The sequence below is a fragment of the Pontibacterium granulatum genome, from assembly GCF_029961155.1.
GTDB classification, from domain to species: domain Bacteria; phylum Pseudomonadota; class Gammaproteobacteria; order Pseudomonadales; family Balneatricaceae; genus Pontibacterium; species Pontibacterium granulatum.
Genome location: NZ_JASBRH010000001.1, coordinates 230,687 through 287,033, shown reverse-complemented (window position 1 = coordinate 287,033; position 56,347 = coordinate 230,687). Strand labels below are relative to the sequence as shown.

57 protein-coding genes (2 of these 57 cut by a window edge) are annotated in these 56,347 nt (G+C 55.0%); 34 read left to right on the top strand and 23 right to left on the bottom strand.

Features of this window, described 5'->3' with window-relative positions; all coding sequences use genetic code 11:
• From rsfS to QKW35_RS01335, 12 genes are all read left to right on the top strand, one after another.
• Nucleotides 1-102 carry the 3' end of a ribosome silencing factor gene (gene rsfS / locus QKW35_RS01390; protein WP_282350294.1) on the top strand. Its footprint begins 243 nt before the window's first position, so only the last 102 of its 345 coding nucleotides appear in the window; its start codon lies beyond the left edge, outside the window; it ends in the stop codon at nt 100-102.
• A 5-nt stretch (nt 103-107) separates the two neighbouring features.
• Nucleotides 108-575 carry a 23S rRNA (pseudouridine(1915)-N(3))-methyltransferase RlmH gene (rlmH, locus tag QKW35_RS01385; RefSeq protein WP_282350293.1) on the top strand — a complete coding sequence of 156 codons (468 nt, stop codon included), beginning with the start codon at nt 108-110 and terminating at the stop codon, nt 573-575.
• A gap of 8 nt (nt 576-583) precedes the next feature.
• Complete coding sequence (gene mrdA, locus QKW35_RS01380; protein WP_282350292.1) at nt 584-2,500, top strand: penicillin-binding protein 2; 1,917 nt, start codon at nt 584-586, stop codon at nt 2,498-2,500.
• Entirely contained in the window at nt 2,487-3,629 is a 1,143-nt protein-coding gene (gene rodA / locus QKW35_RS01375; protein ID WP_282350290.1) for a rod shape-determining protein RodA, read from the top strand. The genes mrdA and rodA overlap by 14 nt, the downstream gene beginning before the upstream one ends.
• A 19-nt stretch (nt 3,630-3,648) precedes the next feature.
• On the top strand, nt 3,649-4,680 hold the full coding sequence (mltB, locus tag QKW35_RS01370) for a lytic murein transglycosylase B (protein WP_282350289.1): 1,032 nt from the start codon (nt 3,649-3,651) through the stop codon (nt 4,678-4,680).
• Nucleotides 4,677-5,543, top strand: a complete 867-nt coding sequence (locus QKW35_RS01365; RefSeq protein WP_282350288.1) for a septal ring lytic transglycosylase RlpA family protein — start codon at nt 4,677-4,679, stop codon at nt 5,541-5,543. The genes mltB and QKW35_RS01365 overlap by 4 nt, the downstream gene beginning before the upstream one ends.
• Before the next feature lie 124 nt (nt 5,544-5,667).
• A complete protein-coding gene (locus tag QKW35_RS01360; RefSeq protein ID WP_282350287.1) occupies nt 5,668-6,768 on the top strand; it encodes a D-alanyl-D-alanine carboxypeptidase family protein in 1,101 nt (366 codons plus the stop codon).
• Nucleotides 6,769-6,832: 64 nt separating this feature from the next.
• On the top strand, nt 6,833-7,690 hold the full coding sequence (locus tag QKW35_RS01355) for an aminotransferase class IV (RefSeq protein ID WP_282350286.1): 858 nt from the start codon (nt 6,833-6,835) through the stop codon (nt 7,688-7,690).
• Between the two features lie 12 nt (nt 7,691-7,702).
• The gene (locus QKW35_RS01350) at nt 7,703-7,975 is read left to right on the top strand and encodes a YbeD family protein (protein ID WP_282350285.1); all 273 of its coding nucleotides are present in this window, start codon (nt 7,703-7,705) and stop codon (nt 7,973-7,975) included.
• On the top strand, nt 7,976-8,626 hold the full coding sequence (lipB, locus tag QKW35_RS01345; RefSeq protein WP_282350284.1) for a lipoyl(octanoyl) transferase LipB: 651 nt from the start codon (nt 7,976-7,978) through the stop codon (nt 8,624-8,626). It abuts the gene before it with no gap.
• A 9-nt stretch (nt 8,627-8,635) separates the two neighbouring features.
• Complete coding sequence (gene lipA / locus QKW35_RS01340) at nt 8,636-9,625, top strand: lipoyl synthase (RefSeq protein ID WP_282350283.1); 990 nt, start codon at nt 8,636-8,638, stop codon at nt 9,623-9,625.
• Between the two features lie 129 nt (nt 9,626-9,754).
• Nucleotides 9,755-10,192 (top strand): OsmC family protein, encoded by a 438-nt coding sequence (locus QKW35_RS01335; RefSeq protein WP_282350282.1) that lies wholly within the window; start codon nt 9,755-9,757, stop codon nt 10,190-10,192.
• A 379-nt stretch (nt 10,193-10,571) separates the two neighbouring features.
• Here QKW35_RS01335 and QKW35_RS01330 read toward each other — a convergent pair whose 3' ends face one another.
• Genes QKW35_RS01330 through leuS form a run of 4 tightly spaced genes read right to left on the bottom strand, consistent with a single transcriptional unit; the run spans nt 10,572 to nt 15,104 of the window.
• The gene (locus QKW35_RS01330) at nt 10,572-10,904 is read right to left on the bottom strand and encodes a c-type cytochrome (RefSeq protein ID WP_282350281.1); all 333 of its coding nucleotides are present in this window, start codon (nt 10,902-10,904) and stop codon (nt 10,572-10,574) included.
• Between the two features lie 60 nt (nt 10,905-10,964).
• Nucleotides 10,965-11,984, bottom strand: a complete 1,020-nt coding sequence (gene holA / locus QKW35_RS01325; protein ID WP_282350280.1) for a DNA polymerase III subunit delta — start codon at nt 11,982-11,984, stop codon at nt 10,965-10,967.
• Nucleotides 11,981-12,487 (bottom strand): LPS-assembly lipoprotein LptE, encoded by a 507-nt coding sequence (locus QKW35_RS01320; RefSeq protein ID WP_282350279.1) that lies wholly within the window; start codon nt 12,485-12,487, stop codon nt 11,981-11,983. The genes holA and QKW35_RS01320 overlap by 4 nt, the downstream gene beginning before the upstream one ends.
• 22 nt (nt 12,488-12,509) lie before the next feature.
• Entirely contained in the window at nt 12,510-15,104 is a 2,595-nt protein-coding gene (gene leuS, locus QKW35_RS01315; protein WP_282350278.1) for a leucine--tRNA ligase, read from the bottom strand.
• A gap of 144 nt (nt 15,105-15,248) precedes the next feature.
• On the opposite strand from leuS, the gene QKW35_RS01310 reads away from it, so the two are divergent.
• Complete coding sequence (locus QKW35_RS01310) at nt 15,249-15,800, top strand: zinc ribbon-containing protein (RefSeq protein WP_282350277.1); 552 nt, start codon at nt 15,249-15,251, stop codon at nt 15,798-15,800.
• 156 nt (nt 15,801-15,956) lie between these two features.
• Here the strand turns inward: QKW35_RS01310 and lnt are convergent, their stop codons facing one another.
• Genes lnt through miaB form a run of 5 tightly spaced genes read right to left on the bottom strand, consistent with a single transcriptional unit; the run spans nt 15,957 to nt 21,175 of the window.
• Nucleotides 15,957-17,480 carry an apolipoprotein N-acyltransferase gene (gene lnt, locus QKW35_RS01305; RefSeq protein ID WP_282350276.1) on the bottom strand — a complete coding sequence of 508 codons (1,524 nt, stop codon included), beginning with the start codon at nt 17,478-17,480 and terminating at the stop codon, nt 15,957-15,959.
• A 3-nt stretch (nt 17,481-17,483) separates the two neighbouring features.
• Nucleotides 17,484-18,326, bottom strand: coding sequence for a CorC family transporter (locus QKW35_RS01300; RefSeq protein WP_282350275.1), 843 nt, complete (start codon nt 18,324-18,326; stop codon nt 17,484-17,486).
• Between the two features lie 12 nt (nt 18,327-18,338).
• Nucleotides 18,339-18,794 carry an rRNA maturation RNase YbeY gene (gene ybeY, locus QKW35_RS01295; RefSeq protein WP_282350274.1) on the bottom strand — a complete coding sequence of 152 codons (456 nt, stop codon included), beginning with the start codon at nt 18,792-18,794 and terminating at the stop codon, nt 18,339-18,341.
• Nucleotides 18,791-19,801: a PhoH family protein gene (locus QKW35_RS01290; RefSeq protein ID WP_282350273.1), complete on the bottom strand. Its 1,011-nt coding sequence runs from the start codon at nt 19,799-19,801 to the stop codon at nt 18,791-18,793. The genes ybeY and QKW35_RS01290 overlap by 4 nt, the downstream gene beginning before the upstream one ends.
• A gap of 24 nt (nt 19,802-19,825) precedes the next feature.
• The gene (gene miaB, locus QKW35_RS01285; protein ID WP_282350272.1) at nt 19,826-21,175 is read right to left on the bottom strand and encodes a tRNA (N6-isopentenyl adenosine(37)-C2)-methylthiotransferase MiaB; all 1,350 of its coding nucleotides are present in this window, start codon (nt 21,173-21,175) and stop codon (nt 19,826-19,828) included.
• A 221-nt stretch (nt 21,176-21,396) separates the two neighbouring features.
• Between miaB and QKW35_RS01280 the strand changes: the two genes are divergently transcribed.
• Nucleotides 21,397-21,717, top strand: coding sequence for a DUF1820 family protein (locus tag QKW35_RS01280; RefSeq protein WP_282350271.1), 321 nt, complete (start codon nt 21,397-21,399; stop codon nt 21,715-21,717).
• A gap of 52 nt (nt 21,718-21,769) precedes the next feature.
• Here QKW35_RS01280 and QKW35_RS01275 read toward each other — a convergent pair whose 3' ends face one another.
• Both QKW35_RS01275 and QKW35_RS01270 read right to left on the bottom strand, forming a co-directional pair.
• The gene (locus QKW35_RS01275) at nt 21,770-22,603 is read right to left on the bottom strand and encodes a glucosaminidase domain-containing protein (protein WP_282350270.1); all 834 of its coding nucleotides are present in this window, start codon (nt 22,601-22,603) and stop codon (nt 21,770-21,772) included.
• Nucleotides 22,604-22,700: 97 nt separating this feature from the next.
• On the bottom strand, nt 22,701-23,342 hold the full coding sequence (locus tag QKW35_RS01270; RefSeq protein ID WP_425607982.1) for an acyl carrier protein phosphodiesterase: 642 nt from the start codon (nt 23,340-23,342) through the stop codon (nt 22,701-22,703).
• Nucleotides 23,343-23,501: 159 nt separating this feature from the next.
• Here QKW35_RS01270 and QKW35_RS01265 point away from each other — a divergent pair, with 159 nt between their 5' ends.
• Together QKW35_RS01265 and QKW35_RS01260 are read left to right on the top strand one after the other, a co-directional pair.
• Complete coding sequence (locus tag QKW35_RS01265) at nt 23,502-24,440, top strand: glycosyltransferase family 2 protein (protein WP_282350268.1); 939 nt, start codon at nt 23,502-23,504, stop codon at nt 24,438-24,440.
• On the top strand, nt 24,440-24,811 hold the full coding sequence (locus QKW35_RS01260; RefSeq protein WP_282350267.1) for a GtrA family protein: 372 nt from the start codon (nt 24,440-24,442) through the stop codon (nt 24,809-24,811). Before QKW35_RS01265 ends, QKW35_RS01260 begins: the two co-directional genes overlap by 1 nt.
• Nucleotides 24,812-24,865: 54 nt before the next feature.
• Here the strand turns inward: QKW35_RS01260 and QKW35_RS01255 are convergent, their stop codons facing one another.
• Both QKW35_RS01255 and epmB read right to left on the bottom strand, forming a co-directional pair.
• Nucleotides 24,866-26,353 (bottom strand): glycosyltransferase family 39 protein, encoded by a 1,488-nt coding sequence (locus QKW35_RS01255; RefSeq protein WP_282350265.1) that lies wholly within the window; start codon nt 26,351-26,353, stop codon nt 24,866-24,868.
• Between the two features lie 146 nt (nt 26,354-26,499).
• Nucleotides 26,500-27,510, bottom strand: coding sequence for an EF-P beta-lysylation protein EpmB (gene epmB, locus QKW35_RS01250; protein ID WP_282350264.1), 1,011 nt, complete (start codon nt 27,508-27,510; stop codon nt 26,500-26,502).
• A 165-nt stretch (nt 27,511-27,675) separates the two neighbouring features.
• Between epmB and efp the strand changes: the two genes are divergently transcribed.
• Complete coding sequence (gene efp / locus QKW35_RS01245) at nt 27,676-28,239, top strand: elongation factor P (RefSeq protein WP_282350263.1); 564 nt, start codon at nt 27,676-27,678, stop codon at nt 28,237-28,239.
• A gap of 88 nt (nt 28,240-28,327) precedes the next feature.
• Nucleotides 28,328-29,311, top strand: coding sequence for an elongation factor P--(R)-beta-lysine ligase (epmA, locus tag QKW35_RS01240; RefSeq protein WP_282350262.1), 984 nt, complete (start codon nt 28,328-28,330; stop codon nt 29,309-29,311).
• Between the two features lie 150 nt (nt 29,312-29,461).
• Here the strand turns inward: epmA and QKW35_RS01235 are convergent, their stop codons facing one another.
• Complete coding sequence (locus QKW35_RS01235) at nt 29,462-30,613, bottom strand: MalY/PatB family protein (protein WP_282350261.1); 1,152 nt, start codon at nt 30,611-30,613, stop codon at nt 29,462-29,464.
• A gap of 372 nt (nt 30,614-30,985) precedes the next feature.
• On the opposite strand from QKW35_RS01235, the gene QKW35_RS01230 reads away from it, so the two are divergent.
• From QKW35_RS01230 to QKW35_RS01215, 4 genes are all read left to right on the top strand, one after another.
• Nucleotides 30,986-32,527: a 2-isopropylmalate synthase gene (locus tag QKW35_RS01230; protein WP_282350259.1), complete on the top strand. Its 1,542-nt coding sequence runs from the start codon at nt 30,986-30,988 to the stop codon at nt 32,525-32,527.
• A 38-nt stretch (nt 32,528-32,565) separates the two neighbouring features.
• A complete protein-coding gene (locus QKW35_RS01225) occupies nt 32,566-33,438 on the top strand; it encodes a uracil-DNA glycosylase family protein (protein WP_282350257.1) in 873 nt (290 codons plus the stop codon).
• Nucleotides 33,431-33,898, top strand: a complete 468-nt coding sequence (rimI, locus tag QKW35_RS01220; protein WP_282350255.1) for a ribosomal protein S18-alanine N-acetyltransferase — start codon at nt 33,431-33,433, stop codon at nt 33,896-33,898. Before QKW35_RS01225 ends, rimI begins: the two co-directional genes overlap by 8 nt.
• 107 nt (nt 33,899-34,005) lie before the next feature.
• Complete coding sequence (locus tag QKW35_RS01215; protein ID WP_282350254.1) at nt 34,006-34,674, top strand: energy-coupling factor ABC transporter permease; 669 nt, start codon at nt 34,006-34,008, stop codon at nt 34,672-34,674.
• 4 nt (nt 34,675-34,678) lie between these two features.
• On the opposite strand, the gene QKW35_RS01210 is transcribed toward QKW35_RS01215, so the two are convergent.
• The 3 genes from QKW35_RS01210 to glpD all read right to left on the bottom strand — a co-directional run bounded on the left by QKW35_RS01210 (nt 34,679) and on the right by glpD (nt 38,045).
• Nucleotides 34,679-35,221, bottom strand: a complete 543-nt coding sequence (locus QKW35_RS01210; protein WP_282350253.1) for a response regulator transcription factor — start codon at nt 35,219-35,221, stop codon at nt 34,679-34,681.
• Nucleotides 35,214-36,467 (bottom strand): ATP-binding protein, encoded by a 1,254-nt coding sequence (locus tag QKW35_RS01205; protein WP_282350252.1) that lies wholly within the window; start codon nt 36,465-36,467, stop codon nt 35,214-35,216. The genes QKW35_RS01210 and QKW35_RS01205 overlap by 8 nt, the downstream gene beginning before the upstream one ends.
• A gap of 66 nt (nt 36,468-36,533) precedes the next feature.
• Nucleotides 36,534-38,045 (bottom strand): glycerol-3-phosphate dehydrogenase, encoded by a 1,512-nt coding sequence (gene glpD / locus QKW35_RS01200; protein WP_282350251.1) that lies wholly within the window; start codon nt 38,043-38,045, stop codon nt 36,534-36,536.
• Between the two features lie 207 nt (nt 38,046-38,252).
• Between glpD and QKW35_RS01195 the strand changes: the two genes are divergently transcribed.
• Together QKW35_RS01195 and QKW35_RS01190 are read left to right on the top strand one after the other, a co-directional pair.
• Entirely contained in the window at nt 38,253-39,836 is a 1,584-nt protein-coding gene (locus tag QKW35_RS01195) for a peptide chain release factor 3 (RefSeq protein WP_282350250.1), read from the top strand.
• A gap of 80 nt (nt 39,837-39,916) precedes the next feature.
• Nucleotides 39,917-40,684: a TatD family hydrolase gene (locus QKW35_RS01190; RefSeq protein ID WP_282350249.1), complete on the top strand. Its 768-nt coding sequence runs from the start codon at nt 39,917-39,919 to the stop codon at nt 40,682-40,684.
• Nucleotides 40,685-40,689: 5 nt separating this feature from the next.
• On the opposite strand, the gene QKW35_RS01185 is transcribed toward QKW35_RS01190, so the two are convergent.
• Together QKW35_RS01185 and QKW35_RS01180 are read right to left on the bottom strand one after the other, a co-directional pair.
• A complete protein-coding gene (locus QKW35_RS01185; RefSeq protein ID WP_282350248.1) occupies nt 40,690-41,088 on the bottom strand; it encodes a hypothetical protein in 399 nt (132 codons plus the stop codon).
• A 113-nt stretch (nt 41,089-41,201) separates the two neighbouring features.
• Nucleotides 41,202-43,112 carry a beta-ketoacyl synthase gene (locus QKW35_RS01180; RefSeq protein ID WP_282350247.1) on the bottom strand — a complete coding sequence of 637 codons (1,911 nt, stop codon included), beginning with the start codon at nt 43,110-43,112 and terminating at the stop codon, nt 41,202-41,204.
• A gap of 324 nt (nt 43,113-43,436) precedes the next feature.
• Between QKW35_RS01180 and QKW35_RS01175 the strand changes: the two genes are divergently transcribed.
• The gene (locus QKW35_RS01175) at nt 43,437-44,093 is read left to right on the top strand and encodes a YiaD family glycine zipper/OmpA-like lipoprotein (protein ID WP_282350246.1); all 657 of its coding nucleotides are present in this window, start codon (nt 43,437-43,439) and stop codon (nt 44,091-44,093) included.
• 16 nt (nt 44,094-44,109) lie between these two features.
• On the opposite strand, the gene QKW35_RS01170 is transcribed toward QKW35_RS01175, so the two are convergent.
• On the bottom strand, nt 44,110-45,324 hold the full coding sequence (locus QKW35_RS01170) for a flagellar assembly protein T N-terminal domain-containing protein (protein ID WP_282350245.1): 1,215 nt from the start codon (nt 45,322-45,324) through the stop codon (nt 44,110-44,112).
• A 151-nt stretch (nt 45,325-45,475) separates the two neighbouring features.
• On the opposite strand from QKW35_RS01170, the gene QKW35_RS01165 reads away from it, so the two are divergent.
• Together QKW35_RS01165 and QKW35_RS01160 are read left to right on the top strand one after the other, a co-directional pair.
• The gene (locus QKW35_RS01165) at nt 45,476-46,135 is read left to right on the top strand and encodes a FlgO family outer membrane protein (RefSeq protein WP_282350244.1); all 660 of its coding nucleotides are present in this window, start codon (nt 45,476-45,478) and stop codon (nt 46,133-46,135) included.
• 11 nt (nt 46,136-46,146) lie between these two features.
• Nucleotides 46,147-46,614, top strand: a complete 468-nt coding sequence (locus tag QKW35_RS01160; RefSeq protein ID WP_282350243.1) for an LPP20 family lipoprotein — start codon at nt 46,147-46,149, stop codon at nt 46,612-46,614.
• Nucleotides 46,615-46,675: 61 nt separating this feature from the next.
• On the opposite strand, the gene QKW35_RS01155 is transcribed toward QKW35_RS01160, so the two are convergent.
• The 3 genes from QKW35_RS01155 to map are packed head-to-tail and all read right to left on the bottom strand — an operon-like array spanning nt 46,676 to nt 50,498.
• Entirely contained in the window at nt 46,676-46,972 is a 297-nt protein-coding gene (locus QKW35_RS01155) for a DUF1244 domain-containing protein (protein WP_282350242.1), read from the bottom strand.
• 34 nt (nt 46,973-47,006) lie between these two features.
• Complete coding sequence (locus tag QKW35_RS01150; RefSeq protein ID WP_282350240.1) at nt 47,007-49,712, bottom strand: [protein-PII] uridylyltransferase; 2,706 nt, start codon at nt 49,710-49,712, stop codon at nt 47,007-47,009.
• Between the two features lie 15 nt (nt 49,713-49,727).
• Entirely contained in the window at nt 49,728-50,498 is a 771-nt protein-coding gene (gene map / locus QKW35_RS01145; RefSeq protein ID WP_282350239.1) for a type I methionyl aminopeptidase, read from the bottom strand.
• A gap of 319 nt (nt 50,499-50,817) precedes the next feature.
• On the opposite strand from map, the gene rpsB reads away from it, so the two are divergent.
• The 7 genes from rpsB to rseP form a co-directional block, all read left to right on the top strand.
• On the top strand, nt 50,818-51,558 hold the full coding sequence (gene rpsB, locus QKW35_RS01140; RefSeq protein ID WP_282350238.1) for a 30S ribosomal protein S2: 741 nt from the start codon (nt 50,818-50,820) through the stop codon (nt 51,556-51,558).
• A gap of 114 nt (nt 51,559-51,672) precedes the next feature.
• Entirely contained in the window at nt 51,673-52,530 is an 858-nt protein-coding gene (tsf, locus tag QKW35_RS01135) for a translation elongation factor Ts (protein WP_282350237.1), read from the top strand.
• A gap of 100 nt (nt 52,531-52,630) precedes the next feature.
• Complete coding sequence (gene pyrH / locus QKW35_RS01130) at nt 52,631-53,389, top strand: UMP kinase (protein ID WP_282350236.1); 759 nt, start codon at nt 52,631-52,633, stop codon at nt 53,387-53,389.
• Entirely contained in the window at nt 53,379-53,936 is a 558-nt protein-coding gene (gene frr, locus QKW35_RS01125; RefSeq protein WP_282350235.1) for a ribosome recycling factor, read from the top strand. Before pyrH ends, frr begins: the two co-directional genes overlap by 11 nt.
• Nucleotides 53,937-54,003: 67 nt before the next feature.
• Complete coding sequence (gene uppS, locus QKW35_RS01120; RefSeq protein WP_282350234.1) at nt 54,004-54,753, top strand: polyprenyl diphosphate synthase; 750 nt, start codon at nt 54,004-54,006, stop codon at nt 54,751-54,753.
• Nucleotides 54,746-55,558, top strand: a complete 813-nt coding sequence (locus QKW35_RS01115) for a phosphatidate cytidylyltransferase (RefSeq protein ID WP_282350233.1) — start codon at nt 54,746-54,748, stop codon at nt 55,556-55,558. Before uppS ends, QKW35_RS01115 begins: the two co-directional genes overlap by 8 nt.
• A 13-nt stretch (nt 55,559-55,571) precedes the next feature.
• Nucleotides 55,572-56,347, top strand: partial view of an RIP metalloprotease RseP gene (gene rseP / locus QKW35_RS01110; protein ID WP_282350232.1) — the 5' portion only. 580 nt of this gene lie beyond the right edge of the window; only the first 776 of its 1,356 coding nucleotides appear in the window; it begins with the start codon at nt 55,572-55,574; the stop codon falls past the right edge of the window.

Below are 56,347 nucleotides of genomic sequence, written 5' to 3'. Positions count from 1 at the left end.
CTGGGTGACCTGATCGTCCATGTGATGATGCCGGATGCACGCAGCTTCTACGACCTTGAACGCCTCTGGAGTATTGACGAGACCGAGAGTGAGGCTCAGTAAACGAGATGAGAGTGCGCCTGATCGCCATCGGCGGCAAGATGCCGCGCTGGGTAACCGACGGCTATAACGAATATGCCAAGCGGTTGCCGCAGGAGATGCAGCTTGAGCTGGTCGAGTTGCCGTTGGGGCATCGCGGCAAGAACAGCGATGTTGCCCGGGCCAAGAAGCTCGAGGGTGATCAGATGCTGGCGGCTATCCCTAAAGGGGATCGGGTCATCGCGCTGGAAGTGGGGGGCAAGAGTTGGTCCACCGAGCAACTGGCTGATCAGCTGGCAGACTGGCGCATGGATGGGCGCAATGTCTCCCTGTTGGTGGGTGGTCCAGACGGCCTCGACGGTCGCTGTGTTGCCCTGGCTGATCAGAAATGGTCTCTCTCGGCTCTGACCTTGCCACACCCGCTGGTGCGGGTGCTGCTGGCTGAACAGCTCTACCGTGCCTGGACTGTGATCCAGGGACATCCGTATCACAAATAGGGGCTGGAATGAGTTCCACGCCACTCAAAGACCACAACAGGGAAACGCGCACCTTCCGGATCCGGGCGGTGATCGCGTTTATTATTGTGTTGATCGCACTGTTTGGCTTGGTCACCCGCTTCTATTTCCTGCAGGTGATGGAGCATGATCGCTACAGTGCCCTGTCGGACAAAAACCGCGTTCAGCTGCAACCGGTGGCACCTACACGTGGTTTGATCTACGACCGTAACGGAGTCCTGCTGGCGGATAACCAGCCCAGCTACAGCGTAACTCTCCTCAAAGAGGAAGTTAAGGATCTGGATGGTACCTTGGCGCGCCTGCAGGAGCTGATTCCGATTACCGATAAGCAGGTAGAACGGTTCCGCAAACGATTGAAACAGCGTCGCCGCCCATTCGAGTCGGTGCCGTTGCGCTTCCGGCTGACCGAAGACGAAATCGCCCGTATCTCTGTTAACTATCACCGTTTGCCGGGGGTGCGTATTGAAGCGGATCTGATTCGCTACTATCCGTACGGCTCTTCGCTGGTACATGCTCTGGGATATGTGGGCCGGATCAATGAGCGTGAGCTGGAGCGGGTGGATGAGACTAACTACTCGGCGACGCATTACATCGGTAAGCTGGGCATTGAGAAATACTACGAATCGACCTTGCACGGGCAAGTGGGATTCCAAAAGGTCGAAACCAACGCCCGTGGCCGTGTGATGCGTGTGCTGGAACGCACCGATCCTGTACCGGGTGAAGATCTGATATTGAGCCTGGACCTCAAGCTGCAGCAAACCACCGAAAAGCTGTTGGAAGGACGGCGTGCCGCTGTGGTAGCGATCGATCCAAAGGACGGTGGCATATTGGCGCTGGTATCGACCCCGGGTTACGATCCGAACATGTTTGTGACCGGGATTTCCAACAAGGATTACGGTGCCCTGCGTGAGTCCGACGATCTGCCGCTGTTTAACCGCGCCCTGCGCGGCCGCTATCCTCCCGGTTCTACCGTTAAGCCAATCACAGCCCTGGCCGCCATTGATTCCGGGTCAGTCTCACCCTCGTTTAAGGTGCGTGACTTTGGTTGGTACACCCTCACCAAAAATGGTCGCCGTTATCGAGACTGGAAGCGAGGTGGGCATGGCGTTGTAGGCCTGAACCTGGCACTGGCGCAGTCCTGTGATGTCTGGTTTTACTCGGCGGGACACAAGATGGGCGTCGATCCGATGTCCGACTACCTGGGCCGTTTTGGCTTTGGTTCCATCGAGAGTCTCGACCTGCCGGAAGCAACCCGAGGCATCCTGCCGTCACGTGAGTGGAAGCGGAATAACCGCCGTGCACCTTGGTATCCGGGGGACTCGCTCAACCTGAGTATCGGTCAGGGCTTCCTGCTGGCAACCCCGATGCAGCTGGCGACCGCTACAGCGGTGATCGCCAATCGGGGGCGTTGGGTCCAGCCGCGCATGTTGAAAGGGGCATACCAGCCGGATGAAGAGAAAGGTTTTGCCGTGGGTGAGATGGAATATGACTACGGCAAAGGTAAACCTGAAGATGTTCAGCTGAACCATCCGGAGTACTGGAATCTGATTATCCAGGGGATGGTCGATGTAGTTCATGGCCCGCGAGGTACTGCCCGTCGCTCAGCTAAGGGGGTTAAGTATCGTTTCGCCGGTAAGACCGGTACGGCACAGGTTGTGGGAATCAAGCAGGATGAAGAGTACGACGCGGAGAAACTCGCTGAGCGATTGCGTGACCACGCCCTGTTTGTGGCGTTTGCGCCGGTTGAGGATCCCAAGATTGCCGTAGCGGTGATTGTGGAAAATGGCGGGGGTGGTTCAAGTACCGCGGCGCCAATTGCACGTAAGGTGATGGATGCCTACCTGGTGGGTGAGAAAGAGGTTGAAAGCACTGAATTTGAGAGCCTGATGGGTTATGACCACGACTGAATTTCGCCGCCATATGCCTGAGGCCAGTGACTCCCTGCGACGACGACGCTCGCTCTGGAGTTACACCAACCTCGATCCGATTATGCTGTTGCTGCTGTTGGCGCTGGGAGCGTTTGGCCTGTTTATCCTCTATAGCGCCTCCGGCCAGGATATGGGCTATGTCGCGCGCCAGGCGATCCGCATGGGGGCGGGCTTTGGCGTGATGATCATCCTGGCACAATTGGAGCCCCGTTTCTTTGGGCGTTGGGCTCCTTGGCTCTATGTGGTGGCCGTTGCGTTGCTGGTGGGGGTCATCCTGTTCGGTGTGGGAGCGAAAGGGGCGCAGCGCTGGATTCAGCTGCCAGGCTTCCGCTTCCAGCCATCAGAGATTATGAAGTTGGTGTTGCCACTTATGGTCGCAACCTACCTGGCTAAGCGGCCGCTGCCGCCGAGTCTGAAGCATACTTTTGTTGCCTTGACTCTGATCGGTATACCTACAGTCCTGATCATGAAACAGCCCGATCTGGGAACCTCGTTGTTGATTGCCGCGTCCGGTATCTTTGTGCTGTTGTTCAGCGGTATCTTGTGGCGCTATATCTTTGCTGCACTCGGCCTTGCGGCTGCGGCCCTGCCGGGGTTGTGGATGGTGATGAAGGACTACCAGAAGCAGCGTGTGTTGACCTTTCTCGATCCGGAGAGTGATCCGCTGGGATCGGGCTGGAACATTATTCAGTCCAAAACTGCGATTGGCTCCGGTGGTGTCACCGGTAAAGGGTGGCTGGACGGTACGCAGTCGCAGCTCGATTTCCTGCCGGAATCGCACACCGATTTCATTATTGCCGTCATCGCAGAAGAGCTCGGTATGATTGGTGTTGTGGGATTGCTGGTGCTCTACGCAGCGATCATCGGCCGTGGCTTGTGGATGGCGGCGACCGTGCAGCATAGCTTTGGACGACTGGTTGCAGGCAGTATTACGCTGACCTTCTTCGTCTACGTTTTTGTGAATATTGGTATGGTAAGTGGTCTGTTACCGGTGGTGGGGGTGCCGCTTCCACTGGTAAGCTACGGTGGAACCTCCATCGTGACATTGATGGCGGGTTTTGGTTTGTTGATGTCGATGCATAGCCACAAGACGATGATGCTGCGTTAGCTAGTTAAGGGGAAGTCGGATGAAACAGGGTAAGAAGCAACAGGTTAAGAAATATCTTTTTTCGGTGCTGCTTGGCAGTGCAACGCTGTTGCAGGCCGGTTGCGCGATCTCCGAGGCCAAAGCGAGCAATTATGCGCAGCACCCGGATGGCCAGGCATTTATCAAAGAGATGGTATCCGAAGGCTTTGCTGAAGCCGATGTGCGCGCTGTGTTGGCAAAAGCCACCCGCCAGGAATCTATTCTGGAAGCGATCTCCCGTCCGGCGGAAAAACGCCTCACTTGGGGTGAATACCGCAATATCTTCATCCAGCCAAAACGCATCGCCCGTGGCGTGACCTTCTGGCAGGAAAATGCCGAAGCCTTGGCGCGTGCAGAACAAGAGTACGGCGTGCCTGCAGAATATATTGTGGCGATTATTGGGGTAGAAACCCATTACGGCCGGATCATGGGTAACTACCGCGTTGTGGATGCGCTCAGTACACTGGGATTTGATTATCCTAAACGTGCCAAATTCTTCCGCGGCCAGCTGAAAGAATACTTCCACATGGTGCAGGAAGAGCAGATCGATCCGCTCAGCCTGAAGGGGTCCTACGCCGGTGCGATGGGATTTGGTCAGTTTATTCCGTCCAGCTTCCGCAATTTTGCCGTGGATTTTGACGGTGATGGCCAGCGGAATATCTGGACCAACAAAACCGACGCGATCGGCAGCGTTGCTAACTACTTTGCGCGCCATGGCTGGCAGCAGGGTGGGACTGTGATCAGTGATGTGCAGGTGACTGAAAAAGCCGAAGACAGCTGGTTTAACGGCGGCTTGAAACCGCAGCTGACTCTGGCCGACTGGTCTGCCCGTGGAGTACAGGCCGGTACTCCGCTGGCCTCCGACCAACTTGCCACGCTGATGCGCCTGGAAAAAGACGGTGAGTTCCAGAATGTGCTCGGATTGCATAATTTCTACGTGATCACCCGCTATAACCACAGTCGGCTTTACGCTATGGCGGTACATGAGTTGAGCCAGGCGGTAAAAGCTGAATACGGTAAGAGCAAGTCATGAGGCTGCTTGCACTGCTGACGACACTGTTCCTGCTGGTGGGGTGTTCCACGGGAGGGGGCGGGCGTTACTCTATGAAACATGACCGCGGGCCAGCCAAGCCTGTTGATGTCTCTCATGTGAAAGACGCAGTGCCCAAGGTGGAGCCGCGCAGTCGTGGCGGGAACAAAAGCCCCTACGTGGTGTTTGGTAAGCGTTACCACGTATTGAACAGTGCCAAGGGCTACCGTGAACGTGGCGGTGCCTCCTGGTACGGCAAGAAGTTCCACGGTCACACCACCTCGAACGGTGAGGTCTATAACATGTACGCGATGACGGCGGCGCACAAATCCCTGCCGATCCCCACTTATGTGCGGGTAACCAACCTGAAGAATGGCCGACAGGTGATTGTACGGGTGAATGACCGCGGCCCGTTTCACACCGGACGTATCATCGATCTCTCCTACGCGGCTGCGTCCAAGCTCGATATGTTGCGCAGTGGAACCGCACAGGTAGAGGTGGAGGCGATTGATCCACATAATTGGCAGAATTCCTCCGCACTGATTGCCTCCGCGAAACCGGTCGCACCAGTAAGGACCGCACCGAATGTGCGGGTGCCGGTGCGGGACAATGTGCAGCGTACCACGCCGGTTGGGCAGTATCTGCAGGTGGGTGCCTACAGCAACCTGATTGCCGCTGAGCGTGTTACTGCAACTGTAAGGGCACTAACCGGACAACCGGTTGTCATACGCAATCTGGATCGCAACGGGCAGGTATTGTACCGGGTGCACGTAGGGCCGGTCAGCTCCGAAACCCAGGTGCGCGATCTGCTGAGTCAGCTGGAACAGTCCGGATATCCGGACACCCATCTGGTGGACTTAGACTAAGGGGTTCAGTACAGTTGTGCATCATCTGTAGTGTTTAAATGCCAGTTCAGCTTTTGATATTTGGATAACAATGTTTAAAGCCAATATTCGTTTCGTTTTTTTGATGATTTTCAGCTTGTGCGCGATGAGCGTCCAGGCTTCCTCCCTGATTCCAGCAGCACCTCAGATCGCTGCCCGCGCCTATGTGGTGATGGATGCGGATACCGGTAAGGTTATTGCGCAAAAGAATGCGGATACCGCATTCCCACCGGCCAGCCTGACTAAACTGATGACCAGCTACGTGCTGGATTACGAGCTGGGCAAGGGTAATATCACCAAGCAGGACCTGGTCTTGATCAGTGAGAAAGCATGGCGTACCGGCGGTTCCCGCATGTTTGTTCGCGAGGGCACCCAGGTGAAACTGGAAGACCTGATGAAGGGGATCATTATCCAGTCAGGTAATGACGCATCCGTTGCCGTTGCCGAGCATATTGCAGGCAGCGAAACCGCCTTTGCCGACCTGATGAACCAACACGCTGACCTGCTGGGCATGAAAAACTCCAACTTCATGAACGCGACCGGTTTGCCAAAAGAGGGGCATGTGTCCTCGGCGATGGATATGGCGTTGCTGGCGCGTGCGATCATCATGGACTACCCGGAGCACTACGGCATCTATTCCGAGAAGTACTTCACCTACAACAAGATTCGCCAGCCAAACCGCAACAAACTGCTGTGGCGCGACAAGACCGTTGATGGTCTGAAGACCGGTCACACCGATGCAGCAGGATTCTGCTTGGTGGCATCCGCCAAGCGCGATGGTATGCGTCTGATCTCCGTGGTGATGGGGACAAACAGCGAGGAGGCTCGTGCTCAGGAGAGTCAGAAGTTGCTTTCCTACGGTTTCCGTTACTACCGCACGCATCAGCTCTATAATGCCAATGAGACACTGAGCAACGCGACCGTATGGTCTGGCGCACGTGACCAGCTGCGCGTAGGTCTGGCTGATCCACTGGCGGTGACCATTCCGCGTGGACAGGTCGATCAGCTGGAGGCGGTGATGGATATCGATCAGGTGATCAAGGCACCGATTACCAAAGGCGATGTGTACGGTAAAGTAAACATCCTGCTGAACGGTGAGCTGGTAGAGGAAGTGCCACTGGTGGCGTTGGAAGATATTCAGCCGGCGGGGCTGCTGAAGCGAATCTGGCACGCGATCATGCTGTTCTTTATTGGCTTGATCGGCTAACCCTGACCCAACCGTGCAGAGATGCCCGCATCTGCAAAGGTGTGGGCATTTGCGTTTTTAGGTTATGAGTATTGTTTATCTGAACGGCGAATACCTGCCAGCGACAGAAGCCCGCGTATCGGTTTTTGACCGTGGTTTTCTGTTCGGAGACAGTGTCTATGAGGTGATCCCGTTTTATCAGGGGGTCGGTTTTCGCCTCCATGAACACCTCACCCGCCTCGAATACAGCCTACGGGCGTTACAGATCAAACCCCATCTGCAATGGGAGCCGATCCTGGATGAGCTGGTTCGTCGTAATGGCGGTGGCAATCTCTCTGTTTACCTGCAGGTGACCCGCGGCGCGGCAGAGAGACGCACCCACAGCTATGACGACTCAATGCAGCCGACAGTGTTTGCCTGCTGTACACCGATCAAGGATATCTACACCGCAGGCGCGGACGGCGTTGAGCCGATGAAGGTGATTGTTACGGCAGACCTGCGCTGGCACCGCTGTGATGTGAAATCCAACTGCCTCCTACCTAATATCATGGTGGTTCACCAGGCAAAAGCCCAGAACGCCGATGAAGCGCTGATGATGCGCGAGGGCAAGCTGACCGAAGGCGCGTCCTGCAATGTCTTTGTGATTCAGAACGGTGTGATCTACACCCCAAAACGCGGATCAGAGATTCTGGGTGGCACCACCCGTGAGCTGATCATGCAGCTGGCCGACGAGCATACGATTCCCTGGCAGGAGGTGGATATCGACTATGAGATGCTCAAGGCCGCAGATGAAGTTTGGATCTCCAGTTCCACCCGCGGTGTGGTGCCGGTGATCGAGATCGATGGTGAGCCGGTGGGTGATGGGGATAAAGGCCCGCTCTGGCGTGTGATGTTTGAACTCTTTATCTGTTATCAGCAGCAGCTGATGACCGGTAAACAATAAAGCGACTGAAAGATGAGTGATACAGAAGCTCCAAAAATTGAATTTCCCTGTGAGGACTACCCGATTAAAGTGATCGGACGTGGTGGCGATGACTTCAAAGGTTTTGTAATCGAAGTGGTGCAACTGCATGCGCCGGACCTGGACCTGGAAAGTGTCACCATTCAGGACAGCAAGAAAGGTACTTTCCAGTCGGTGCGTTTTCGCATTACCGCCACTGGTGAAGACCAGCTGCGTGCGTTGCATCAGGCGCTGATGGCAACCGGTCGTGTCACCATGGTGATCTGAATGAGCGTTAACGATCAGGTACTGATTCGTACCCTGGGCATCGAACCCTACAATCCCACCTGGGAGAAGATGCAGGCATTTACCGACCAGCGTGACGATGAAACCCGCGATGAGATCTGGTTGCTGCAGCATGAGCCGGTCTTTACCCAGGGGCAGGCAGGTAAGGCTGAACATCTGCTGGCTACCGGTGACATTCCGGTGGTACAGGTCGATCGCGGAGGCCAGGTGACCTACCACGGACCAGGCCAGTTGATTGTCTATCTGATGATCAACCTGCGCCGCCGCAAGCTGGGTGTGCGTGAGATGGTGGATATCATGGAGCGCAGTCTGGTGGATCTGCTGGCCGAGTATGGTGTGGACGCTTATGCCAAACCGGATGCACCGGGTGTGTATGTGGGGGATGCCAAAATCGCATCCCTGGGCCTGCGCGTGCGCCGCGGTTGTTCCTTCCACGGCCTGGCGCTGAACCTGGATATGGATCTGGGGCCGTTCCTGCGTATTAACCCTTGTGGCTACGCGGGAATGCCGATGACACAGCTCGCACAACTGACCGACATGCCAAAAATGGATGACCTTATGCAAAAGCTGATCGACCAATTGGTAGGCAAAATCGGGTATACTCAGGTCTCCCATTCTGACGTTCTGGAATAAGCAAGCAACATGTCTACCGACTCTCAAAACCCAGCGAACGAGACCCCGAAACGTGCCGAGCAAGGTGTAAAGCTGCGCGGTGCAGACAAGGTGGCCCGCATCCCGGTGAAGGTCATTCCTACCGCCAAAGATGAGATGCCACGTAAGCCAGATTGGCTGCGCGTGCGCATGGGATCGAATGCTGAGGTCAAGCGAATCAAGGACAAACTGCGCAATCACAAACTGGCATCAGTGTGTGAAGAAGCCAGCTGCCCGAACCTGGGCGAATGTTTCAGCCACGGTACCGCCACCTTCATGATCATGGGCGATATCTGTACCCGCCGCTGTCCGTTCTGTGACGTGGCACACGGTCGCCCAAACCCGCTGGCGGAGAACGAGCCGCGTGAGCTGGCCGAAGCGATTGCCGATATGGGGCTGCGCTACGTGGTGGTGACCTCGGTAGACCGTGATGACCTGCGTGACGGCGGTGCTCAGCACTTTGCCAACTGCATCAGCGAAACACGTGCCCGCGTTGACAACATCCAGATCGAAACTCTGGTACCGGATTTCCGTGGGCGTATGGATATCGCCATCGATATCCTGACCGAGACGCCACCGGACGTGTTTAACCACAACATGGAAACCGTGCCGGAGCTGTACAAGAAGGTACGCCCGGGTTCCGATTACGAATGGTCCCTGCAGCTGCTGAAAAAGTATAAAGCGCGTAATCCGAATGTACGTACCAAGTCCGGTCTGATGGTGGGGATCGGTGAGACCAACGAGCAGATCATCGAAGTCATGCGTGACCTACGTGCTCACGACGTGGATATGCTGACCATCGGACAGTACCTGCAGCCAAGCCGTGATCACCTCAAGGTAGAGCGTTTCGTAACCCCGGAAGAGTTTGATGAGTTCAGCCGCTTGGCGAAAGAGATGGGCTTCAAGCATGCAGCCTGTGGCCCGCTGGTGCGCTCCTCCTACCACGCAGACCTCCAGGCAAAAGGGGAAGAGGTGAAATAAACCTAAACCCAGATGAATAACCATAGGGAGCCTGAGGCTCCCTTTTTTTGGTTCAGATTTAGGTACCTGCAGTTGCAGAGAGCAGGGCTTCTAATTACATTAGCAAAAACTTAATTAGAGGTGTTTAACATGTCCGCACTGAAGACCCTTTCCGTAACTGCAAATATGGCTGGCAGCGCTGCTGTGTATGCTGATATCCGTGATCACAAGGTTGTGATCGATCAGCCGGTTAATGCGGGGGGGAGCAACGAGGGGCCAACCCCGCTGGAATACTTCCTGTTCTCCCTGGCCGGTTGTATTGCCAGCATCGCCCGTATCGCCGCAATGCAACAGAAGATCGAGTTTCGTGGGATGGAACTGAAGGTCGATGCCACATTGAACCCGGCTGGCCTGTTGGGTAAGGATACGGATGACCGTGTAGGCTTTCAGACCATCTCTGTCGGCGCGAGCATCGATGCAGACCTGTCTGAAGAAGAGAAGAAAGCTTTTCTGGATGCAGTGTGTGATCGCTGCCCGCTGCACGACAACATCAAGTTGGAAACGCACGTGGATCACCTGTTGGTATAAGTGGAACTGGCTGTATAAAAAACCGGCATAACGTCGGTTTTTTTATGCCTGTTGTCTTACTTTTGGGTTATTCACAGAATCTGTTGATAACTCTGGGGGTAAACCGGGTATAGGCTTGGTGTATCTGTCTGTAAGCCCCGGTTTATAAGGGGTTGGGCTCGGCGTACTATTTCTGTGCTGTGTGACTAACTTTTTGTGGGATGTGAATTGTCAATAGATTTATAAAAAAATATTGTGAGTATCCGCACGGTTATCAACATTTTCATGACAACGGTTATACAGGAAATCTGGGGGCAAAATTGTGGAAAAGCTTAGGGTAACGTGCCGGGAGCAGCAGAATACGGGGCTGTGGCTGACTGCTCAATAATTGCCCGCGTGCTTATTCTTGGGCATTACGTTGTTCTTGGCGCTTCTGTACCGTGTAAGAAGAGACAGCCTCTGCCTGTTCCGCACTGAGGTTGTCAAAGGTGGGCATCGAGTGCGAGTCGTAGTAGCCATATTTGATCATCAGCATGATCTGGTAATCTTTGAGGCTATTTTCGGTAATGGGTAGGTTTTCCAGATAGGGGCCCAGGCCACGGTTTGTATGACAGCCGATACAATAATACTCGTAGAGTTCATCGCCTTTTTTCAGGCGTGCAGGATCAAATTTCTGTTCACAGCCGGTGATGGCCAGACTCAGGCAGGCCACTAGCAATGCTATTGTGCGCATGGGAAGCCTTTCCTTTGCAATCCGTGTGTCGCGTTAAGACGCATTAGAATTACATGATAGTTAAGAAATGGGCAGAGTGACACCCGCAAGGGTCAAACAGATGCTGGCGAGATTCACCCAGGGGTCACCCGTCTGTGCGCCTTTCACAATCCGGTCAACCGCACCACATTCTTGCAGCAGCTTTTCCAAAACCGAGCGACGCAGGCGCTGGGAAGCGCGGCCAAGCTGGGGTTTGCGTTTACCCCAAATCTTCTCTCGCTGGCATACGGCGTCAAAGCTCATACCGCCAGACTGGCCCAACTGAATGTTATAGAGCGCACGGACTTCGCGTACCAGTGCCCAAAGTACGATGGCTGCTTCCGTACCGTCTTGGTGCAGAACCTGCAGGATCTTGTGACAACGATCGGCCTGGCCCAGCAGGGCGGCTTCCGTCAGTCCGTAGATATCGTAGCGGGAGCTGTCGGTCACGGCTTCGATCACGTCATCGGCGCTGACCGGTTTATCCGGGTAGAGCAGGAGTAGTTTCTGCAGCTCCTGTTTAGCAGCCAGCAGGTTGCCTTCGATACGGTCGACTAGCAGGCTGACGGCATCGTCCTCCAGCTGCAGTTCAATCTGGGCGGCACGTTGGCGGATCCAGGTGGGAAGCTGATTGGGTTCAATCGGCCAGAGTTCAACGATTATGCCGCTTTGGTCAATGGCTTTGAACCAGGCGGACTTCTTGCTTGCGCCGTCCATCTTGTCCGCTATCAAAAGCAGGACGTTGTCCGGGGAGGGGGACGCCAGGTACTGGCGCAGAATCTCACTCGACTGCTTGTTCAGCTTGCTGTTGCCCAGGCGCAGTTCGATGATCTTCTTGTCGGCAAAAAGGGAGAGGGCGTTGGCGCACTCTAGCAGGTATTCCCATTTAAAACCGGTTTCCACATGCAGAACTTCCCGTTCGGTGAAGCCCTGCTGGCGGAAATAGCAGCGGAGCATGTCGCAGCTCTCTTCAGAGAGCAAAGGCTCGTCACCGGTGATCAGGTAGACGGGGGAAACCTCGCCTTTCAATCGGCTGGCGAGCTGCTCCTGTTTTAGCTTCATTTCTTGCTGTCAAATGCCATGTAGCTGCGGATGATACGGGTTGCCATAGCGTCGTACATCTCGTTACGCAGCAGGGTTTCCTGCTCATCCTTAGCGGCAGCATCGTCTGCATCGTAGGTATACACTCGCTCGATGATAGCCGACTCGGTTTTCGTCAGATCTGACTTCAGGGAGTGCAGGGTGTAATTCACGGTCAGGGTCAGGGAGTATTCGTCCACGCGGGCGCTACTGTCCAGAGAGACCGACTCACGCGAGAAGCGGGATTTGTCGATCTTCAGGTTATACGGCGCATCGGCAGTCAGCTGGACACCGTTGTCCTGCAGGCTGCGCTTCAGGGAACGGCTAAGTCGTTCACCCGCGCGCTCATCCTGCAGGCTCAACAGCAGTTTGTCGGCGGATACATCCACGGCACCGCGCAAATGAAACCCGCAGGCAGACAGCAGCGACAGGGTAAATGCCAGCGTAATCGCCAGCAGCGGTTTTACATTCAGTTGCAGGGCCATGGGATGCTCCTTTATCCACTTCTTATCCGACGACGATGTTGACCAGTTTGCCCGGCACCACAATCTGCTTGCGGATACTCTTGTCGGCCATGTGCTTCTGTACGTTCTCTTCCGCCAGGGCGGTGTGCAGGATCACATCTTTGTCAGCGTCTGCGGTCACGTTGATTTTTGCACGAACCTTGCCGTTCACCTGCACCACCATCTCGATGGAGGAACGTACCAGCGCGCTTTCATCAACCTGTGGCCACTGTGCAGTCAGGATGTCGCCATCCTGGCCCAGGGTAGCCCACAGCTCGTGGGTGATGTGAGGCACGATGGGTGCCAGTAACTGAACAGCGGTGCACAGGGCTTCCTGAGTCACAGCCCGGCCCTGCTCACTCACATCAACAAACTTGCCGATCGCGTTGGACAGTTCCATCACCGCGGCGATGGCGGTGTTAAAGGTCTGGCGACGTTCGATATCGTCGGATACCTTCTGGATGGTTTCGTGAACCTTACGACGCAGCGCCTGCTGATCATCGGTCAGTGCCGCTGTATCCAGGGCTACGGAAGAGCCACCATTCTGGTTGTGGTCGAATACCTGCTTCCACAGACGCTTCAGGAAGCGGTGTGCACCTTCCACGCCGGAGTCGGACCATTCCAGAGACTGCTCTGGTGGCGCTGCGAACATCATGAACAGACGCACGGTGTCGGCACCGTACTTGTCGATCATTACCTGTGGGTCGATGCCGTTGTTCTTGGACTTGGACATCTTGGAGACGCCCGCAGACAAAACCGGTTGACCGTCGGATTGTAGAGTCGCATTGATGATGCGGCCTTTGTCGTCGGTCTCCACCTGTACGTCAGTCGGTGAGAACCACTCCTGACCGCCGTTTTCAGTCTCACGGTAGTAGGTGTCTGCCAGAACCATGCCTTGGCACAGCAGGCGCTGGAACGGCTCGTCAGAATCCACCAGGCCCTGGTCACGCATCAGTTTGTGGAAGAAACGGGAGTAGAGCAGGTGCAGGATCGCGTGCTCGATACCACCGATGTACTGATCCACCGGCAGCCAGTAGTTGGCTTTCTCCGGCTCCAGCATCTGGTTTTCGCTCATACGGCTGGCGTAACGTGCGTAGTACCAGGAGGACTCCATAAAGGTGTCGAAGGTGTCGGTTTCACGCTCCGCATCGCCGCCACATTTCGGGCAGCTGCAGTTAATGAAGCTATCCATCTTCTTAATCGGAGAGCCGACGCCGTCAAAAGTCACATCTTCCGGTAGGGCAACCGGCAGCTGGTCTTCAGGCACCGGCACGGAACCACAGCTTGGGCAGTTGATCACTGGGATCGGTGTGCCCCAGTAGCGCTGACGGGATACACCCCAGTCGCGCAGACGGTAGTTGACGGTAACCTTGCCCTTGCCTTTGGCTTCCAGCTCTGCGGCGATCGCCTTGAACGCCATGTCGAATTCCAGGTCGTCGAAGTCGCCGGAGTTCACCAGCACACCCTTGTCGGTGTACGCCTCTTCGTCCAGGTCAATGCTTTCTGCTGCGTCTGCTGGCTTGATCACCTGCTTGATGGTCAGGCCGTACTTCTTGGCAAATTCGTAGTCGCGCTGGTCGTGGCCTGGCACGGACATTACGGCACCAGAGCCGTAATCCATCAGGACGAAGTTGGCAGTCCAGACCGGCACTTTTTCGCCGGTCAGCGGGTGGATCGCTTCCACACCCAGCGCCATGCCTTTCTTCTCCATGGTCGCCAGGTCAGCTTCCGCCACCTTGGTGTGCTTGCACTCTTCTATGAATGCGGTCAGTTCCGGGTTGTTCGCCGCTGCCTGCTGTGCCAGTGGGTGCTGCGCTGCAACCGCCACGTAGGTAACACCCATCAGGGTATCCGGGCGGGTGGTGAAGACTTCCAGCTCGCCGTAACCGTCCACGTCGAAGACCAGTTCGACACCTTCGGAGCGGCCGATCCAGTTTTTCTGCATGGTGCGGACCTGTTCCGGCCACTGCTCCAGCTTGTCCAGGTCTTCCAGCAGCTGATCGGCGTAGTCGGTGATTTTCAGGAACCACTGTGGGATCTTCTTGCGCTCAACCAGTGCGCCGGAGCGCCAGCCGCGACCGTCAATTACCTGCTCGTTGGCCAGTACGGTCTGGTCAACCGGGTCCCAGTTAACCTCGGCTTCTTTCTTGTAAACCAGACCCGCGTCCATCAGCTTGGTGAAGAACCACTGCTCCCAGCGGTAGTACTGCGGGTGGCAGGTAGCCAGTTCACGGTTCCAGTCGTAACCAAAGCCCATCTGCTTGAGCTGGTTGCGCATGTAATCGATGTTTTCGTAGGTCCACTTCGCTGGCGCAACGTTGTTTTTCAGCGCCGCGTTTTCTGCGGGCAGGCCAAACGCGTCCCAGCCCATTGGCTGCAGTACGTTTTTACCCTGCATACGCTGGTAGCGGGAGATCACGTCACCGATGGTGTAGTTACGAACGTGGCCCATGTGTAGACGGCCGCTTGGGTACGGGAACATGGACAGGCAGTAGAACTTATCCTTGCCCGGCTCCTCGGTACATTTGAAGCTGTCATTGTCTTCCCAGTGTTGCTGGGCCTTATTCTCAATGTCCTGTGGCTGATACTGTTCGTTCATCGTGATCTTTTCTGAACCCGGTAACTGAAAACCGGCATCCGATTGATGCCGGTTAAATGTTCATATGGAAAGTTTGAGTTATGGTGCATAGCATACAATATATGAAGTAGAGCCAACAGAGTTTCACCGATGGGAGTGCATCATATGACCGATAAAGATAGTGATCGCCGTGAAGATTCGGCTCAGGGAATCAATGCCTATAACCGTGTGATGGCCCGGTTGCATAAAAACCTGTCCGATGCGGAAGCGACTTCCTGGGATTATCTGCAGGAGAAAATCGAGGAAGCGGTTGAAGTGGAGCTGACTGCGGAGGAGATGACCCGCGACGAGATGGAGCTGATGAAGGCCTATATCAAGCGGGATATGAAGCAGCTCGGCTTCTACGCCCACGAAACCGGCGAGGGGATCGCTGCCTGGTTGCATTTCGACCTCAACATCCTCGAAGACCGCATGAAAAAAATGCTGATGGGGCTGGCAGACAAAACCCGGATCCAGCAGGAAGAACTGCGTGAACGCCTGGAGCACGGTGATGATGAGTATATTGCCGGTGAGCTAGCGACTGCGGGTACGCTGCAGTGCCTCAATTGCGAAGCCACTCAGGTGCTTACTCAGACTGCGCAGATTGGCGAGTGTGAATCATGTCACGGTCGTTTTTTCCGGCGTATCTCTCAGCCGTGGCAGCAGGACGAAGCTTAGGCCCTGTCGCCCGGAATATGTTGATGCGATCAGACAATAAAAACAAGTGTGTGCTCAGCACTGGTGTTGAACTCCACTGCTGCAGCGCGGGGCTCTATGCCGGAACCGATAAACCGACACAGACGCTGTCGGTTCAGTTAGTTTCTTCTGAAGTGATCAGCGACGAGGACTTAGACGAAGTCCCGGGGCGTTATCGTTAATCGTGTCGTGTTTGCGGTTTCCTAATCCCATTACGCTGAACAGCAGCGCCAGTCCGAGTACGGGCCAGCTACCGTATTGCTGATAAGGTGTCAGGCCGTGGCGGGCCTGCACGCTGCCGCTCAGGGTCGCCTGTGTATAACGCGGCGCCTGTTCAACCACCTTGCCTGCTGGATCAATAAAACCGGAAATACCGTTGTTGGTGCCGCGGATAATCCAGCGCTGGTTCTCCAGGGCGCGCATGCGGGCAATCTGCATATGTTGCGCCGGTGCGATCGAGCGGCCAAACCAGGTGTCGTTTGACACGGTTAGGATGATATCGGCTTGCTGGCCGCCAAGGCGGACCAGTTCCGGATAGGCGATCTCATAACAGATAGCCGCTGAGAGCTTGTGACCGTTCACTGCCAGCAGTGGTTGCGCCTGCTGGGGTAGACTGAAACTCGACATTGGCAGGTTAAAGAATTCCAGTGTGCCACGGAGGTAGTCCTCCAGCGGAACATACTCGCCAAACGGTACCAGGCGTTGTTTGTGGTATATGCCGGATCCGTTGCTCAGTACCGCCAGGCTGTTGTGGTAGAGACGACGCCGACTGTCCGGATCCTGTGTGGAGGTGGGCAGGCCACTGATTAGTGTGGTGCCATCGTTATCCAGTTGCTGCAGCAGGCGTTCCAGCTGCGGCGCCGCGTGGCTGAAAAAAGTCGGGATCGCCGTCTCTGGCCAGATAACCAGATCATCACCGCTGTGCGGCAGGGTGAGGGCTTCGTACTGGGCGAGTATGGTTTCACGGTGACGTGGATCCCACTTTGCTTCCTGATCGATATCCGCCTGGATCAGAGTGACTGTCAGTGGTTCGCCACGGGTTTCGGTCCACTGTTGGTTGAGAAATGGCAATCCCGCCCAGGGTAAAGTCAGCAGGATCAGGTAACTACCACGGGCGCTCCAGCGGCTATCACGCACCAGCTCCACCAGTAAAATACCGCTGGCGGCAACAACCAGAGAGTTGAGCCAGACGCCGCCAAGCGGCGCCAATACCGCCAACGGCGTATCCAGTGTGGCGTAACCCAGGTAGAGCCAGGGAAAGCCGGTAAACAGCCAGCTGCGCAGCCATTCTCCCAGTATCCACAGGCCGATAAATGAGAGTGCTCCCCAACTGCCGCTGAACCAACGTTTCCAGACCCAGGCCTGCAACAGGTAGAGTAGGGCGAGACCCATCACAAACAGTGCGGTGAGCAGGATGGCGATTGGTAGTGGGGTCGCGCTGTGCTCCGAGATGCTGACAAACACCCAGGAGGCGCCGGCCCCAAAAAAGCCCACACCAAAAATCCAGCCCAGTAACAGGGATTGGTGTGTTGAGACGTTTTGCAGGATCAGGTAGAGCAGCAGCGGCGCGACGGGCGCAAGCCAGATAAGATTGAATGGCGCGAGTGCAGCTGTTGCTGATGCACCGGCGAGCAGGGCCAACAACAGGCGCACAGTCAACATCGGTCAGGCCGTCGCTTTAGGAATAACTTGCAACAGGCGGATACGTCGGTTGTCAGCTGAAAGCACCTTGAAGCTGAAACCGTCGAGCTCAACCTGTTCATCTTTCTGTGGCAGGTGGCCAAATCGCTGGGTCACCAGGCCGCCGATGGTATCAAACAGGTCATCGGGCAGGCCTACGTCGAAGAACTCGTTGAAGTCCTCGATGGGTGTCAGCGCTTTGACGATGTAACCGTTATCGGAGAATGGGCGGATATTACCGTCATCCTCTTCCACGTCGTGTTCATCTTCGATCTCGCCAACGATCTGCTCCAGTACGTCCTCAATGGTGATCAGGCCGGCCACGCCACCGTACTCATCCACCACAACCGCCATGTGGTTGCGGGTGGTACGGAACTCCTGCAACAGTACATTAAGGCGCTTGGATTCCGGAATCACAGTCAGTTCACGCAATCTGCTACGGATATCAAACTGTTCGAGATTACCCTCAAGGATCAGGGGCAGGAGGTCTTTGGCGAGCAGGATGCCCAAAACTTCATCCGGAGTATCGCCGATTACAGGGAAGCGGGAGTGGGCGCTGGAGATAACCACCGGCAAGAATTCGCGCGGGGTTTGCTCGGCTTCCACAACGACCATCTGGGAGCGCGGAATCATGACGTCGCGAACCTGTTTGTCGGATACGTTCATGGCACCTTCAATAATGCCCAGGGCTTCTGTATCCAGGAGGTTTTCTTCGGCGGCGTCACGCAGATCGGTTAACAGATCATCTCGTGTTCTGGGTTCATCGCTGAATGCCTGAGTCAGTTTGCTCAGCCAGCCACGAGATTGTCCCGTTCGGTCTTCGCTCATAATGCGTCTCTGTCAGATTTCCTTATAGGGGTCCGGGATACTCAGCTGGGCCAGAATTTCGCGTTCCAGCTGCTCCATCTTCTCGGCGTCTTCGTCATTTATATGATCGTAGCCGATCAGATGCAAGGTTCCGTGCACAACCATGTGTGCCCAATGGTTGTGCAGGGGTTTATGTTGTTCTTCTGCTTCCTGGCGCACCACGTTGGCGCAGATCACCAGATCACCCAACAGGTTGAGTGGAATATCGTCCGGCACCTCGAAGGGAAAGGAGAGAACGTTGGTGGGCTTGTCCTTGCCACGGTACTGGTGGTTCAGCTCGCGGCTCTCTTCCGGGTCGACCAGGCGGATGCATAGCTCCGCCTCATCTTTGCGGCCGGTCAGCGCCGCTTCAACCCACTGATTGAACTGCGCTTCGTCAGGCAGATCGTTGTCGTCAATCTCGACCTGCAGGTCTACAAAGTTGCTCACTTAGCCTGTTCCTTTCGCTTCGCTTCTTCCCGTGCCTGTTCCACTTTTTCAAAGCGGTCGTAGGCACGGACGATGTGTTGTACCAGCGGGTGACGCACTACGTCCTTGGCTGAGAACTGGGTGAAACCGATATCCTTCACGCCATCCAGTACTTTCATCGCGTGCACCAGACCTGACAGGGTGCCCTTCGGCAGGTCGACTTGGGTAATGTCACCGGTGATCACGGCGGTGGAGCCGAAGCCGATACGGGTCAGGAACATCTTCATCTGTTCGCGGGTGGTGTTCTGGCTCTCGTCGAGGATGACAAACGAGTTGTTCAGGGTGCGACCACGCATGTACGCCAGCGGTGCCACTTCGATCACGTTGCGCTCGATCAGTTTGCCGACCTTCTCGAAACCCAGCATCTCGTACAGGGCATCGTAGAGTGGGCGCAGGTACGGATCGACCTTCTGGCTCAGATCACCGGGCAGGAAGCCTAGTTTTTCGCCCGCTTCCACGGCTGGACGCACCAGCAGGATACGGTCGATCTCTTCACGCTCCAGTGCTTCCACCGCACAGGCCACTGCCAGGTAAGTCTTGCCGGTACCGGCCGGGCCGATACCGAAGTTGATATCGTGGGTCTGGATAGAGCGTACGTAAAGTTGCTGGTTTGGGCCACGCGGGCGGATCAGCGCTTTTTTGGTGCGGATGCTGACTTCCCGGTCTTCCTCGGCCAGCTCCTGTTGCTTCTGCTCGACACCGGATTGCTGCAGGTACAGGTGGACCTGTTCCGGGGTCAGTTGATTGCCTTGTTTGGCTTCGTCGTAAAGGTCTTCGAGCATTTCGGAGACGATACGAATGATGTCCATATCGCCTACCAGCTGAAAGTTATTACCGCGATTGCGGATTTGGATACCGAGGCGTTGCTCGATCATTTTGATATGTTCATCAAGCTGGCCGCACAGGTTGGCGAGGTATTCCGGATTATCCGGCTCAAGCGCCAGCTTGATGGAAGGTGATGTGTTCAAATTATCTCCTGAATACAGTGAGAGTTACTGCATTTGATCCAATTCTGAGCCAACCAGTTCCCCAAGCAGGGAATTAGCGTAGGCTTGTTCAATCTGTACATCCGCAAAATGACCGATCAGGTCAGGATTGTCGCAGCGGAAGTTTACAACACGGTTGTTCTCGGTGCGGCCGGACAACATGCCCGGATCTTTCTTGGAGTAACCGTTGACCAGGATGCGCTGAGTGGTGCCTACCATGCGGCGGCTGATCGCCATTGCCTGCTGGGTGATGCGGTCCTGTAGAATCTTAAGTCGTTGCTTCTTGGTTTCTTCGCTCACATCGTCCGGCAGGTCGGATGCCGGCGTACCTGGGCGGCGGCTGTAGATAAAGCTGTAGGACTGGTCCATACCCACATCGGCGATCAGGTTCATGGTTGCTTCGAAGTCTGCATCGGTTTCACCCGGGAAGCCGATGATGAAATCGGAGGAGAAGCAGATCTCCGGGCGCACTTTCTTCAGGCGGCGCAGCTTGGACTTGTACTCCAGTGCGGTGTGGCCGCGTTTCATCGCCATCAGGATACGGTCGGAGCCGCTCTGAACCGGCAGGTGCAGGAAGCTGACCAGCTCCGGTACATCGGCGTAGGCCTCGATTAGGCTGTCGGTGAACTCGACCGGGTGGCTGGTGGTGAAGCGGATACGGTCGATGCCGTCGATCGCCGCCACGCAGCGGATCAACTCGGCCAGGTCGGCAGTATCCCCGTCGTGGGTGTCACCACGGTACGCATTGACGTTCTGACCCAACAGGTTCACTTCACGTACGCCCTGTTCGGCCAATTCGACGCACTCGGTGATTACGTCGTCTAATGGGCGACTCACCTCTTCACCACGGGTGTATGGCACCACGCAGAAGGTGCAGTACTTGGAGCAGCCTTCCATCACCGATACAAAGGCTTCGGCGCCTTCGACCTTCGGTGCTGGCAGGTGGTCAAACTTTTCAATTTCCGGGAAGGACACGTCTACAATGCCGACGCCACCGTTGTCGGTTACGTCGATCATCTCCGGCAGGCGGTGCAAGGTCTGGGGACCAAAGATCATATCCACGTACGGTGCGCGTTTGAGGATGGCATCACCCTCCTGGCTGGCGACACAACCGCCCACACCGATCTTCAGATCCGGGTTTGCGGCTTTCAGCTTGCGCCAGCGACCGAGCTGGTGGAACACCTTCTCCTGCGCCTTTTCGCGAATCGAACAGGTGTTGAGCAGCAGGACATCTGCTTCGTCCTGGTTGTCTGTCAGTTCAAGGGCATGGCTTTCACCCAACAGATCCGCCATACGGGCAGAGTCGTACTCGTTCATCTGACAGCCATGGGTTTTGATAAACAGCTTCTTCGCCATTATTCACCTGTGTTTCGTTCGGAATGATCAACGGGCGTGCGTATGTCAGTGCCCGGAATATTGAGGACCGCGAATTATACTGGATGGGTGGGAGCCTGCCTAGCCAAAATGTGTCTAAAAAATAACCAGTCTTTCGGTGGGGATTAAGCTTGTAAACGGTGGCAACGCCTCCATATATGAGACGAGCAGTGAGCATTTGAAGTGAGGTAAGAAGAACGCCAATGGCCAGTGATGATCGAATGTACCGGGTGATATTTATAAATCAGGATCAGGTGTATGAACTGTACGCCCGTCACGTTTATCAGAGTGATCTGTGGGGGTTTCTGCAGGTTGAGGAGTTTGTCTTCGGCAATCGCTCCGAGCTGGTGGTGGATCCGGGGGAAGAGAAACTGAAACAGCAGTTTGCTGACGTGAGAAGTTCCTTTATCCCGATGCAGGCAGTGGTGCGTATTGATGAGGTGACCACCGAAGGGGTGGCCAAGGTATCCGATGCCAAGGGCGTGGTGACGAGCTTCCCTATGCCGGTGCCGCCCAAGTCATAATTGTTATTAAATGCAGTAAAAAAGCGTAGGCACTGCAACGCTTTTTTACTGCTCAGATCGCGTCCGCTGTCTGCAGTTGATAGCTGTCGAAGCGGATCATCTTATTGCGATTGATAAGGGAGCGCAGGCGGCTGATATACTCATCGCCGATCTCGCTGTAGTAATGCAGGTGCTTGATCAGCTCCAGTGGATCATTGGTCTGGATGCGCGCCTCACGGAACTCACGGTACGGGCCGCCCCGGGCGATGATGACAAAGTAGTCGTCAACCGCTTCAATCAGCGAGCCATATCGCTTCACGTAGATCGGTTTACCTTCGCGGGTCTGGCTGGCGCGCATGCGCGGTTCTCTCGGATTAAAGGACCAAATACCAAAGATATTGTTGCCTTCAAGGAAGAAGCGGGAGGTACCCCAACCGGTTTCCAGGGCTGCCTGAGCCAGAATGATACTGGTTGGGTGGTCGGCCAGTTTTACCTTAAGCTGATTGATATCTTTGGCTTTGTAGCGCTTGAACTGTTGTTGCAGCCATAGTTCGGAGTCAGTATCCCGGGTTGCCATCGTTTCGATCTTTGCCAGACGCCCGCGTTTATCTTCCAGACGCTGCTTACTGATCAGCACAGCGGGCAGAATCATGTCGAAGAATTTTTGCTTCTTGGTGCCTGCTTCCAGCGTGGCCAGCGTGCTGACACGGGTGTAGGCCACCGGTTTTATCAGTGGTGGTGTCAACGCCTCGATGTCGTCCGGTGAATGGATTGGTTTGTAGGTGATTTTCAGTGCAGCTTGTGACGCAGATGTCTTGTCTTTTGATGGCGACAGTTGGGTAAGTGATAAGGTGAGAAGTAGCAGTACCACGAGGGTGGCAATCGTTACCCTGACTGACAGATACATCCTGAACTGAACCCTATATTGATCGAAATTTGCGCGCAGTCTACAGGTAAAGCATAGCGTAATCCAGTGAACGTCGTTAAAGATGCAGCTAACGGCGCTAATTGGTCAGGATCTTCGCTTTATTGTTCTGGTGAAAGGAGGCCAGGTCTGGGAAAAACTGTAGGAAACCTGCTTCCAGAACGGCGTACTGTTGTTTAATTTCGGTGATTGAGCCAGTGAAGTTGTTCCGGAAACGGATTCGACCGGCGATGCGGTCCAGGGCAAATCCAACCTGATTAATATCTTCATAACTACGAATCCAGTCTCCTTCAATCATCTTTCTCACCACCAGTTGCATCCGGTCCGGCATGAGTGGAAGGCCTTGATGCAGGTCTTCGTAAGCCTGATCGAGAAAATAATCTATGGGTTCTGTCGTGTAACGGTGCCAGTGATGGATTAGGAAATGGTCGAACAGTACGTCTAGTGCAATCCCTGAGAAACGGCGTCGTTGTGAGGAGAACAGGGTTTTGAGCTCGCATACCTGCGGATGGGTGTCGGTGAACTGATCAATAACACGGTGGTTGATCAGGCCCTGGCGTATCGGCCCCGACAACTGATCGATATCGACACCCCGGGCAAAATCACCCAGCAAATTACCCACGCGGGATTCCACGTTTGTATCGGAGAAGTAAAGGTGGGCGAGGTAGTTCAAGGTGCGATACGTCGGTTGACTGGGGTTATTTCCACTGTAACGGATCACGGCCCTGGATGACAGGCTGGTGGGGATGAAGCAAGGCGTGAAACCGGGGGCGATGCTTTATCCCCCAGTGGAATTGCGGTTAAATGGGCGCCTTGAACTTCCGCTTGGACACCGCCATGCCAAGTGGGTTGTACAGACTGGAGCTGTCAGGAATCACCGATGAAAATATCCATTGTTGCGCCGTTTCACAATGAAGAGGAAAACGTTGATGAGTTCTTCAATCGGGTGCTGCCGATTATACGGTCTGAAAGCGACTCGATTGAGATTGTCTGCGTAAACGATGGTAGCCGAGATAGCACACTGGAGCAGTTGCGCCGCTGGCGTGAGAAGGAACCGGTTGTTCGGGTCGTGAATCTGTCACGTAATTTCGGTAAAGAAAACGCACTGACTGCGGGGCTCGACCATGCCAGCGGTGACGTGATCATTCCAATGGACAGTGACCTGCAAGACCCGCCTGAATTGATTCCAGAGATGATCGCCAAGTGGCGTGACGGCTACGATGTGGTGTACGCACGCCGTACCTTGCGTGATACGGATACCTGGGCCAAACGCGCGACGGCGGTGTGGTACTACAAGTTGTTTAATGCCATTGCCGACCGACCTATCCCGGACAACACAGGCGATTTCCGCTTGATGGATCGCAAAGTCCTGGATGAAGTGAAAAAACTAGGCGAGAGTGCGCGCTTTATGAAGGGGTTGTTCTCTTGGGTGGGCTTTAAAAGTACCGCCGTGGAGTATGAGCGCCCGCCACGCCATGATGGCAAAGAAAGCCTGAATTTCCGCAATCTCTGGCGCCTGGCGCTGGACGGGATCACCGCCTTTTCCACTTTGCCGCTGAAGGTGTGGAGTTATATCGGGATGGGGGTCGCGGGGGTCGCCTTCCTCTACGGCCTGGTGATTATCTTTAAAACCTTGATCCTGGGGATCGATGTACCGGGTTATGCCTCGACGATGGTTATCGTCCTTTTCCTGGGCGGCGTGCAGCTGCTGTCTCTGGGCGTCATCGGTGAGTATGTGGGGCGTATCTACCTGGAGGTGAAAAAACGTCCGCACTATATCGTCGACCCGGAAGACAATGAAATGAGGCCGCGTCGCTAATGCTATTCCGTTTTCAGATTGCCCGTTTTGGGGTGGTGGGGATCGCAGCAACACTGGTGCACGCGGGTATTCTGTCGCTGTTGATTGAGATGCTGGCGCTACCGGTGCAGTTGGCCAATATCAGTGCCTTTATGGTGGCGTTTGGGGTGAGCTACCTGGGCCACCACCGCTGGACCTTTGATTCCGATGCCGGGCACAGGCAGGCTGCGAGCAAGTTTCTGCTCACAGCTATCGTCGGGTTCCTGGCCAATGTGGCGATCATGGAGCTGGTGGTGGTCCAGCTCGGATACCACTACCTGATCGGCTTCCTTTGTGTTGTTTTTACCGTGCCGCCGGCTACCTACGTGGTGAGCCGCCTTTGGATCTTCTGAAGATCTATCCGCGGCTCATCCGAGTTTTCTGTAGCTCTCAGCGGGTGCCTGGTGTCACTTGGCTGGCGGTAGAATCGCCCAGCCAATGCGCACAGGTGCCCGCTCGCTATCCAGGTGCCACGGGTATTCACGTGCCGGTTGCAACTGCGCCTGAGGATACCGTTGCAGAAGTTGCTGATACTGCGTCTTTTCCCCGTCCATGCTTTCATTCCAGATGATCAGGCCGCCCTGGCTTAACAGCTCCGCATTGTCTATCCATGGACTACGGCTGTTATCCGCATCGTAGAGAATTGAAGGGTGCTGGTTTGAATAGTAGGCCATATTGCCGCCGATCCAGATCGACCCCACTACGTAATTAAGCGGCTGTGGGTAACGTGCTTTCCATGCTTCGGTCAGTTCGGTTGCCATCGCTTCACCCGGGAAGTGGGCGCGCTTTTTCAGCTTGCCAAACTGGGGGGCGATCAGCATCTCGGCGACAAATACACCGGCGAAGAAGAGGCTGCTGATCACCCACACACGCATTAGCTTCTTTATTCGACCGTCGCCCAGCATGACACCGTAGAACACGATCAACCAAAGTGGTAGGAAGGTGAACAGTGGCGTGCCCCACATGGAGCGCAATTTCATGCCGGTGCCCAGTGAGATCAGTAAGGTGATCACCAGCGGGCCGAAGGTCAGTAGAGTCAGGTAGTTGCGGTTGGCCGCTGCGCGGGGATCTCTGGCGGGTGGGGATGCTTTGCTATCACGCAGGACCAGGAAGAACGTCGGCAGCAAAATGATCAGCACCATCAGCTGAGAGATGCCAAAGCGAAGCGGGTTCAGCAGGTGGTCGGTCAGTTCCTTCTCGCTACCACTGCCGCGTGCGGCACCGTAGCGGATGGTGCTGAAGTCGTGATCGATCAGCCAGATGAGGTTGGGCAGCCAGACCAGTGCGGCAGCGGCCAGGGCGATATAGAGGCCTTTGTCTTTCCAGTGCACGCGTCCGGCGGGTGTCAGGAAATAGCAGGCAATCGCCAACAGCATAACCACAGAATAGTACTTGGTCAGCATCGCCAAGCCGCCACAGATGCCCAGTAACACCCAGTCCCGGATGAGGTTATGGTTGATGGCGCGGAAGCCGAAATAACCGGTCAGTGCCCAGATCGCCAGCTGCAGAATATTGGGATTAAACTCCGGCGTCAGGTAGTTGTAGTACGGCACCAACGTCAGCAGCAGTGTGGCAACCAGCGCAGGTTCGCGACTGACAAAGTTGCGCGCTACAGCGTATAGGGTGCCAAATGCGGTGATTACTGCGACCTGGCTGAGCAGGAAGATCGGCCAGTTGCTGCCGGGGGCCAGCAGGGTGATTGCATAGGTTAGCCAAGGCGCCAGCGGTGGGTGTTTATCGTAGCCCAGTTGCCATTCCTGGCCCCAGGTCAGGCCCTCCACCACGTCCAGATTGGCATTGGGCTGCAGCAGGCTGGGTAACAGCAGCCACATCAGACTGTGCAGTACCAGGGCGATGATCAGGGGGCGGTGTTGTGAGCTGTAGATCTCTGTCATGTTCGTGAGCCTGATGAAGAACACTGCATATTCCGGCGGTACGCATTGGTCTGGGCACTTGGAACAGACGTGTGCATCCCAGCATGAATCCAGCCGTGTCGTTAGAAGGGCTATATCCGTTGCAGGTGTGAGTCGCTATTTTTTCATTATCCGATGACTGTTGGTAGTACGGTTTTTGCCGGGCGGTCGGGGATCTCACGCGCCAGTCTGGGCACCAAGTATCCAGGCAGTGTGCCCTGCAGTTTACCAACCAGTTGTTGTGCGACCTCATCCGGTATGTCGAAGTGGGCGGCACCCTCCACCGGATCAAGCACAAACAGATAGTAGGGCAGCACGCCCCAGTTAAACAGCTCTTCGCTCAGGGCTTTGAGGCTATCTACCGAATCGTTGATACCGCGCAGCAGGACGGCCTGATTGAGCAACGTTACGTTGGCCCGTCTGAGTTGTGTCAGGGCTTGTCCCACCTGATGGTCCACTTCGTTGGCGTGGTTGACATGTAGGACCAGCGTGGTCAGCAGGCGATTGTTGCCGAGAATATCGACCAGCTCCGCCGTGACCCGTTGTGGGATGACGACTGGCAAACGGCTGTGGATACGCAGGCGTTTTATATGTGGGATGTCCGAAAGGTCATCAACCAGCCGCTGCAGGCGGCTATCTGACACGGCTAGCGGATCACCGCCGGAGAGGATTACCTCCGAGATAGAACGGTCACTGCTGATGTATTCCAGCATCGACTGCCACTGTTCCGGCCCGAGACGGTTTTCGTCATACGGAAAGTGACGGCGGAAGCAGTAGCGGCAGTTGATCGCACAGGCGCCGGTCATGATCAGCAATACACGGCCCTGGTATTTGTGTACCAAGCCCTGGCGTGGATTGAACTGGGCCTCGGCCAGTGGGTCGGTAACATACCCCGCCACTTTTCGCGTCTCTGCACTGAGTGGCAGTACCTGTTTCAGCAGTGGGTCGTCCGGGTTGCCCGGTTCAATGCGACGCAGATAAGGGATGGGGACCCGCAGTGGAAATCCTTGTGCAGCGGCCTGTGCCGGGGCGATCAGGTCCTCCGGCAGATCCAGCGTACGGATAAGCTCGGCGGGATCATCAATGGTATGGCTGAGTAACTGCTGCCAGCTATCGAGGGCGGTCAGAGGGAGATTCATTGGCGGAAAACGGGTCGCAGGGGGCTGTGAAAGTTGCTCGCATTCTGCTTTCAAGTAGAATAACTGTCAATTATGGTGCTGGGGTACCCGGTTTGGTTCGCAGATGCGTATAGGGCACCCCCTTAGTCGCGCCACTTTCACGCTTTAATAGATATCGAGACAGTCATGGCAAACTACTCTACTAACCAGTTTAAAAACGGCCTTAAGGTAATGATCGACGGCGATCCATGTAACATGGTTGACGTCGAAATGGTAAAGCCGGGTAAAGGTCAGGCCTTCACCCGTGTGAAACTGAAGAACCTGATGACCGGTCGTACCTGGGAACGCACCTTCAAATCTGGCGATAGCGTGGAAGGTGCGGACGTAATGGATACCGATATGGAGTACCTCTACAACGATGGCGAGATGTGGCACTTCATGGATCCTGCTACGTACGAGCAGGTAGCTGCGGACGCAAATGCCGTGGGCGATTCTCACAAGTGGCTGAAAGAGCAGGATTCCTGCATGATTACGCTGTTCAACGACAACCCGATCTCTGTAACGCCACCTAACTTCGTTGAGCTGGAAGTTACTGAAACTGACCCGGGTCTGAAAGGTGATACTGCACAGGGTGGCTCTAAGCCAGCTACGCTGCAGACCGGTGCTGTTGTTCGTGTGCCTCTGTTCATCAACCAGGGTGACGTGCTGAAGATCGACACTCGTACTGGTGAGTACGTATCCCGCGCATAATTCGCGAATACGATCAGGAAACGGCAGCTTCGGCTGCCGTTTTGCGTTTCAGGCAAAGCAACACCGATAATTCAGAGTGAATTCGACAATGGCAATCGATCCACAGCACTGGCAGCCCACTGCTAGCATCAATAGTCTGCGCAAGCGGGCGGCAATCATGGCGCAGATCCGTAGTTTCTTTGCTGAGCGGGATGTGCTGGAGGTGGAAATGCCGTTGATGTCCCAATGTGCCGTCAGCGACCCGTTTCTGGATACGATCGAAGCACGCTATGCAGATTATGTGGGATCAGAGAACTACCCACTCTACCTGCAGACGTCGCCGGAATATGCCATGAAGCGGCTATTGGCTGCCGGCAGTGGAGCGATCTTTCATCTGGGCAAGGCATTTCGCAACGGGGAGTCGGGTAGCCGTCGTCATAATCCGGAGTTCACCATGCTGGAGTGGTATCGCCCCGGACTGGACGATCAGCAATTGATGGATGAAGTCGCAGACCTGATTTTACCGATCCTGAAGCTCGATTCCGTTGAACGTCTGAGTTATGCGCAGGTGTTTAAGCGTTTTCTGAATATTGATCCCCATACGGCGACTCTGGAAGTGCTGGTGGCGGAAACCCGCAAACATGTGGATATCGATCTGGATGACGATGATCGGGATACCTGGCTCAACCTGCTGATGTCCCACGTCATCGAACCCAATCTATCGGATCTGGGCGCGGTGTTTGTGTACGACTACCCAGCCAGTCAGGCTGCGTTGGCCCAGGTTAAAACAGATGCGCAGAGCCAGCAGGTTGCATCCCGCTTTGAATTGTTTGTGGATGGTATTGAATTGGCCAATGGCTACCACGAGCTGACCGATGCACAGGAACAGAAGCAGCGACTACTGAAGGACCAGCAAACCCGTGAGAAGCTCGGGCTGCCGCAACGTCCTCTGGAGATGCGTCTGGTCAGCGCGCTGGAAGCAGGTATTCCGGATTGTGCCGGCGTGGCTCTGGGTGTGGATCGGTTGGTGATGTTAGCGCTGGGTGCCGACTCAATCCAGGATGTGATCGCCTTCCCAATTGAGCGTGCCTGAAAGCCGCGAGGATTGACAACAACGAAGCGGTGTCCAACGAGTTAGGTATCGCATTGCGATGACTAACCTACAGAGGAGTTGCAACGCGCTGTACATGCTCTTGTAGGTTGGCCATCGCCTACGGCGATGCCCAACACCCTCACTTAATGGTTACGCAGGTAACTCACCCAAAATCGCCCGTCGAATACGCTTGACTGCCTCTTCCAGCAACTCGCGGCGGCAGCCGAAATTCAGACGTACGTATCGATCATCACCAAAATCCCGCCCCGGCGACATACCGACACCCGCCTGTTCAAAGAAGTGTGGTGGGTTATCCAGCTTAGCGCCGGACACATCAATCCAGGCTAGGTAGGTTGCTTCGATTGGCGCAAGTTTCAGGCCTGGAATCTGGTTGATCTCCTGTACCAGGTAGTCGCGGTTGTCACGCAGGTAGGCCAGTTGCTGGTTGTTCCACGCATCCCCATGTTTGTAGGCGGCGATGGCGGCAGTGAAACCGAGCAGGTTTACATCCGGCACAATACCCTTCATCTGGCGCAGGAACTGCTGACGTAACTGACGGTCTGGGATCACTGCGAAGGAGCAGGCCAGACCAGCGATATTGTAGGTTTTGCTCGGTGCCATCAGGGTGATGGTGCGGGCCGCGATCTCGTCATTCAGAGAGCCCAGTGGAATATGCTGCAGGCCCGGTTCCAGAATCAGGTCGCAGTGAATCTCGTCGGAACAAACCATCAAATCATGTTTAATCACCAGTGCGGCCAGAGCTTCCAGCTCTTTGCGACGATAGACCGCACCACCCGGATTGTGTGGGTTGCAGAACAGCAATATCTTGGATTGTGGTGTGATCGCCGCTTCCAGTGCCTCCAGGTCCAGCGTCCAGCGGTTGTCGCTCTCTTTCAGCGGCACGGACACCAACTGACGGTCGGACAAGCGTGGCGACGACATAAACGGTGGATAGACCGGTTTCGGGGAGAGTACCTGATCCTGGCTTTCTCCTACCGCACGGCAGGCCAGATTCAGTCCACACACCAAGCCTGGCAGCCACACCAGCCAGTCTTTTTCGACAGGCCACTGGTAGAGGTGCTCCAGGCGTTCGATCACCAGGTTATCCAGCTCTTCCGGAGTGTTGGTGTAACCGAATACACCGTGCTTTACGCGATCGTGCAGGGCTTCGGTTATGGCCGGAGGAGACATAAAGTCGGTGTCGGCGACCCACATCGGCAACACGTCGCTATCACGGTACTTCTCCCACTTGAGGCTTGAGGTATTACTGCGGTCGACGGGGTGATCAAATACGTTGGCCATCGGCTTAACTTCCTGTATTTCAGCGGTTGTAATTCTAGGCTGCAGCTTGCGATCTCATTGTAGTTGCAGATGCTTGCAAATGACCAACTGCGCGCTATAGTAGGTGGTCATAATATAAACCAAAAAACCGCACTGAACGGCTATGCAAAACGCAGGGAACTGTTTCACAAGCAGTCAGACAAGCAGTACGTACAACGGTCAGTCTGACGTTGTCACTCCTCTCTACCTGTCTCCTCTTGCGGCGCTGCTACGACTGCCGTAAGGCAGTATACTTTCTATATAACTCCGTCCTTCTCCGTTTTTTAGTTTTACAGCATTCCGCGTCACGTACTGATATGCAACGGGGCGCCATTTGAATATGGAGCATCTCCAATGAGCGACAACAACCGCGTCATTATTTTCGATACCACTTTGCGTGACGGCGAGCAGAGCCCAGGCGCATCCATGACCAAAGATGAGAAGCTGCGTGTTGCCAAGCAGCTGGAGAAGATGCGCGTGGATGTGATCGAAGCCGGCTTTGCGATCGCAAGTCCGGGCGACTTCGCATCCGTACAGTCCATCGCCAACACCGTGAAAGACAGCACCGTGTGTTCCCTATCCCGCGCGCTGGATGCGGATATCGACAGTGCCGGTGAAGCGCTGAAGAATGCTAACTCCGGCCGTATTCACACCTTTATCGCAACCTCGCCGATCCACATGCAGTACAAACTGCAGATGGAGCCGGATCAGGTGGTGGCACAAGCGGTGCATGCGGTTAAACGCGCGCGTAACCTGATCGACGATGTGGAGTTCTCCCTGGAAGACGCGAGTCGCTCCGAACTGGATTTCATGTGCCGCATCATCGAAGCGGTCATCGATGCCGGTGCCCGCACCATCAATATTCCTGACACTGTAGGTTACGCAGTACCGGAGGAGTTTGGTCACACCATCGGTCAACTGATCGAGCGTATCCCGAACTCCGACAAAGCGATCTTCTCGGTACACTGCCACAACGACCTGGGCCTGGCGGTAGCTAATTCCCTGGCTGCGGTCCAGGCGGGTGCCCGTCAGGTGGAATGTACCATCAATGGTTTGGGTGAGCGTGCCGGTAACGCCTCTTTGGAAGAGATCGTGATGGCAATCCGTACCCGTCAGGACCGTCTGGGTGTGTCCACCGGTGTAGACACCACGCAGATCGTGCCGGCCTCCCGTCTGGTGTCTTCCGTAACCGGTTTCCCGGTACAGCCCAACAAGGCGATTGTGGGGGCCAATGCTTTCGCTCACGAGTCCGGAATCCACCAGGACGGTGTCCTGAAGCACCGGGAAACCTACGAGATCATGACCGCCCAGGATGTGGGCTGGAAAACCAATCGTATGGTGATGGGTAAGCACTCCGGCCGTGCCGCCTTCCGCAGCCGTTTGGAAGAGCTGGGGACGACCTTTGCATCCGACAAGGAGCTGAACGACGCGTTCGCCCGCTTCAAGGACCTGGCCGATAAGAAACACGAGATCTTCGACGAAGACTTGGTGGCGCTGGTGAGTGATACCCGTGCAACCGCAAGCAGCGAGAAGTTTAAGCTGAGCAGTATCTCCGTGACCTCCCAGACTGGTGAAACGCCGCTTGCCAAGGTGGTGCTGACCGTTGATGACGTTGAGTACAACGCGGAATCCGAAGGTAGCGGTCCGGTGGATGCAGCGTTCAAAGCGATTGAGTCCATTGCCAATTCCGGTGCCAGCCTGCAGATCTATTCTGTAAACGCAGTCACCGAAGGCACCGACTCCCAGGGGGAAGTGACCGTACGTCTGGAAAACGGTGGTCGTATCGTCAATGGTCTGGGGGCTGACACTGATATCATCATCGCCTCCGCAAAGGCTTACGTGCATGCGCTGAACATGTTGGATGCCAACATCGAAAAAGCGCACCCACAAGTCTAAGTGGTTTAACTGACAGTCTCACACAGGAGCGGTAGCGGATGATCGAAGAACAGCAGCGTCACCAGTATCTGGATGCGCTCGGTATCTCCAGTTGGCTGCCGCGTGACGTGTTGCCGGGGGCGGCACCCTCGGCGGATTGGATATGGGATTTCAGTTACCCGGCACCGGATATCCCGTTTGTTGAAAAAGGCACGCCGGGTACACCGGCTGCGGAGGCGAACGCTGCGCTGAAGGTTGATCCCGCCGCTGCCCGTGCCAGTCTGACCCGCAGCTTTGGTGATGCACCGAAGCCGGAAGTGAAAGCGGCGCTGTGGAAAAAAGACGCCCCTGTCGAGCCGCAGAAACCGGCAGCCAAGCCGCTGCTGGAGCCAACCGCTGATGACGCCAGTCACAGTGATACGGCAGACCAAAAAAACAGCAAACCACAGCCACGCTTTAAGCTGGCCCTGGCCCGCTACGGTCGTGTGTTGGTAGTGGACAGCCTGCCGCCTCAGTCGTTGCAGGACTTTTCAAAGCAGCATGATGCGTTGGCTGCAGCCATTGTTCGCAGTGTTGGCGGGGCCCAGGTTGCGCTACAAGAGAAAGCGTCCCTGTTACCTTGGCCGGCGTTTGCCAGCCCAACGTTGCCGCAGGGCTATGATGACGCGTTGCAAACTGTTCAACACAAGCTGGACCTGCTGCTGGAGAAGGGCGGTGTCGAAGCGGTTCTGTTACTGGGCGAAAGTGCGGCCCAGATGGTGCTGGATCGTGATGAGGATCTGAGTCTGCTCAGCGGTATCCTGTTTAGTCTGCGTGCGGATACCAAGGTCCTGGCCACACACAGCCTGACCGAAGCGATGCAGGTGCCGGGGATCAAGGCGGACATGTGGCAGCAGCTGCAGCCGTTGGTTAAACATTTGAAAGATGCCTGATTTACCTCTTTTGCACCCCCTGAAACCGGACGATCTGCCAGCCTGGTGGGCGATCGAGCAGGCCTGTTTTTCCCATCCCTGGAGTGAACAGCAGCTGAGTGCGCAGCTCAATCATGCGCGTAACCACTGCTTTGGCTTGTTTGAGCTGAACCAGTTGGTGGGCTTCGCCGTATTCTCTACAGTGTTGGATGAAGCGGAGCTACTGCAGATAGCCATTGTTCCTGAACAGCAGGGCAGAGGGCTCGCTGCAGAACTTCTGAGTCAGTCGATCAGAACACTACAGCAGGCGGACATAACCCGGTTTATGCTGGAAGTGAGAGCCTCCAACGTTGCGGCAATCCGGCTCTACGAAAAATTTGGATTCAGCGAAGATGGACGGCGTAAAGGCTATTATCCAACAGCGGGTGGGCGCGAAGATGCAGTGCTGATGAGTCTGTCCGCCGAATCTAAGCTGACGTAAATCAACTGTTGCAGCAGTGTCGCCATAAGTCCTGCCGACAGCGGGGTTGGTGCAGGTTAGAATAGCGACCAATTTCACCCCCTTGAAACTCTCTATCGGTAATCGACATGAGCATCTCCGTTGGCTTGTTAAGTGGCAATTGGTTCTGGCTAAGTCTGCTGATCTATCTACCGGTGCTCGGGTTTGCTTTATACCGGGTGCCCTGGGCCATACTGAAGTCCAACCGCCGCTTGCAGCATTTCTTTCTGGGTGCCACTGTTTTCCTGATGGTGATGTGGAGCATGCGTGCCGGCATCTCGCCGGGACTGGGGATTCATTTTTTGGGCGTAACCGCTTTGACGCTGATCTTTGGTTGGGATCTGGCTATCGTGGCAGGAACCGGAGCCTTGCTGGGGATGATTGTAATTGGTCGAGAAGGTTGGGATAGCCTGCCGATCAACGCGGTGTGCTCGGTGTTGTTGCCGTCGATGGTGACCGTACTGGTTCTGAAAGTGGTGGAAGCAAAGCTGACGAAAAACTTCTTCGTCTACCTCTTCCTGTGTGGATTCTTCGGTGCTGGGCTATCGGCGGCCGTATCGGGGCTGGCCACCGGCACCGTGCTTTGGTTTGATGGTGTTTATACCTGGGCCAAGATTAACCACGAATACATCCAGTACCTGCCGCTCATCATGTTTCCCGAAGGTTTGATGAACGGCATTATCATGACCGGAATATTGGTCTTCCATCCGGACTGGGTGCGTACCTTTGACGCACGGCGCTACATCGACGAGCAGTAAGCGGTTACTGTTTTACTGGCCTTTTTGACAGCTTACGTTGCAGGGTGCGGCGATGCATACCGAGGGCACGGGCAGTGGCGGATACGTTGCCGTCGTGTTCGGCCAGCACTTTCTGAATATGCTCCCACTCCAGGCGGTTAACTGACATCGGCTGCTGGTTCACCTCAATATCCGGGTCGGGTTGGGTTTTACCCAATGCCGCCAGAATCTCATCTGCATCGGCCGGTTTTGGTAGGTAGTTGGTCGCCCCCAGCTTGATCGCTTCCACCGCCGTAGTAATGCTGGCATAACCGGTCAGCACCAAAATTTTCATCTCGTTGCTGGCTGCACGCAGGCTTGGAATCAACGTCAGGCCGGAGGCGGTTTCCATCTTCAGGTCCACGGTCGCCATATCGGGAATGAATGTACTCAGGACGCGCTCGGCTTCCTCTACGCTGTGGGCGACGGTTACTTCCAGGCCCCGTCGCTTCATGGCGCGTGCCAGAATGCGGGTAAACGCTGGATCGTCGTCAACGATCAGCAGGCGCTTGCCTTCCAGTTCAGTCATTCTGTTTGCTCCTTGGAATGATTACTTCAGTCAGCGTGCCGCCGTCAGGATGGTTGTACAAGCGTACGCTGCCATCGTAGCGTGCCAGGGTGGTGGCGGTCAGGAACAGTCCGATCCCCAGACCACGGCCCTTGGTTGATACAAACGGCTTGCCGAGGTTGTCGTGGGCTTCCAGTGACAAGCCCGGGCCCTGATCGTGGATCAGCAGGGTAATGTTGTTATCGTTCCAGTTCAGGCTCACCTCGATATCCTTAGGCTCTGCATCTGCGGCATTGTTAAGGATGTTGAGAATCGATTGGCTCAGGGAGGTGCTGTTACGGATGACCGGGGTTGCGCCACTTGACTCCATGATCAGGTGGTAGGTCACATCAGGCCGCTGGATCATCCACTGCTCGATCACGTCTTCCAGTATATCGTCGAACGGTTCGAGGCGCTGGGAGGCCTGTTCTTCGCGCACCGAGCGCGAGAACTGTTGAAGGCGTTCGCTGCAGGCATCGATCTGTTGGCGCATCAGGTCCAGGTCTTCCTGCAGCTCCGGGTCATCCCCGCGTTCCGCTTTTAGTTCACTCACCAACACGCGCAAGGTGCTCAGCGGAGTGCCCAGTTCGTGGGCGGTACCGGCGGCCATGGTCGCCAGGGAGAGCAGCTGTTGGTCGTGAATGCGCTTTTCCCGCTCCTCTTCCAGACGTTCCTGCTGGCGATCCATTGACTGCCGCATACGCACGATAAACCAGGTCACTACGCCAACGGTGAGCAGAAAGTTTATCCACAGACCCGTGATGTGCAGGTCGAACAAGTTTAGCAGGGCGTGCTGGTGGCGCGAGTCTGCTTCGATAATCGGGATGAAGTAGAACAGTAGCGAGCTGTATATACCGATCACCAGTCCGCCCATCATCAGGCTGAAACGCTGCGACAGAGTGGCCGAGCAGATGATCAGAGGAACCAGCAGCAGGAAGATAAACGGGTTGGTGGCACCACCGGTCTGGAACAGCAAGCAGCCGTAAAGCACCACATCGGCAACCAGCTGGGTAAAGAACTCCGGTTCGGTCACCGGCCAGCCGGAACGCAACCGGGCATAGGTGGCCAGGTTCATCAATGCCAGTGCTGCCAGAGTGGATGCGAGAATCCAGACGTTCAGCTCCGCTTGCAGTACGTAGAGGGCAAACAGAATCGCCGCACTCTGCCCAAAGAGGGTGACGGTACGGATGTAGGTCAGTTGCAGGAGGTTATTGTGGTGGTTGGCCATAGCGGCCGATTATACCCGAGCTGTCGCCAAAAACAGCGGGGCAAAATGTCGCATTGTCAGGTACTCTCAGCCCATTTTTTCCGTCAATGTCGGATGTGTTTCCAGGTATTGTTCAACTTCCGTTTGTTGTTCGGTGCTTAGGTGCAGGCCAAGCTTGCTGCGTCGCCAGAGGATGTCTTCAAGGGAGAAGGCCCACTCCTGATCGATCAGGTAGTCCACCTCTGCGCTGTAAAGTCCGTATCCGAAGTGAGTGCCCAGTGCGTTGAGGTTATGCGCATCTTTCAAAAAAACGTGGCACAGAGTTCCGTAGCTCTGCACGTAGCGCAGGGCGACGTTAAGGGGTAGCCAGGGGTAGCGGGTTTTGAGTGTGTGCAGGAGTTGCGTCGCGGTTTCAAAGTCGCCACCTGGCAGTGGGGTATTGGCGGTCCAGCGAGGGCCGATATCGGGAAAAAACGGTGTCAGCGTATCCACTACGGCCTGCGCCAGTTTACGGTAGGTGGTGATCTTGCCACCGAACACCGAGATTAGTGGTGGGTGATTTTCCGGGGCGTCGATCTCGAAGCTGTAGTCCCGGGTGACGGCCTGGGCATTATCGGATTGGTCATCCAGCAGGGGGCGTATACCGGCGTAGTCCATTACGATATCCGATGGCTTTAGCTGGTGCCGGAAGTGTTGGTTGGTCACCGAGATCAGGTAATCGCGTTCCTCCGGACTGATCTTTACGGCATTGGGTTCTCCGTGGTATTCCACATCGGTGGTGCCAATCAGCGAGAACCGTTTTTCGTAGGGAATCACAAACACGATACGGCGGTCGGAATTCTGCAGGATATAGGCTTCGGGACTGTTGTACAGGCGTGGTACCACGATATGACTACCCTTCACCATACGGATCTGCTTGGGTGCCTGGCTGTGTATAACTTCTGGAAACAGGCTGGACACCCAGGGGCCGGATGCATTGACCAAGGCATAAGCAGATACTTCCCGAGTAGCGCCGCTGTGTTTATCTAGCAGTGATACTTGCCAGTTGGATGCTTGTCGTTGTGCAGATATGCAGCGTGTGTGTGTCAGGATGGTGGCGCCTTTATCCCGGGCGGCCATCGCATTCAGCACAACCAGCCGGGCATCGTCCACCCAGCCATCCGAATACTCAAAACCGTGGGTTATGTCCGCTTTGAGGGGGCTGTCTTTGCCAAAGTTAATTGATTTAAATGGTTGCAGGGTATCCCGTGCTGCCAACCTATCGTAGAGGAAAAGTCCCAGGCGGATCAGCCAGGCAGGTCGCAGGTAGGGCCGATGGGGCAGGCGAAAACGCAGGGGGCGGGTAATGTGGGGGGCGATGTGCAGCAATACCTCCCGTTCCGCAAGTGCTTCGCGCACCAGACGAAACTCGCCATACTCCAGGTAGCGCAGGCCACCGTGGATCAGTTTGCTGCTACTGGAGGAGGTGGCTGAGCCCAGGTCATTCATCTCGCAGAGCAGCGTACTGAGGCCGCGACCTGCTGCGTCCGCAGCAATACCCACGCCGTTGATGCCGCCGCCGATAACAAGCAGATCGTAGTTCGGTCGATCGGACTGCATTGCTAGGTACTCCTAAGTGTACTGCTCCTTGGAAGCTTAGATCAGATTGGATTTTCCGTGTCCATTACGGAGGCTGCGTGGATGGTGTGAAGAGGGCAATTTCTGTAAAATAGCCCGCCTTTTCGTGTGTTCCTTATCCAGGGGCTCATCAGACCAGAATTAACGATGTGCACGTCAGAACGCTGCACGGGAGTGAAAAAGATCAAGATGGCTTCATCAATCATCGACGAGGTAAAGCGCAGAAGGACGTTCGCGATTATCTCTCACCCGGATGCCGGTAAAACCACCATCACCGAAAAACTGCTGTTGTTCGGAAACCTGATTCAGACAGCGGGTACGGTTAAGGGTAAGAAAAGCGACCGCCACGCTACGTCCGACTGGATGTCGATGGAGCAGGAGCGTGGTATTTCCATCACCTCCTCCGTAATGCAGTTTCCGTACAAGGACCGTATGGTTAACCTGCTGGATACCCCCGGGCACGAGGACTTCTCGGAAGACACCTACCGCACCCTGACCGCTGTGGACAGCGCGCTGATGGTGGTGGATGGTGCTAAAGGTGTCGAGGACCGGACCATCAAACTGATGGAGGTCTGCCGCCTGCGTGATACGCCGATCTTCTCCTTCGTGAACAAGATGGACCGCGATATTCGTGATCCGATCGAGCTGCTGGATGAGATCGAAGAGGTCCTGAAGATCGCTGCTGCGCCAATTACCTGGCCGATCGACATGGGTAAGGCGTTTAAGGGTGTGTACAACCTTTACACCGACACCATCCACGTCTTCCAGCCGGGTATGGGACACACCATTCCAGACGATACCCAGATTAACGGTCTGGAGTCCGATGAAGCCAAGGCGCTGCTGGGTGATATCTACGAGGATTATCTGGAAGAGATCGAGCTGGTACGTGGCGCAACCCACGAGTTTGAGCTGGAAGAGTTCCTGGCGGGTCGACTGACGCCGGTGTACTTCGGTACTGCTCTGGCAAACTTCGGTGTGCGTGAGATGCTGGACGGCTTCGTTGAATACGCACCTGCACCTAGCAGTCGTAATGCTACCAGCCGTGATGTTGACGCTTCTGAAGAGAAATTCTCCGGCTTCGTATTCAAGATCCAGGCGAACATGGATCCGAAGCACCGTGACCGAATTGCCTTTATGCGTATCTGCTCCGGCAAGTACAGCCGTGGTATGAAAATGAAGCACACCCGAATCAACAAAGACGTGAAGATCGCCGATGCGGTGACCTTCGTGGCGGGTGACCGTGAAAACGTGGAGGAGGCATGGTCCGGTGACATCATCGGTTTGCACAACCACGGTACGATTCAGATCGGCGATACCTTTACCGAAGGCGAAGCGCTGAAGTTCACGGGTATCCCGCACTTTGCGCCGGAGATCTTCCGTCGTGTGCGTCCAACCGATCCACTGAAGATGAAACAGTTGCAGAAAGGTCTGCAGCAGTTGTCTGAAGAGGGCGCGGTGCAGTTATTCATGCCGGATAAGAACAACGACCTGGTGCTGGGTGCGGTCGGTCAGCTGCAGTTTGACGTGGTTATGTTCCGCCTGAAAGACGAATACAAGGTTGATTGTGTCTATGAGGCTGTAAACGTGCAGACTGCCCGTTGGGTTGAGTGCGACGACGACAAGATGCTGGCGGACTTTAAACGCAAGGCATACGACAACATCGGTGTCGACGGTGCCGGCTTGTTGACCTATCTGGCGCCAACCCGCGTTAACCTGAGTCTGACTCAGGAGCGCTGGCCGGACGTACAGTTCCGCTCGACCCGCGAGCATTGATCGCCTGAACCGATACTTGAAAAGCCCGCTGCCGGTGTGCCGTCAGCGGGCTTTTTGCCGTTTGCTGCTATGCTCCTCTTATGAACATTGAACTGATCGATACCCATTGCCATCTGGACTTTCCTGTCTTTGATGAAGACCGGGCTGATGTTGTGGCGGAGGCAGAAGCCGCGTCCGTGAGTGCCTTTGTGATACCCGGTGTCGTCGCGCAGGATTGGCCGCGATTGTTGGGGTGCTGTGCTGAGTATGGTTTTTCCCCCGCATTGGGCTTGCATCCCTGCTTTATCGATCAGCACCAGGATGCCGACCTGGAACGGCTGGAGGCGTTGCTGGTTTCAGAGCAGGTGGTGGCTGTCGGTGAGATCGGTCTGGATTTCTTTATCGCGAACCCGGATCAGACACGTCAGGTGGCGCTGTTCGATGCGCAATTAGAACTGGCAAAACAGTTTAACCTGCCGGTACTGTTGCATGTGCGCAAAGCTCATGACCAGGTACTGAGGCTGCTGCGCCAGCAAAAACTGCCGCGCGCGGGGATTGTGCACGCCTATTCCGGCAGTGAGCAGCAGGCGACGCAGTATGCCGAACTGGGCTTTAAGCTGGGCATCGGGGGGAGTTTGACTTACGACCGTGCTAAGAAGCTGCGCCGTATCGCAACCGATATGCCCTTATCAACATTGGTACTGGAAACCGATTCCCCGGATATTCCGCTGCTGAATCATCGCGGTACACCCAATCAGCCGAAGCGGGTACGTGAGGTCGCCGAGGTGCTCGCCGGGTTACGCGGCATCAGTCTTGAAGAGCTGGCGCACGCGACTTCGACGACCGCACGCAAACTGCTAAATCTATAAACCCCTTACTTCGTCGGGATCTTGCCATTCGTCTCGTAAAGTTCGTGCTGTTCCTGCCACAGGTAGCGCCACACGGTATTGGAGGCGTAGGTGCGTGGGATCAGGTAGCGGTAGTCACCAATCTGCTTCGCTTCATACTGTTTTTTTGGCGGCGCCAACATCAGTGTCACCAGATCCTCCACATCCCAGCCTTTGGGGCTGGTGGGAATCTCATACGCCTGGGCGATTCGCATCTCATTGTAGGATGGGATAATCAATTCCAGGTTCAGACAACGATTCTGATCTGAATAACACAGCTCGGTGCGTTCTAAGTCCAGAGTGTAGTAGCCGGAATTTAGGCCGCTAGAGGATGCACAGCCAGTCAAAACCAGTACGCCGGCTGCGAGTAACAGTTGCGTCTTCATGATGTCCTGCCGTTGTTATTGGGTGTTTCTCGATTTGACTACGGCAGTGAGGAATAGTTTTGCACCTGTAACAGTCTTCTAGAGACTGTTACAGGGTTTACGCGTGAAGGGGGTCAGCAGATGTCGGAGTATGGGTTATCCACAGCTAGGTCAACAGGGTTCTCGTACCCAGGCAGGCGGATCTCCTTATCGGTGATTTGCAGGTCTTCGCCTTCCAACACGTTGTGGTCGTAAAGGTAGATCGGGCGCGCGGTGCCTTGGGTGGCCTGCTGATCGTACTCTACCGCGTTGGCACTTACCTGCTCGCGTTTCTTAAAATATTCGTTCATGGCGCTGTCACCGTAGCGACGGCGTAACATCTTTTCAGCGACGTGGGGTGCCAGCACCGGCGCCGAGGCGTTGTTGCCGCCGAAACCCTTGGAGTTCAGCAGCACGCTGTCCATACCCTGTGCGCCAACCTCAATGTGCTGGTTGCTCAACAGCAGGTTGGACTGGTGAACGTCATCGGCAAATGCCGGGGTGGTCAGGATACCCGGGATGTAGCCATACGCCCAAGTGCCCAGGGAAATACTTAACTGATCGCCACCGGCGGTACCCTGGGAGTGCCCCAGGTAGGACTTAATCGCCGCCACAGGCCAGCTTTCGATGCCAAATGCTTTTGCCGTTTCGTTGATGACGTGTGATTCGGTGACCCGGTTCTGTGGTGTGCTGGTGCCGTGGGCCTGTACAAAGCTGCGTTGGCGCAGGGACTCTTCGCCCAGCATACCGCGTACCATGGAGGCTGCCTTTGCCAGCGTAATGTAATTACCCACACCCGGTGCGGAGATCGATTTCTTGTGGCCATCCGCGTTGACGAAGACGTCTGGCACGGCACCGAAGATCTGTGCGCCCATCTCCAGAGCCAGATCATCGCTCATCAGCAGGGCAAACTGGCTGGACTCACCCATGGTGAAACCGCAGTTCTGTCCGAATGGGCGGCAGGCGCGACGGTAGTCGTCGTCGCTCAGGCTGCTCAGGCCGTCCAGTGTCAGCAGGTCTTTGTCTTCCGCCAAGGCGCCCATAACACGGAAACCTTCGATCACTTCCGGGGTAACCGGTGCATCGCTGCCGCCGACCAACACCACCTTGCGTCGACCGGAGCGGATATCGTTTACTGCGCTGCGCAGGTTGTAGAGGAAGGTTGCACAGGCGCCCAGTGCGCCGCCGGTGACACCAACGCTGCCTAAGATGTACGCATTAACGAAGTCTGCAGGCATCTGGGCGTAACCCAAAGGCATCTGCTTGGAGGTGGTGCGTTTACCCAGTGCCGGATACTTGGTCAGGCCGCCAAACCCCAGATCATCTAGCTGGCCGATGGAGTTGCTGGCATAAACACCGATCTGGTCTGGTGATACGCGGGCTGCAATCTTTTCAAACGGGATGCCGCTGGAGCGCAACGCGTCGGACGCACTGAAGACGGTCATCTGCAGGTTGCGTGGGTGGTTGCGGGACTGGTACAGCTTACCCGGCTGGAAACCGGTTGGCAGTTGGCCCGCGGCTTTAACCTGGGCTTCTTTGCCGTCCGGGAAGATAACGTCCATGGAGTCGCTGACACTGATATCGAAGACACCCGGCGCAGACTCGGTAACCTGCCAGTTTGCAGGGATGTTCTGTGGCATCTGCCGCTTGCGCAGCTGGAAGCGCAGTTCGCCGTCGTTGCATTTCAGCTTGGCCGGTTTGTTGAACATCACGTTGTTCACGTCAAACCAATCCGGGTGGATCTTACGAATAAGGGTGTTATCCAGTACCTGCTGACCAACAGTTTGCAGCAGTTCCTCAACAGGGAGGGTTTCGCCTGCGCTGTTCCGGTAGCTGCCGTCAGCGTAGCTTGCCAGTCCAGTTAATGTGGCCAGGCCCAGTAATGTCTCTTCCCGACTTTGCGTATCCAGCTTATCGATAATCAGGCGGCGATAGGCGTGATGAAAAGATGCTCGACCCGCAGGGTTAATACCACCAAAACCAACGATGAGAGGCAGCTGAGACAATGGGAACTCCTTGGACTGGATGTACTCAATGAGTGTGGCTGAAATATTCGGCACCGCTATGACTTGGGTGCCCAGTTAACCAAACTTTATGACACCTTTCTTGGGTAGAGGTGTTCAAAACTTGGTTTCTGTTACCGATCCGTCATTTTATCGGTTGTTCAGGGGGGTGACTAGGGATAAATGACGGGTTTTGGAATTTGTAAAGAATTCTTTACAGATATGCGGTATGTGATCCCATTTAAGCTATGGTTCAGGTATTGCCTTTAGACTTGAAAGCATTGCAGGGCTTGGGTGCCGATAACGTTTTTTTTGTGAGAGCTTGTGATGAAAAAGTTTATTTATGTGTGTGTGACTGCGGCAGTTCTTTCCGGTTGTCAGACAATCGATCCATATACCCGTGAACAGAAGACCAGCAACACCGCTTCCGGTGCCGGTATTGGTGCCGTAGCAGGGGCAGTGCTGGGTGCAGCAGTGTCCAGTAAGAAAGATCGCGGCAAAGGTGCGCTGACGGGGGCGCTGGTGGGCGGTGCTGTCGGTGGTGGTATTGGTTATTACATGGATCAGCAGGAAGCACTGCTGCGTCAGGAGCTGGAAGGTACCGGTGTGAGTGTGCAGCGTCAGGGGGACGAGATCCGTCTGATCATGCCAGGTAACGTCACCTTCGCAACCGACTCAACCCGTATCGACGGTAGTTTCTACCCGGTGCTGGATTCCGTGGTGAAGGTGCTGATGAAGTTTGATAAAACAGTGATGTCTGTCGATGGCTTCACGGACAGTACCGGTAGCTTTGAATACAACCAGCAGCTGTCTGAAGCTCGCGCGGCGGCGGTGGCTAACTACCTGACCGGCTCCGGTATCGAACGTCTGCGTATCAGTACGCAGGGTTACGGCGAGCGTTACCCGATCGCTGATAACGGAACGGCGTCAGGCCGAGCCCTGAACCGCCGCGTTGAGATCAATATTCGTGGCCAGCGTGCCTGATTAAAACCAGACTCGCTTATTTCGAAACCACAATGTCGCCCGGCAGAATGTTCTGATGCTGGGCGATATTCACCAGGTGCCCCTTGATCATATTTGGGTGCACCTCATCCACTACCAGGGTGCGATTGGTGTCGGTCAACTGATGGGTCGGCCGCATCTGTACATCGTAGAAGGTGGAGCGGTGCAGAACGCTGAATTTGTCACCTTGCTTGATGCCTGAGCTGGTGCCCGCCTTAAACCAGATCTGATTGTTTTCTGTGTGCGTAATGCGGGCCGAAAATGGGCGGCAGCGCAGATTGCTTTCCATTTCGTCTACCATCTCCTGCAACAGTTTTGAAACTGCCTGGCCGTACTCCTGATTGGCGAAGGCCTGGCTGTTGAAACCCGCGCGCAGCTCCTGCGGCAGACTCCATATACCCAGGGTCTGGTAGCGGCGCTCCATCAAAAGGGCGCCACTGAAACCGTCGTGGATAAACAGGTCCAGCTGGAAGTTGCGCAGATGTTTGCGGCTGCGGTAGTCCAGGCGGTTGTAGAGGTCGACGAAATAGTTGTCTTCGGCATGGGTGCGGGGATCCACCATCGCCATATCACGAATCACGCCTGACACGATGAACTGTGTATCAAGGTTGTTAACATTGGCGGCCACAGAGGTCAGTGCCCCGTCATCCAATTGTCGGCTTGGGGATGTCTGCAATATCGGATAAATATTCAGGTGGCTCGCTTTAAACGGGCGTAGGTTCCCTCGGGCGGCGAGCTTGCTGGCGATCAGATTGGGCATCTCCCAGGCCGTGTCGCCCAACCCGCCAAGGTTGCCCTGTGTCGGGTGTTCCAGCGGGAATGCGGTGATCGCTATAGATTTCAGGAAACGGTCACTGGTGCCATCCTTGCAGCCGGTGTCGGTCAACACATCGGCGCTGATGCGCACCACCAGGATATTGCCAACGATCCTCTCTTCGAGAACCTGCACGTTTTCCACCTGGCCCAGAGTGGTAATCTGCATGTTGTCGATCTCCAGAATCCCGTCCCGTACCTGCTGGCTGCTGGAAACGTAGACTGCGGCTTGCATGGAGGCCTGCTGGGTGGCGGCGGTAATCGCGGCCTTACGGGCGGGTCCCAGGTTGTTGTCCTGGATGACCGCCTGACCTTCCGCTTCTACGGTCAATGCCTGCGCCACCAGGTGGGTGAGCATCAGGGCTACGAACAGGGAATATTTGAGTAACAGGTTAAACATATTCAGCGGCTGACCGACAACTAAGTAAATGTTCCGTTAACAGTATGCAAATGCTCCGGGGATGTAAACTGGCGCACAGGCGGAACCGATGGGCGAACCTGCAGGTAAAAGTGTGGTAGATTGTCTGCAGTCGAGATATGGATTCTACATCATGAAAAAGCTTCTGCTGTTCTCCTTTCTGCTGAGCGGGTGTACCTGGCAAGGTTTCGGTCCGGAACCGCAACCGGTTGTGGCGCCAGAGCCTGTTGTGCAGGAACCTGTGATCAGCAGTGCGGGACTCTCCAGTATTGCGACCCGCGATCAGATTTACGATCCGGTTAGTGAGGCCGTGGCCGAGCTGGCTATTCAGTTACAGGACGGGTTGCAGATGAACCGAGTGCGTCGCTTGCCGATGGCGGTGATGCCGTTTGTTGATCTGAGTCGTGCCCGTGAGCGTTACAACGGTGCATTGGGTGAGCGTTTAGGTGAAAGTTTTGTCTACCAGTTGCAGCAAAACGAGTACAACCTGATTGACTACCGGGCGGTGAGCCTGCTGACCACAGCACGAGACCCGCTGACCAAGCAGAACATGTCCAGCCTGCGCAATCGCTTCCGTATCTATTTCCTGCTGACCGGCACCTATGCGCGTTATCCCGACGGTATCGTGGTGAATGCTCGTGTGTTGGACACCACGACTCGTCAGGTCCTGGCGTCAGGGCAGACTCATTTGCCGGACAGCCGGTTGGAGGGTGGTACACCGGGGTACGATCCAATCAAGGCGATGCAGAAGGGTATGATCATTGAAAACAGTTTGGGGCCGGTAGGGCAGTAATGGGAAAACCGATGAATAATGCAAAAGCGTCCGCTCTGATTCTGGTAGGGGCATTATTAGCGGGTTGCGAAACGGCCTCTCGTTCGCTGGTGGATTTTGCGGAGGCACTGCCGGATGCGCCGCAGAATACCACAGTGGTTGAAGCGCGTGAGCCTGAATGGGTGCGAGCGACCGGTTATGCACCGATCAGTTTGCAGTCCGGTAAGACCAAAGAGCACAAGATGATTCAGGCGATGCGGGCATCAAAGTTGCGTGCGTATCAGGAGTTGACGGCGATTGTGCATGGTCAGTATCTCTTTGGTACCACGGCGGTGCGGGATATGGTGGTGCAGAACGATCAGTTCAAAACTGCGGTGTCCGGGATTGTGCGTGGCGCACGTGTAGTGAAAACCTATCCAGTGCAGGACGATGTGTATGCGACGGTGCTGGAAGTGGATATGAATCAGCTGCAGCGAGCCTGGGTTAAAACCAGTCAGTAGTGCTAAGTGCGTGCGCTGAATAAATAGAAAACGGGCAGTTCGAACTGCCCGTTTTTTATGTTTATTTGCTCTTTTGGGTGGCCTCAAACTGCGCCAGCTGCTCCGGTGTAGCGTCCAGCTGGTATTTCTCTTTCCAGCTGCTGTAAGGCTCGCCATAGATCACTTCGCGGGCCTGCTCATAGTCCATCTCAACACCGCGCTCTTCCGCTTCGGCGCGGTACCATTTGGCCAGGCAGTTTCGGCAGAAGCCTGCCAGAATCATCAGGTCGATGTTCTGCGCGTCTTTGCGGTTGTCCAGGTGGGCCAGCAGGCGGCGGAATGCAGCCGCTTCAATTTCAGTCTGAGTCTGTTTATCCATAGTACTGTCAGCTCGCTTAGCTGATGCAAATGCATCAGGCTTCTTGTTGTTGTATGTGTTCGTCCAGCTGCTTGCAGATGTCGCTCTGCAGGCGCTGGCATAGTTCAGGGTCAGAGATCGGCTGGTTTGATTCGTCGGTGATAAAGAAGAAGTCCTCTACCCGCTCGCCGATGGAGGTGATTTTGGCTTTACGCACCGATACGTGATTCTCGACAAAAATCCGGCCGATGCGCGCCAGCAGCCCCGGACGGTCCGGCGTAAGTACTTCCAACAGGGTTTCCTGACTGACCGGGTCGGTGCTGATGGTGACGCGGGTCGGTGTTGCAAACAGCTTCAGCTGGCGTGGTACTCGGCGGTGGATGATTTCCGGATAGTCTTCCGGGTCATCCAGCTCCTCGACCAGACGCTGCTTAATGGTGTTCAGGTAGTCCGGGTTTTCCGATAGCGGTTGGTTTTCCGCTGTCAGCACGGTGTAGGTGTTGAGGGTCAGTTGGTCGTCGGTGACGATGATGCGGGCGTCCTGGATGCTCAGGTTCAGTTGGTCGAGGGTGGCCACGGACGCTGCAAACAGGTTTGGCTGATCCTTCATGTAGACGAAGATTTCGGTTGCGCCTTCGTGCAGTCGCAACGACGTCTGCCGGATCAATACCAGCGGAGCATCCGGATCGTGGTGCTCAAGGATGGCACGGGTGTGCCAGGCGATACTTTTGCCTGTTTCGCGCAGGAAGTAGTCGTCGCCCAGCGTTGCCCAGAACTCCAGAACTTCGGCCTCGTCCAATCCCTGCCGGGACAGGATCATCATTGCCTCATGCTGTACCTGCTCAATCAGGTCCTCTTTCTGTACCGGGTTTTCCAGGCCGCGACGCAGCGCTGTTTTGGTCTCAGTGTAGAGGGTGCGCATCAGGGTGGCACGCCAGTTGTTCCAAAGGGTGTGGTTGGTGGCGTTGATGTCGGCCAGGGTGAGCACGTAAAGGTAATCCAGGTGCACAATGTCGTGAACCTGCTTGGCGAAAGTGTGGATAACTTCCGGATCGGAAATGTCCTTACGCTGCGCGGTCATCGACATCAGCAGATGGTTGCGTACCAGCCAAGCGACCAGATGGGTATCCCAGCGACCCAGGTGATGGCGTTCGCAGAACGTGGTTACGTCCTCGGCGCCCAGCTCTGAGTGATCGCCGCCGCGGCCTTTGGCGATGTCGTGGTAGAGAGCCGCGATGTAGAGCAGTTCGATTTTCGGCAGCTGGTTCACAATGCGGTGGGCGATTGGGAACTGCTCGCGGAAGTCGCGGTGGCGGAACTGTCGGGTTTTCTGGATCACCTTCAGGGTATGGGCATCCACCGTGTAGATATGGAACAGGTCATGCTGCATCTGGCCCACGATCTTGCCGAACTCCGGCAGGTACAGGCCGAGGATGCCATATTTGTTCATCCGTTTCAGTTCAGTAGAGACGCGGTCCGGGCAACGCAGCAGCTCCATAAACAGCGACGTGTTGCGGATATCGTTGCGGAACTCGTCGTCGATCAGATGGCGATGGTTACGGATCAGGCGGATGGTGGATGCGCGTACCCCCTTGATCTGTGGATTGGTCGCCATCAGGACGAAGATCTCCATCAGAGCAAACGGGTGGTGCTCAAACACCTTGTCGTAGGTGACTTCGATAAAGTTATTGTGGATCTGAAAGCGCTTGTTGAGCGGGTGGAACACCTGCTCGTCTTCGGTGCGTAGGATCGCCTCGTCGAAGTGTTGCAGCAGCATATGGTTGAACTCCGACATTGCTTTGGCAACGCGGTAGTACTTGCTCATAAACTGCTCGACGGCTAGCTCCCCTTCGGAGTCTTCGTAACCGAAGATTTCGGCCAATGCACGTTGGTGGTCAAATAGCAGGCGGTCATCGTGGCGGTTGCAAACCATGTGCAGCGCATAACGCACCGTCCACAGGTATAGTTCGCCTTTGTTCAGCGTATCCAGTTCGCTCTCGGTGAGAAAGCCGTCGTCCACCAAGTCTCGAATAAATGTGGAGCCGAAGTGCCTTTTTGCCACCCAACCGATCGTTTGCAGGTCGCGAAGGCCTCCGGGGGAGTTCTTCAGGTTCGGTTCCAGATTGTATTCTGTGTTGTTGGTTTTTTCGTGGCGGTCCTCTTGTTCGTCGATCTTGGCACGGAAAAACTCTTTGTCGGTCCAGGCGCCTTCTGATGTCACTTCGTCGTACATGCGGGCGTGCAGGTCGCCGCTGCCAACCACGGTGCGGGATTCGATCAGGTTGGTGGCGATGGTGATGTCGTTACGCGCTTCCTCGTAACATTCGCCTATGGTGCGGACGCTGGAGCCGATATCCAGGTTGATGTCCCAGAGCAGGGTAAGAAAACCGCTGATTGAATCGTGGTAGGTTTCCGCTTCGATGCCATCGATCAGGATCAGGATATCCACATCGGAGCAGGGGTGTAGTTCGCCACGGCCGTATCCGCCCACGGCGATCAATTCGATATGTTGGCTATCGGGCCAGTCAAAGCGCTGCCAGATCGCTTCCAGCACCATGTCCATAACCCAGGCGCGACCGTAGATCAGTTTGCGGATATCTTCGCCTTGCCGGAAGCGTTCATCCATTCGCGCCCGTACATCCTTCAGGGTTTGTTTCAGGACGGGAATGGGCTGGCTGCTCTTAGCCAGAGCCTTGCGAAATTCCTCGACGTTGAACAGTTCAATGTCGGCAACCTGATGGTGAGCAGCAGCGTTTGACATGGGAGGGTCCGGTAGTTAAATCTTTTCGCCTTCGCGTAGGGTAAGCACTTCATATCCGTCAGCAGTGACCAAAATGGTGTGTTCCCACTGGGCGGACAGTCGGCGGTCGGTGGTTTCTACTGTCCAGCCATCGTGTTTGTTCAGTTTTACATGGCGCTTGCCAGCGTTGATCATTGGCTCGATGGTAAAAATCATGCCTTCCTGAAGTTCAGCGCCGGTGCCTGCTTTGCCATAGTGCAGGACCTGCGGATCTTCATGGAATTCGGCGCCAATGCCGTGACCGCAATATTCACGCACAACGGAGTAGTGGTTTTGCTCGGCGTGCTGCTGAATTACTGCGCCAATGTCGCCCAGACGAGCACCCGGTTTCACCAGGCGAATCCCCTTGTACAAGCACTCCAGCGTAATATCGACCAGGCGACGGGCGTGCGGTTGTTCCTTGCCTACAAAAAACATCTTGCTGGTGTCGCCGTGGTAGCCGTCTTTGATAACGGTGATATCCACATTGATGATGTCGCCGCTTTTCAGTGGTTTGTCATTCGGGATGCCGTGGCAGACAATCTGGTTTACTGAGGTGCAGATCGATTTGGGAAAGCCGTGGTAGTTCAGTGGGGCGGGGATCGCATCCTGTTCGTTGACGATGTAATCGTGGCAGATCTGGTTCAATTCATTGGTTGTCACGCCCACCTGGATATGAGGTTCGATCATCTCCAGAACCTCTGCGGCCATGCGGCCTGCCACGCGCATTTTTTCGATTTCTTCGGGGGTTTTGATCTTAATGGTCATATTCAGGGGTCCGTTAAACACTCAACACAGAACTTGTATACAAGCTATTCTGCCTTATATGGACAGCGCGCAGTACCGCTCTTCGTATAAAAAGTTATAACCGGGATGCAGCTTGTTGCCAGATTGTAGCAATGCTGCCGGTGAAAGCGAATGCGCCCTTTAAAAATAGAGGGTGTTGTGGTATAAATCCGCGCTCGAAAAATGCGCTTTGCGCAATACATAACACACACGCTCCGTCACGTCGTTCAGGGTGCCTCTTTAAAGGGGTTGGGCGATGGGGAACGTGGAGGTTTAACCCAAAACACTACAGGATTTTATAATGGCTAAAATTAGCATGCGCGACCTGCTGAAAGCAGGTGTTCACTTCGGTCACCAGACTCGCTACTGGAACCCAAAGATGTCCAAGTTCATCTTTGGTGCTCGTAACAAGATTCATATCATCAACCTGGAGCACACTCTGCCTGCACTGAACGGTGCACTGGACGTTGTTCAGGGTATGGCTTCCAACAAGAACAAGGTTCTGTTTGTTGGTACCAAACGAGCTGCTAGCAAGATCGTGAAAGAAGAAGCAGAACGCGCAGGTATGCCTTTCGTCAACCACCGGTGGTTGGGTGGCATGCTGACTAACTACAAGACTATCCGTCAGTCTATCCGTCGTCTGCGTGATCTGGAATCCCAGGCTCAGGATGGTACTTTCGAAAAGCTGACCAAAAAAGAAGCGCTGATGCGTCAGCGTGAAATGGATAAGCTGGAACGTTCCATCGGCGGTATCAAAGACATGGGCGGTCTGCCTGACGCGCTGTTCGTAATCGACGTTGATCACGAGCGTATCGCAGTCAATGAAGCTAACAAACTGGGTATTCCAGTTATTGGTGTTGTTGATACTAACAGCAACCCAGACGGCATTGACTACGTTATCCCAGGTAACGACGATGCTCTGCGTGCTATTCAGATCTACGTTAAATCTGCTGCTGATGCGTGCCTGGAAGGTGCTGAAGCTGCGGGTGGCGCTAAAGGCGAATTCGTAGAAGTTGAAGAAGATCAGGCAGCTGCAGAGTAATCCTGCTGTCAACGATGCCTGATACTATTGCGTGCCAGGCATGAAGGGGGAGCGTTGCTCCCCTTTTTTCGATTTTGATTTTAAGCGTTAATCCTATTTATAGAGGTATTCAACATGGCATTCTCTGCTAAGGACGTGAAAGAACTGCGCGACCGCACTGGTCTGGGCATGATGGAATGTAAAAAAGCGCTGACCGAAGCTGGCGGCGACATCGACGCGGCGATTGAAGAGCTGCGTAAAGCGTCCGGCATGAAGGCTGCTAAGAAAGCTGGCCGTACTGCTGCTGAAGGTATCGTGGTAATCAAAGTAGCTGCTGATAACAAATCCGCAGTTGCTGTTGAAGTTAACTCCGAGACCGACTTCGCTGCGCGTGACGAAAACTTTGCTGCGTTCGCGGAAACTGTTGCTGAAGCAGCTGTAGCTTCTAAAGCTGACAGCGTTGAAGCACTGATGACTGATGAGTTGGTTGCTGCACGTGAAGCACTGGTTCAGAAGATCGGTGAGAACATCACTGTTCGTCGTCTGTTCGTTGTAGAAGGTGACGTTGTAGACGCATACGTTCACAGCAACAACAAGATCGCTGCTATCGTAGTTCTGGAAGGCGGTAACGCTGAAACAGCAAAAGATGTTGCAATGCATGTAACTGCTGTTAACCCGCAGGTGGTTAACAAAGAAGACATGCCAGAAGACGTTGTGGCGAAAGAAAAAGAGATCATCCTGGCTCAGCCTGATATGGCTTCCAAGCCTGCTGAGATCGCTGAGAAGATGGTTGTTGGCCGTATCAATAAGTTCCTGGCTGAAAACAGCCTGGTTGAGCAGCCATTCGTTAAAAACCCAGATCTGAAAGTGGGTCAGTTCGCAAAAGAAGCGGGCGCAGTGGTTAAATCTTTCACCCGTATCGAAGTGGGTGAAGGCATTGAGGTGGAAGAAGTTGATTTCGCAGCAGAAGTTGCGGCTCAGCTGAAAGGCTAATTACGCCGGATACCTCCGGTTGCGCATGACTTGGCGCATGCGCAACCTACTCTTTTCCTGATACACTCTGGTGACCTCATTTCGAGCGGAGAATTCTTAGATGCCTGCCACTGAAAAACATTCTAAATACAAAAGGATACTGCTGAAGCTTAGCGGCGAAGCGTTGATGGGGGATGAGAATTTCGGTATTGATCCGAAAGTGCTTGACCGTATGGCCCTGGAAATTGGCCAGTTGGTGGGTATTGGTGTTCAGGTCGGTATGGTAATCGGTGGCGGTAACCTGTTTCGAGGTGCTGCGCTGAGCGCGGCCGGTATGGATCGAGTGACCGGTGACCATATGGGGATGCTTGCGACCGTGATGAACGCGCTGGCGATGCGCGATGCACTGGAACGCAGTAATATTGCTACCCGTGTTATGTCCGCCATTCCAATGAGCGGTGTTGTAGATCATTATGATCGCCGTAATGCGATGCGTTACTTGAGTCAGGGAGATGTGGTTATCTTCTCTGCCGGTACGGGTAACCCGTTCTTTACAACTGATTCTGCTGCTTGCTTGCGCGGAATTGAGGTAGAGGCGGATGTCGTAATTAAAGCTACTAAGGTTGATGGTGTTTTCACGGCTGATCCGATGAAAGATCCATCTGCCAAACGATATCTTCACGTTAGCTATGATGTGGCTATCGAAAAACAATTGGGTGTTATGGATTTGACGGCGATCTGTCTGACCCGTGACCATGACATGCCTATTCGCGTTTTTAATATGAATAAACCGGGTGCGCTGGCGAATCTGGTACTGGGCGGTGACGAAGGTACACTGATCGATTCATGCGTCGAGGTGGGAGAAAAATATGCTGAATGAGATCGCACAGGACGCGGAAACGCGTATGCAGAAGAGTGCTGATGCACTGGTAGATAACTTCAAGAAGATTCGTACCGGTCGTGCGCATCCAAGCCTGTTGGATTCCATCATGGTGCCTTACTACGGCTCTGATGTTCCACTGCAGCAGGTGGCAAACGTCTCCGTTGAAGACGCGCGTACACTGTCTATTATCCCTTGGGAAAAACCAATGGTGCCGGTGATCGAGAAGGCGATCATGAAGTCTGATCTGGGTCTGAACCCGGCGACTGCTGGTGAAAACATTCGTGTACCGATGCCTGCTCTGACCGAAGAAACCCGTAAAGGTTATATTCGTCAGGCACGCGCAGAAGCAGAGAATGCACGTATCGCGATCCGTAATATCCGTCGTGATGCAAACGGTGATCTGAAAGAGCTGCTGAAGGAAAAGGAGCTGACCGAAGACGAAGCGCGTCGCGGTGAAGATCAGATCCAGAAGCTGACCGACAAGTATGTTGCACAGGTTGATAAGCTGCTGGAGCAGAAAGAAGCCGACCTGATGGAAATCTGATGATTTCGGCGGGGCGCTTCATAGGTGCCCCGCAGTTTCCCGCTATCTGCCCTTTTCGAATAAGACTATGACCGATTCCGCCAAAATAAATCCGCCGCCCAAGCATATTGCAATTATCATGGATGGTAACAATCGCTGGGCAAAAAGCCGAGGACTCCCAAGCTTGGCTGGCCACAAGGCGGGTGTTGATTCTGTCCGTGAGGTGATCACCGGTTGTGTTGAACAAGGGGTCGAAGCGCTGACCCTGTTCGCGTTCAGTTCTGAAAACTGGAAGCGACCAGCGGTTGAAGTAAAAGGATTGATGGAGTTGTTCATGTTCGCGCTGGATCGCGAAGTGAAAAAACTGCATAAGAACAATATTCGTTTGCGTGTGATTGGGGATAAAGCCCGATTCAGTGCCTCTTTGCAGAAAAAAATCGCAGCAGCTGAGGCGCTAACAGAATCCTGTACCGGCCTGCAGCTGAATATTGCCGCAAATTACGGCGGCCGCTGGGATATTGTGAACGCCGCAAAAGTGATTGCGGAGCGTTGTGTTAGTGGTGAGCTGACGCCTGACCAGATCGACGAGGAGCTGTTTGGCAGTTATGTGCACTTGGCCGAGTTGCCCGCTCCGGATCTGTGTATTCGTACAGCAGGCGAGCAGCGTATAAGTAACTTCCTGATCTGGCAGTTTGCCTACACCGAATTTTACTACGCCAATTGTTTCTGGCCTGACTTTGGTAAGGCGCGCTTGATAGAAGCGATCGATGACTTTACCGGACGAGAACGTCGATTTGGGCGGACCAGTGAGCAATTAGAGGCGGATAAAGGTGCTTAAAGCTCGTTTTCTTACTGCCATAGTTCTGGCGCCGCTGGCGCTGGTTGTTCTGTTTCTTTTCCCTAAAGATTGGTTCTTGCTGGTTATCGACGGCGTGCTGCTGTTGGGAGCCTGGGAGTGGTCGCGGCTTTCCGGGTTAAAAGGGGTTAAAGATAAAGCGTTTTTTATCGTCACTGTAGCGTTGGCTTTAGTGCTTTTGCATCAGTTTGAGGCTGTACTTCCTGTTACCGCGTTGTTGACGGCTGGTCTGCTCTTTTGGGTGTTGGCGCTGGTCTGGGTCATTCGTTATCCGAGTACGTCGGGGTGGGCGCCGGTGGGGGTTCGCGTCTTGATGGGATACGCCGTCCTGCTACCTGTGTGGATTGCGTTTGGTGAGCTTAAGTCCTGGGGGCTGAGCACCGAACTGATCCTGATGTTATTGTTACTGGTGTGGGCAGCAGATGTCGGGGCGTATTTTACCGGCAAATCCCTGGGTAAAAATAAACTGGCGCCGTCGGTGAGTCCCGGTAAAACCCGGGAGGGATTGTATGGCGGTTTGCTTTCCTGTGTTCTGGTAGGGCTTGGTTTTTCGTTTTGGTTTGAACTTGATGTTCAATCGTTGGTCTACCTGGTGCTGCTGAGCGTAGTAACCGGGATGATCTCCGTGTTGGGGGATCTCTTTGAAAGTATGTTGAAACGCCATCAGGGCATGAAGGACAGCAGTCAGCTGTTACCGGGCCATGGTGGTATTCTGGACAGGATGGATAGCCTGACCGCTGCCGCCCCTTTGTTTGTGCTGGGCGTGCAGTTCGTTACCCTGAACTGAGTTAATGCCGCTTATGGATCTTTTGCAAACCCTGCTGGCTACACTGGTAACCCTAGGTATCCTGGTTACGATTCACGAGTGGGGGCACTTCTTCGTTGCACGTCGCTGTGGTGTAAAAGTCCTCACCTTCTCAATCGGTTTCGGGCGGTCGCTTTTCCGCTGGCGCAGTCGTCGCAGTGGTACGGAGTATGTACTCGCCGCAATTCCCCTTGGCGGATACGTTCGTATGCTGGATGAGCGTGAAGGCGAGGTCCCTGAAGCCCTCAAATCCCAGGCCTTTAACCGTAAGCCAGTTTTGCAGCGTATCGCCGTAGTTGGTGCCGGACCCGCAGTGAATCTGATTTTTGCCGTGCTGGCCTATTGGTTCATGTTTGTTTATGGCGTGAATGCTATTAAGCCGACTGTGACGGATGTGGTTCCCGGCTCCCCGGCAGCCTTGGCGGATGTGCGCCCTGGCGGTGAAATTACAGCCGTCGATGGGAAGGAGGCGCTCTCTTGGGAGTCAGTTAATCTGTTGCTGGCATCGCGCATCGGAGAGAGCGGCGCCCTTAACCTGCGTATGCAATACCCTGGTGTTACGCTGCCGGAAGAGTACGTTGTTCAGCTGGATAACTGGACGTTTGATGTAGAGTCGCAATCACCGGTGAACGCCCTGGGTTTGGTGGCTTGGAGCCCGGAGGTGCCGGCGGTTGTCGGTCGCTTGCTGGATGAAGGTGTGGCTGCTCAGGCAGGGTTGCGGGCGGGTGATCATGTTCTGGAGATCAACAAAGAGCCGATTCAAGACTGGTA

Bases quoted from the DNA above. Each gene is read 5' to 3' on its own strand.
- rlmH (WP_282350293.1), top strand. From the start codon at position 108: ATGAGAGTGCGCCTGATCGCCATCGGCGGCAAGATGCCGCGCTGGGTA.
- mrdA (WP_282350292.1), top strand. From the start codon at position 584: ATGAGTTCCACGCCACTCAAAGACCACAACAGGGAAACGCGCACCTTC.
- rodA (WP_282350290.1), top strand. From the start codon at position 2,487: ATGACCACGACTGAATTTCGCCGCCATATGCCTGAGGCCAGTGACTCC.
- mltB (WP_282350289.1), top strand. From the start codon at position 3,649: ATGAAACAGGGTAAGAAGCAACAGGTTAAGAAATATCTTTTTTCGGTG.
- QKW35_RS01365 (WP_282350288.1), top strand. From the start codon at position 4,677: ATGAGGCTGCTTGCACTGCTGACGACACTGTTCCTGCTGGTGGGGTGT.
- QKW35_RS01360 (WP_282350287.1), top strand. From the start codon at position 5,668: ATGAGCGTCCAGGCTTCCTCCCTGATTCCAGCAGCACCTCAGATCGCT.
- QKW35_RS01355 (WP_282350286.1), top strand. From the start codon at position 6,833: ATGAGTATTGTTTATCTGAACGGCGAATACCTGCCAGCGACAGAAGCC.
- QKW35_RS01350 (WP_282350285.1), top strand. From the start codon at position 7,703: ATGAGTGATACAGAAGCTCCAAAAATTGAATTTCCCTGTGAGGACTAC.
- lipB (WP_282350284.1), top strand. From the start codon at position 7,976: ATGAGCGTTAACGATCAGGTACTGATTCGTACCCTGGGCATCGAACCC.
- lipA (WP_282350283.1), top strand. From the start codon at position 8,636: ATGTCTACCGACTCTCAAAACCCAGCGAACGAGACCCCGAAACGTGCC.
- QKW35_RS01335 (WP_282350282.1), top strand. From the start codon at position 9,755: ATGTCCGCACTGAAGACCCTTTCCGTAACTGCAAATATGGCTGGCAGC.
- QKW35_RS01330 (WP_282350281.1), bottom strand. From the start codon at position 10,904: ATGCGCACAATAGCATTGCTAGTGGCCTGCCTGAGTCTGGCCATCACC.
- holA (WP_282350280.1), bottom strand. From the start codon at position 11,984: ATGAAGCTAAAACAGGAGCAGCTCGCCAGCCGATTGAAAGGCGAGGTT.
- QKW35_RS01320 (WP_282350279.1), bottom strand. From the start codon at position 12,487: ATGGCCCTGCAACTGAATGTAAAACCGCTGCTGGCGATTACGCTGGCA.
- leuS (WP_282350278.1), bottom strand. From the start codon at position 15,104: ATGAACGAACAGTATCAGCCACAGGACATTGAGAATAAGGCCCAGCAA.
- QKW35_RS01310 (WP_282350277.1), top strand. From the start codon at position 15,249: ATGACCGATAAAGATAGTGATCGCCGTGAAGATTCGGCTCAGGGAATC.
- lnt (WP_282350276.1), bottom strand. From the start codon at position 17,480: ATGTTGACTGTGCGCCTGTTGTTGGCCCTGCTCGCCGGTGCATCAGCA.
- QKW35_RS01300 (WP_282350275.1), bottom strand. From the start codon at position 18,326: ATGAGCGAAGACCGAACGGGACAATCTCGTGGCTGGCTGAGCAAACTG.
- miaB (WP_282350272.1), bottom strand. From the start codon at position 21,175: ATGGCGAAGAAGCTGTTTATCAAAACCCATGGCTGTCAGATGAACGAG.
- QKW35_RS01280 (WP_282350271.1), top strand. From the start codon at position 21,397: ATGGCCAGTGATGATCGAATGTACCGGGTGATATTTATAAATCAGGAT.
- QKW35_RS01275 (WP_282350270.1), bottom strand. From the start codon at position 22,603: ATGTATCTGTCAGTCAGGGTAACGATTGCCACCCTCGTGGTACTGCTA.
- QKW35_RS01265 (WP_282350268.1), top strand. From the start codon at position 23,502: ATGAAAATATCCATTGTTGCGCCGTTTCACAATGAAGAGGAAAACGTT.
- QKW35_RS01260 (WP_282350267.1), top strand. From the start codon at position 24,440: ATGCTATTCCGTTTTCAGATTGCCCGTTTTGGGGTGGTGGGGATCGCA.
- QKW35_RS01255 (WP_282350265.1), bottom strand. From the start codon at position 26,353: ATGACAGAGATCTACAGCTCACAACACCGCCCCCTGATCATCGCCCTG.
- epmB (WP_282350264.1), bottom strand. From the start codon at position 27,510: ATGAATCTCCCTCTGACCGCCCTCGATAGCTGGCAGCAGTTACTCAGC.
- efp (WP_282350263.1), top strand. From the start codon at position 27,676: ATGGCAAACTACTCTACTAACCAGTTTAAAAACGGCCTTAAGGTAATG.
- epmA (WP_282350262.1), top strand. From the start codon at position 28,328: ATGGCAATCGATCCACAGCACTGGCAGCCCACTGCTAGCATCAATAGT.
- QKW35_RS01235 (WP_282350261.1), bottom strand. From the start codon at position 30,613: ATGGCCAACGTATTTGATCACCCCGTCGACCGCAGTAATACCTCAAGC.
- QKW35_RS01230 (WP_282350259.1), top strand. From the start codon at position 30,986: ATGAGCGACAACAACCGCGTCATTATTTTCGATACCACTTTGCGTGAC.
- QKW35_RS01225 (WP_282350257.1), top strand. From the start codon at position 32,566: ATGATCGAAGAACAGCAGCGTCACCAGTATCTGGATGCGCTCGGTATC.
- rimI (WP_282350255.1), top strand. From the start codon at position 33,431: ATGCCTGATTTACCTCTTTTGCACCCCCTGAAACCGGACGATCTGCCA.
- QKW35_RS01215 (WP_282350254.1), top strand. From the start codon at position 34,006: ATGAGCATCTCCGTTGGCTTGTTAAGTGGCAATTGGTTCTGGCTAAGT.
- QKW35_RS01210 (WP_282350253.1), bottom strand. From the start codon at position 35,221: ATGACTGAACTGGAAGGCAAGCGCCTGCTGATCGTTGACGACGATCCA.
- QKW35_RS01205 (WP_282350252.1), bottom strand. From the start codon at position 36,467: ATGGCCAACCACCACAATAACCTCCTGCAACTGACCTACATCCGTACC.
- glpD (WP_282350251.1), bottom strand. From the start codon at position 38,045: ATGCAGTCCGATCGACCGAACTACGATCTGCTTGTTATCGGCGGCGGC.
- QKW35_RS01195 (WP_282350250.1), top strand. From the start codon at position 38,253: ATGGCTTCATCAATCATCGACGAGGTAAAGCGCAGAAGGACGTTCGCG.
- QKW35_RS01190 (WP_282350249.1), top strand. From the start codon at position 39,917: ATGAACATTGAACTGATCGATACCCATTGCCATCTGGACTTTCCTGTC.
- QKW35_RS01185 (WP_282350248.1), bottom strand. From the start codon at position 41,088: ATGAAGACGCAACTGTTACTCGCAGCCGGCGTACTGGTTTTGACTGGC.
- QKW35_RS01175 (WP_282350246.1), top strand. From the start codon at position 43,437: ATGAAAAAGTTTATTTATGTGTGTGTGACTGCGGCAGTTCTTTCCGGT.
- QKW35_RS01170 (WP_282350245.1), bottom strand. From the start codon at position 45,324: ATGTTTAACCTGTTACTCAAATATTCCCTGTTCGTAGCCCTGATGCTC.
- QKW35_RS01165 (WP_282350244.1), top strand. From the start codon at position 45,476: ATGAAAAAGCTTCTGCTGTTCTCCTTTCTGCTGAGCGGGTGTACCTGG.
- QKW35_RS01160 (WP_282350243.1), top strand. From the start codon at position 46,147: ATGAATAATGCAAAAGCGTCCGCTCTGATTCTGGTAGGGGCATTATTA.
- QKW35_RS01155 (WP_282350242.1), bottom strand. From the start codon at position 46,972: ATGGATAAACAGACTCAGACTGAAATTGAAGCGGCTGCATTCCGCCGC.
- QKW35_RS01150 (WP_282350240.1), bottom strand. From the start codon at position 49,712: ATGTCAAACGCTGCTGCTCACCATCAGGTTGCCGACATTGAACTGTTC.
- map (WP_282350239.1), bottom strand. From the start codon at position 50,498: ATGACCATTAAGATCAAAACCCCCGAAGAAATCGAAAAAATGCGCGTG.
- rpsB (WP_282350238.1), top strand. From the start codon at position 50,818: ATGGCTAAAATTAGCATGCGCGACCTGCTGAAAGCAGGTGTTCACTTC.
- tsf (WP_282350237.1), top strand. From the start codon at position 51,673: ATGGCATTCTCTGCTAAGGACGTGAAAGAACTGCGCGACCGCACTGGT.
- pyrH (WP_282350236.1), top strand. From the start codon at position 52,631: ATGCCTGCCACTGAAAAACATTCTAAATACAAAAGGATACTGCTGAAG.
- frr (WP_282350235.1), top strand. From the start codon at position 53,379: ATGCTGAATGAGATCGCACAGGACGCGGAAACGCGTATGCAGAAGAGT.
- uppS (WP_282350234.1), top strand. From the start codon at position 54,004: ATGACCGATTCCGCCAAAATAAATCCGCCGCCCAAGCATATTGCAATT.